Source organism: Rhizobium sp. 9140, assembly GCF_900067135.1.
Taxonomy (GTDB): domain Bacteria; phylum Pseudomonadota; class Alphaproteobacteria; order Rhizobiales; family Rhizobiaceae; genus Ferranicluibacter.
In genome coordinates this window covers 169897-225586 of the sequence record NZ_FJUR01000002.1, presented here as the reverse complement: position 1 = coordinate 225586, position 55690 = coordinate 169897, and the positions used below count along the sequence as shown (strand labels likewise).

General features: G+C 62.6%; 56 protein-coding genes and 2 pseudogenes (2 of these 58 running past the window's edge). 35 read left to right on the top strand and 23 right to left on the bottom strand.

Translation table 11 applies throughout. The features are described 5' to 3' along the window. Both GA0004734_RS18450 and GA0004734_RS18445 read left to right on the top strand, forming a co-directional pair. A protein-coding gene (locus GA0004734_RS18450) for a zinc-binding alcohol dehydrogenase family protein (protein ID WP_092936761.1) crosses the window boundary here: on the top strand, window positions 1-960 show its 3' portion. The gene continues 51 nt to the left of window position 1, outside the view; 960 of the gene's 1011 nt are visible here — the last part of the coding sequence; its start codon lies beyond the left edge, outside the window; it ends in the stop codon at window positions 958-960. 2 nt (window positions 961-962) lie between these two features. After that, a complete protein-coding gene (locus GA0004734_RS18445) occupies window positions 963-2486 on the top strand; it encodes a UxaA family hydrolase (RefSeq protein WP_092936759.1) in 1524 nt (507 codons plus the stop codon). A gap of 45 nt (window positions 2487-2531) precedes the next feature. Here GA0004734_RS18445 and GA0004734_RS18440 read toward each other — a convergent pair whose 3' ends face one another. Beyond that, on the bottom strand, window positions 2532-3386 hold the full coding sequence (locus GA0004734_RS18440) for a GGDEF domain-containing protein (protein WP_092936757.1): 855 nt from the start codon (window positions 3384-3386) through the stop codon (window positions 2532-2534). Window positions 3387-3658: 272 nt separating this feature from the next. On the opposite strand from GA0004734_RS18440, the gene GA0004734_RS18435 reads away from it, so the two are divergent. The 9 genes and pseudogenes from GA0004734_RS18435 to GA0004734_RS26465 form a co-directional block, all read left to right on the top strand. Continuing rightward, complete coding sequence (locus GA0004734_RS18435; protein ID WP_092936755.1) at window positions 3659-4087, top strand: MerR family transcriptional regulator; 429 nt, start codon at window positions 3659-3661, stop codon at window positions 4085-4087. Next, complete coding sequence (locus GA0004734_RS18430) at window positions 4023-4436, top strand: carboxymuconolactone decarboxylase family protein (protein ID WP_092936753.1); 414 nt, start codon at window positions 4023-4025, stop codon at window positions 4434-4436. Before GA0004734_RS18435 ends, GA0004734_RS18430 begins: the two co-directional genes overlap by 65 nt. 211 nt (window positions 4437-4647) lie before the next feature. Beyond that, window positions 4648-5634, top strand: a complete 987-nt coding sequence (locus tag GA0004734_RS18425) for a BMP family protein (RefSeq protein ID WP_092936751.1) — start codon at window positions 4648-4650, stop codon at window positions 5632-5634. 7 nt (window positions 5635-5641) lie between these two features. Next, window positions 5642-7060, top strand: a complete 1419-nt coding sequence (locus tag GA0004734_RS18420) for an amidase (RefSeq protein WP_092936749.1) — start codon at window positions 5642-5644, stop codon at window positions 7058-7060. Continuing rightward, window positions 7057-8577, top strand: a complete 1521-nt coding sequence (locus tag GA0004734_RS18415) for an ABC transporter ATP-binding protein (protein WP_092936747.1) — start codon at window positions 7057-7059, stop codon at window positions 8575-8577. Before GA0004734_RS18420 ends, GA0004734_RS18415 begins: the two co-directional genes overlap by 4 nt. After that, window positions 8567-9616, top strand: a complete 1050-nt coding sequence (locus GA0004734_RS18410; RefSeq protein WP_092936745.1) for an ABC transporter permease — start codon at window positions 8567-8569, stop codon at window positions 9614-9616. Before GA0004734_RS18415 ends, GA0004734_RS18410 begins: the two co-directional genes overlap by 11 nt. Beyond that, window positions 9613-10557 carry an ABC transporter permease gene (locus GA0004734_RS18405; RefSeq protein ID WP_092936743.1) on the top strand — a complete coding sequence of 315 codons (945 nt, stop codon included), beginning with the start codon at window positions 9613-9615 and terminating at the stop codon, window positions 10555-10557. Before GA0004734_RS18410 ends, GA0004734_RS18405 begins: the two co-directional genes overlap by 4 nt. 150 nt (window positions 10558-10707) lie before the next feature. Continuing rightward, window positions 10708-10893: pseudogene (locus GA0004734_RS26110) on the top strand (helix-turn-helix domain-containing protein); the annotation flags it as partial. Continuing rightward, window positions 10894-11713: pseudogene (locus tag GA0004734_RS26465) on the top strand (integrase); the annotation flags it as partial. It lies immediately after the preceding pseudogene. Between the two features lie 52 nt (window positions 11714-11765). Here GA0004734_RS26465 and GA0004734_RS18395 read toward each other — a convergent pair. Beyond that, window positions 11766-12536 carry an SDR family oxidoreductase gene (locus GA0004734_RS18395; RefSeq protein ID WP_092936741.1) on the bottom strand — a complete coding sequence of 257 codons (771 nt, stop codon included), beginning with the start codon at window positions 12534-12536 and terminating at the stop codon, window positions 11766-11768. Window positions 12537-12696: 160 nt separating this feature from the next. On the opposite strand from GA0004734_RS18395, the gene GA0004734_RS18390 reads away from it, so the two are divergent. Continuing rightward, entirely contained in the window at window positions 12697-13077 is a 381-nt protein-coding gene (locus tag GA0004734_RS18390; protein WP_245292593.1) for a winged helix-turn-helix transcriptional regulator, read from the top strand. Between the two features lie 44 nt (window positions 13078-13121). On the opposite strand, the gene GA0004734_RS18385 is transcribed toward GA0004734_RS18390, so the two are convergent. From GA0004734_RS18385 to GA0004734_RS18375, 3 genes are all read right to left on the bottom strand, one after another. Further along, window positions 13122-13658: a DUF4142 domain-containing protein gene (locus GA0004734_RS18385; RefSeq protein ID WP_092938155.1), complete on the bottom strand. Its 537-nt coding sequence runs from the start codon at window positions 13656-13658 to the stop codon at window positions 13122-13124. A gap of 12 nt (window positions 13659-13670) precedes the next feature. Beyond that, on the bottom strand, window positions 13671-14717 hold the full coding sequence (locus GA0004734_RS18380; RefSeq protein WP_092936737.1) for an alpha/beta hydrolase: 1047 nt from the start codon (window positions 14715-14717) through the stop codon (window positions 13671-13673). Between the two features lie 161 nt (window positions 14718-14878). Beyond that, complete coding sequence (locus tag GA0004734_RS18375) at window positions 14879-15640, bottom strand: IclR family transcriptional regulator domain-containing protein (RefSeq protein ID WP_092936735.1); 762 nt, start codon at window positions 15638-15640, stop codon at window positions 14879-14881. Between the two features lie 130 nt (window positions 15641-15770). Here GA0004734_RS18375 and GA0004734_RS18370 point away from each other — a divergent pair, with 130 nt between their 5' ends. From GA0004734_RS18370 to GA0004734_RS18315, 12 genes are all read left to right on the top strand, one after another. Then, window positions 15771-16478, top strand: a complete 708-nt coding sequence (locus GA0004734_RS18370; RefSeq protein WP_092936732.1) for a 3-oxoacid CoA-transferase subunit A — start codon at window positions 15771-15773, stop codon at window positions 16476-16478. Next, window positions 16475-17173 carry a 3-oxoacid CoA-transferase subunit B gene (locus GA0004734_RS18365; protein ID WP_092936730.1) on the top strand — a complete coding sequence of 233 codons (699 nt, stop codon included), beginning with the start codon at window positions 16475-16477 and terminating at the stop codon, window positions 17171-17173. The genes GA0004734_RS18370 and GA0004734_RS18365 overlap by 4 nt, the downstream gene beginning before the upstream one ends. 3 nt (window positions 17174-17176) lie before the next feature. Next, entirely contained in the window at window positions 17177-18382 is a 1206-nt protein-coding gene (gene pcaF / locus GA0004734_RS18360; RefSeq protein ID WP_092936728.1) for a 3-oxoadipyl-CoA thiolase, read from the top strand. Between the two features lie 168 nt (window positions 18383-18550). Further along, window positions 18551-19102, top strand: a complete 552-nt coding sequence (locus GA0004734_RS18355) for a DedA family protein (RefSeq protein ID WP_245292540.1) — start codon at window positions 18551-18553, stop codon at window positions 19100-19102. A gap of 62 nt (window positions 19103-19164) precedes the next feature. Beyond that, complete coding sequence (locus tag GA0004734_RS18350) at window positions 19165-20673, top strand: helix-turn-helix transcriptional regulator (RefSeq protein WP_092936724.1); 1509 nt, start codon at window positions 19165-19167, stop codon at window positions 20671-20673. A gap of 160 nt (window positions 20674-20833) precedes the next feature. Then, the gene (locus GA0004734_RS18345) at window positions 20834-21013 is read left to right on the top strand and encodes a CsbD family protein (protein ID WP_092936722.1); all 180 of its coding nucleotides are present in this window, start codon (window positions 20834-20836) and stop codon (window positions 21011-21013) included. A gap of 89 nt (window positions 21014-21102) precedes the next feature. Next, window positions 21103-21363, top strand: a complete 261-nt coding sequence (locus GA0004734_RS18340; protein WP_092936720.1) for a BON domain-containing protein — start codon at window positions 21103-21105, stop codon at window positions 21361-21363. A gap of 61 nt (window positions 21364-21424) precedes the next feature. Then, window positions 21425-21943, top strand: a complete 519-nt coding sequence (locus GA0004734_RS18335; RefSeq protein WP_092936718.1) for a DUF992 domain-containing protein — start codon at window positions 21425-21427, stop codon at window positions 21941-21943. A gap of 291 nt (window positions 21944-22234) precedes the next feature. Then, complete coding sequence (locus tag GA0004734_RS18330) at window positions 22235-23164, top strand: sugar ABC transporter substrate-binding protein (RefSeq protein WP_092936716.1); 930 nt, start codon at window positions 22235-22237, stop codon at window positions 23162-23164. 163 nt (window positions 23165-23327) lie between these two features. After that, entirely contained in the window at window positions 23328-24866 is a 1539-nt protein-coding gene (locus tag GA0004734_RS18325) for a sugar ABC transporter ATP-binding protein (protein WP_092936714.1), read from the top strand. 48 nt (window positions 24867-24914) lie between these two features. After that, window positions 24915-25940, top strand: coding sequence for an ABC transporter permease (locus GA0004734_RS18320; protein WP_092936712.1), 1026 nt, complete (start codon window positions 24915-24917; stop codon window positions 25938-25940). 120 nt (window positions 25941-26060) lie between these two features. Beyond that, complete coding sequence (locus GA0004734_RS18315; protein WP_092936710.1) at window positions 26061-27173, top strand: Gfo/Idh/MocA family protein; 1113 nt, start codon at window positions 26061-26063, stop codon at window positions 27171-27173. Window positions 27174-27237: 64 nt separating this feature from the next. Here GA0004734_RS18315 and GA0004734_RS18310 read toward each other — a convergent pair whose 3' ends face one another. Further along, on the bottom strand, window positions 27238-28254 hold the full coding sequence (locus GA0004734_RS18310) for a LacI family DNA-binding transcriptional regulator (protein ID WP_092938153.1): 1017 nt from the start codon (window positions 28252-28254) through the stop codon (window positions 27238-27240). Between the two features lie 126 nt (window positions 28255-28380). On the opposite strand from GA0004734_RS18310, the gene GA0004734_RS18305 reads away from it, so the two are divergent. The 6 genes from GA0004734_RS18305 to ugpC all read left to right on the top strand — a co-directional run bounded on the left by GA0004734_RS18305 (window position 28381) and on the right by ugpC (window position 34620). Then, window positions 28381-29433 carry a Gfo/Idh/MocA family protein gene (locus GA0004734_RS18305; protein ID WP_280949516.1) on the top strand — a complete coding sequence of 351 codons (1053 nt, stop codon included), beginning with the start codon at window positions 28381-28383 and terminating at the stop codon, window positions 29431-29433. Next, a complete protein-coding gene (locus GA0004734_RS18300) occupies window positions 29430-30332 on the top strand; it encodes a sugar phosphate isomerase/epimerase family protein (RefSeq protein ID WP_092936706.1) in 903 nt (300 codons plus the stop codon). The genes GA0004734_RS18305 and GA0004734_RS18300 overlap by 4 nt, the downstream gene beginning before the upstream one ends. A 60-nt stretch (window positions 30333-30392) precedes the next feature. Next, window positions 30393-31625 carry an ABC transporter substrate-binding protein gene (locus tag GA0004734_RS18295; RefSeq protein ID WP_092936704.1) on the top strand — a complete coding sequence of 411 codons (1233 nt, stop codon included), beginning with the start codon at window positions 30393-30395 and terminating at the stop codon, window positions 31623-31625. Between the two features lie 180 nt (window positions 31626-31805). Continuing rightward, window positions 31806-32708 (top strand): carbohydrate ABC transporter permease, encoded by a 903-nt coding sequence (locus GA0004734_RS18290; RefSeq protein WP_092938151.1) that lies wholly within the window; start codon window positions 31806-31808, stop codon window positions 32706-32708. Next, complete coding sequence (locus GA0004734_RS18285) at window positions 32705-33532, top strand: carbohydrate ABC transporter permease (RefSeq protein WP_092936702.1); 828 nt, start codon at window positions 32705-32707, stop codon at window positions 33530-33532. Before GA0004734_RS18290 ends, GA0004734_RS18285 begins: the two co-directional genes overlap by 4 nt. After that, a complete protein-coding gene (gene ugpC / locus GA0004734_RS18280) occupies window positions 33529-34620 on the top strand; it encodes an ABC transporter ATP-binding protein (protein WP_092936700.1) in 1092 nt (363 codons plus the stop codon). Before GA0004734_RS18285 ends, ugpC begins: the two co-directional genes overlap by 4 nt. 125 nt (window positions 34621-34745) lie before the next feature. Here ugpC and GA0004734_RS18275 read toward each other — a convergent pair whose 3' ends face one another. Genes GA0004734_RS18275 through GA0004734_RS18250 form a run of 6 tightly spaced genes read right to left on the bottom strand, consistent with a single transcriptional unit; the run spans window position 34746 to window position 40733 of the window. Continuing rightward, on the bottom strand, window positions 34746-35426 hold the full coding sequence (locus GA0004734_RS18275; protein ID WP_092936698.1) for a flavin reductase family protein: 681 nt from the start codon (window positions 35424-35426) through the stop codon (window positions 34746-34748). Window position 35427: 1 nt separating this feature from the next. Further along, window positions 35428-36852: a M24 family metallopeptidase gene (locus GA0004734_RS18270; RefSeq protein ID WP_092936696.1), complete on the bottom strand. Its 1425-nt coding sequence runs from the start codon at window positions 36850-36852 to the stop codon at window positions 35428-35430. A gap of 43 nt (window positions 36853-36895) precedes the next feature. Continuing rightward, window positions 36896-37717, bottom strand: a complete 822-nt coding sequence (locus GA0004734_RS18265; protein ID WP_092936694.1) for an ABC transporter permease — start codon at window positions 37715-37717, stop codon at window positions 36896-36898. Then, on the bottom strand, window positions 37710-38537 hold the full coding sequence (locus GA0004734_RS18260; protein ID WP_092936692.1) for an ABC transporter permease: 828 nt from the start codon (window positions 38535-38537) through the stop codon (window positions 37710-37712). The genes GA0004734_RS18265 and GA0004734_RS18260 overlap by 8 nt, the downstream gene beginning before the upstream one ends. Before the next feature lie 12 nt (window positions 38538-38549). After that, window positions 38550-39590 carry an ABC transporter substrate-binding protein gene (locus GA0004734_RS18255; protein ID WP_092938149.1) on the bottom strand — a complete coding sequence of 347 codons (1041 nt, stop codon included), beginning with the start codon at window positions 39588-39590 and terminating at the stop codon, window positions 38550-38552. Window positions 39591-39608: 18 nt separating this feature from the next. Next, window positions 39609-40733, bottom strand: a complete 1125-nt coding sequence (locus GA0004734_RS18250) for an ABC transporter ATP-binding protein (protein ID WP_092938147.1) — start codon at window positions 40731-40733, stop codon at window positions 39609-39611. Between the two features lie 608 nt (window positions 40734-41341). Between GA0004734_RS18250 and GA0004734_RS18245 the strand changes: the two genes are divergently transcribed. From GA0004734_RS18245 to GA0004734_RS18230, 4 genes are all read left to right on the top strand, one after another. Continuing rightward, window positions 41342-42274, top strand: a complete 933-nt coding sequence (locus GA0004734_RS18245) for an ABC transporter substrate-binding protein (protein WP_092936690.1) — start codon at window positions 41342-41344, stop codon at window positions 42272-42274. 4 nt (window positions 42275-42278) lie between these two features. Next, window positions 42279-43145 carry an amino acid ABC transporter permease gene (locus tag GA0004734_RS18240; RefSeq protein WP_092936688.1) on the top strand — a complete coding sequence of 289 codons (867 nt, stop codon included), beginning with the start codon at window positions 42279-42281 and terminating at the stop codon, window positions 43143-43145. Window positions 43146-43220: 75 nt separating this feature from the next. Then, window positions 43221-44351, top strand: a complete 1131-nt coding sequence (locus GA0004734_RS18235) for a sugar phosphate isomerase/epimerase family protein (RefSeq protein ID WP_092936686.1) — start codon at window positions 43221-43223, stop codon at window positions 44349-44351. A 165-nt stretch (window positions 44352-44516) separates the two neighbouring features. After that, window positions 44517-45266 (top strand): GntR family transcriptional regulator, encoded by a 750-nt coding sequence (locus GA0004734_RS18230; protein ID WP_092936684.1) that lies wholly within the window; start codon window positions 44517-44519, stop codon window positions 45264-45266. 81 nt (window positions 45267-45347) lie between these two features. Here the strand turns inward: GA0004734_RS18230 and GA0004734_RS18225 are convergent, their stop codons facing one another. Genes GA0004734_RS18225 through GA0004734_RS18205 form a run of 5 tightly spaced genes read right to left on the bottom strand, consistent with a single transcriptional unit; the run spans window position 45348 to window position 49244 of the window. After that, complete coding sequence (locus GA0004734_RS18225; RefSeq protein WP_092936682.1) at window positions 45348-46184, bottom strand: ABC transporter substrate-binding protein; 837 nt, start codon at window positions 46182-46184, stop codon at window positions 45348-45350. A 42-nt stretch (window positions 46185-46226) separates the two neighbouring features. After that, entirely contained in the window at window positions 46227-47006 is a 780-nt protein-coding gene (locus GA0004734_RS18220) for an amino acid ABC transporter ATP-binding protein (RefSeq protein WP_092936680.1), read from the bottom strand. Then, window positions 47003-47764 carry an amino acid ABC transporter permease gene (locus GA0004734_RS18215; protein ID WP_092936678.1) on the bottom strand — a complete coding sequence of 254 codons (762 nt, stop codon included), beginning with the start codon at window positions 47762-47764 and terminating at the stop codon, window positions 47003-47005. The genes GA0004734_RS18220 and GA0004734_RS18215 overlap by 4 nt, the downstream gene beginning before the upstream one ends. Beyond that, on the bottom strand, window positions 47761-48468 hold the full coding sequence (locus GA0004734_RS18210; protein ID WP_092936676.1) for an amino acid ABC transporter permease: 708 nt from the start codon (window positions 48466-48468) through the stop codon (window positions 47761-47763). Before GA0004734_RS18210 ends, GA0004734_RS18215 begins: the two co-directional genes overlap by 4 nt. Then, window positions 48465-49244: an SDR family oxidoreductase gene (locus GA0004734_RS18205; protein WP_092936674.1), complete on the bottom strand. Its 780-nt coding sequence runs from the start codon at window positions 49242-49244 to the stop codon at window positions 48465-48467. The genes GA0004734_RS18210 and GA0004734_RS18205 overlap by 4 nt, the downstream gene beginning before the upstream one ends. Before the next feature lie 256 nt (window positions 49245-49500). Between GA0004734_RS18205 and nac the strand changes: the two genes are divergently transcribed. Further along, window positions 49501-50415 (top strand): nitrogen assimilation transcriptional regulator NAC, encoded by a 915-nt coding sequence (gene nac, locus GA0004734_RS18200; RefSeq protein ID WP_092936672.1) that lies wholly within the window; start codon window positions 49501-49503, stop codon window positions 50413-50415. 24 nt (window positions 50416-50439) lie between these two features. Here the strand turns inward: nac and GA0004734_RS18195 are convergent, their stop codons facing one another. The 6 genes in view from GA0004734_RS18195 to GA0004734_RS18170 are tightly spaced (at most 37 nt apart) and all read right to left on the bottom strand, a layout consistent with a single transcriptional unit that may run on beyond the window. Then, window positions 50440-51642 (bottom strand): pyridoxal phosphate-dependent aminotransferase, encoded by a 1203-nt coding sequence (locus GA0004734_RS18195; RefSeq protein WP_092936670.1) that lies wholly within the window; start codon window positions 51640-51642, stop codon window positions 50440-50442. A gap of 37 nt (window positions 51643-51679) precedes the next feature. Further along, window positions 51680-52450, bottom strand: coding sequence for a 5-oxoprolinase subunit PxpA (locus GA0004734_RS18190; RefSeq protein ID WP_092936668.1), 771 nt, complete (start codon window positions 52448-52450; stop codon window positions 51680-51682). A 14-nt stretch (window positions 52451-52464) separates the two neighbouring features. Continuing rightward, entirely contained in the window at window positions 52465-53460 is a 996-nt protein-coding gene (locus tag GA0004734_RS18185) for a 5-oxoprolinase subunit C family protein (protein WP_092936666.1), read from the bottom strand. Beyond that, a complete protein-coding gene (pxpB, locus tag GA0004734_RS18180; RefSeq protein WP_092936664.1) occupies window positions 53457-54152 on the bottom strand; it encodes a 5-oxoprolinase subunit PxpB in 696 nt (231 codons plus the stop codon). The genes GA0004734_RS18185 and pxpB overlap by 4 nt, the downstream gene beginning before the upstream one ends. Beyond that, on the bottom strand, window positions 54149-54550 hold the full coding sequence (locus tag GA0004734_RS18175) for a hypothetical protein (protein WP_092936662.1): 402 nt from the start codon (window positions 54548-54550) through the stop codon (window positions 54149-54151). Before GA0004734_RS18175 ends, pxpB begins: the two co-directional genes overlap by 4 nt. Next, window positions 54547-55690, bottom strand: partial view of an acetyl-CoA carboxylase biotin carboxylase subunit gene (locus tag GA0004734_RS18170; protein WP_092936660.1) — the 3' portion only. 245 nt of this gene lie beyond the right edge of the window; 1144 of the gene's 1389 nt are visible here — the last part of the coding sequence; its start codon lies off the right edge, out of view; the stop codon is at window positions 54547-54549. The genes GA0004734_RS18175 and GA0004734_RS18170 overlap by 4 nt, the downstream gene beginning before the upstream one ends.

The window sequence follows — 55690 nt, the reverse complement described above, 5'->3', positions numbered from 1 at the left end:
CCCGTTCCCGTTCCGGCGCAGGGCGAAGTTCTGGTCCGCATCCGCCGCGTCGGCATCTGCGGCACGGATTATCACATCTTCCAGGGCAAGCACCCGTTTCTCGAATATCCCCGGGTCATGGGGCATGAACTGTCCGGCACGGTGGAAAGCGCGCCGCAGGGCAGTGCCTTGAAGGCAGGCGAGGCGGTCTATATCGTGCCTTACCTCTCCTGCGGCACCTGCCACGCCTGCCGGAAGGGCGTATCGAATGCCTGCCAGAGCATCGCCGTGCTCGGCGTCCACCGCGATGGCGGCATGGCGGAATATCTCTGTGTGCCGGAAGGCAATGTCGTGTCGGCAGGCGGCGCCTCCCTCGATGCCGCCGCCACCATCGAATTCCTGGCCATCGGCGCGCATGGCGTGAAGCGCGGCAGCGTTTCGGCCGAAGACCGCGTTCTCGTCGTCGGCTCCGGCCCCATCGGCATGTCGGCGATCATCTTCGCCAAGGCGCGCGGCGCACATGTCACGGTCATGGATGTCCGCGAGGATCGTCTGGGCTTCACGCTCGACCGGCTTGGCGCCGATGCGATGATCATGGCGGATGCCTCGGCGGAAGCCGAGGCGTCACGCATGACCGGCGGAGACTTCTTCGACGTCGTCATCGACGCGACCGGTAATGCCGGAGCCATGCAGCGCGGGTTCGGGTTCTTGGCACATGCCGGGCGCTACGTACTCGTCAGCGTCGTGCGCACCGACATCACCTTCTCAGACCCGGAGTTTCACAAGCGCGAGGCCACGCTGTTCGGCAGCCGCAACGCCCAGGCCGACGATTTTGCCGAAGTGGTGCGGCAGATGGCCGCCGGACGCGTCCCCGTCGATGCCCTGATCACCCATCGCGGCGCGCTTGCCGACGGACCGGAACTGTTTCCGCAGTGGCTGCGCCCGGAAGCCGGCACCATCAAAGCCATTCTGGAGATCTGATCATGCCGACGCCCCGCATCCTGCGCCTCAACGATGCCGACAACGTGGTCATCGCCATCGACCGCGTCTCGAACGGCGACATTCTGCAGAACGGCGTGGCAGCGCGCAGTGCGGTGGGCAAGGGGCATAAGATCGCGCTCGTGCCGATTGCCGAGGGCGAACCGATCCGCAAGTTCGGCCAGATCATCGGCTTCGCTTCCGTTCCGATCGCGCCAGGAGACTGGGTGCACGAGCACAATGTCGCGATCCACGACTTTTCCCGCGACTATGCCTTCGCCACAGAGGCGCGGCCTGACGGCGGCCTTCTGGCGGGCGAGGTTCCGGAGACCTTCCAGGGGTTCCGCCGCCCGGACGGACGCGTCGGTACACGCAACTATATCGGCATCCTGTCTTCGGTGAACTGTTCCGCCACCGTCGCCGGCTTCATTGCCGAGGCGGTCGAGCGGTCCGGCATTCTTAAGGATTACCCCGATATCGATGGCGTCATTCCGTTCACCCACGGCACGGGCTGCGGCATGGCTTCGAAGGGCGAGGGGTACGACATCCTTGCCCGCACCCAGTGGGGTTATGCGACACACCCCAACCTTGCCGCCGTCGTTCTCGTCGGCCTCGGCTGCGAGGTCTTCCAGATCCCGCGCCTGAAGCAACAATATGGCATCGTCGAAGGCGATCATTTTCAGAGCCTGACGATCCAGGAAACCGGGGGAACACGCCGCTCGATCGAGGCCGGCGTCGAACGCATCCGCGATCTGCTGCCGGTGGCCGCAAAGGCGCGTCGGGAAACGGTTGCGGCCTCCGAAATCACGCTGGCCCTGCAATGCGGCGGCTCCGACGGCTATTCCGGTCTGACGGCCAATCCCGCGCTCGGCGCGGCGGTGGACCAGCTCGTGCGGCAGGGCGGAACGGCCATTCTGTCGGAAACGCCCGAGATCTTCGGGGCCGAACACCTGCTGACCCGCCGGGCCGAAAGCGAGGCGGTTGGGCAGAAGATCGTCGATCTGATCGACTGGTGGACAGACTATGCGGCGCGCGCCGGTGGCGAGCTGAACAACAACCCATCACCCGGCAATAAGGCCGGCGGATTGACGACGATTCTCGAAAAGTCGCTCGGTGCCGTGGCGAAGGGCGGCACATCGACATTGCGCGGCGTCTATGGCTATGCCGAGCGCATCGACCGCAAGGGTTTCGTCTACATGGACACGCCCGGCTACGATCCGGTTGCCGCAACAGGCCAGGTGGCCGGCGGCGCCAATGTCATCGCGTTTACCACGGGGCGCGGTTCGGCCTATGGCTGCAAGCCGACGCCGTCGATCAAGCTTGCCACCAATTCCGATCTCTACCGCCGTATGGAAGAGGATATGGACATCAATTGCGGCGACGTCCTCGAAGGCGTCAGCATCGAGGAAAAAGGCCGCGAGATCTTCCAGACCGTGCTGCGCGTCGCCTCCGGCGAGCGCTCGAAGTCGGAGGAACTCGGCTATGGTGCGAACGAGTTCGTTCCTTGGCAGATCGGGGCGACGATGTGATGTCGCAAGGCTGACATCAAGCCATGTCGCGACGGGTGAGAGAGGCTATCTCCCGACACCAGTCTGCAAGACAGGCGGCAGAACATGGGCATGATTGCCGTCGTTGCGAAGCTGCTCCGGAATGTCGTCCGCGTGCAGAATAAGGTTTCGGCCCGAGGCCTTGGCGATGTAGAGAGCCTTGTCCGCGGCGGCAAATAGCTGCGCGAAGCCTTGATAGCGGGCAAACTCGGCGACACCAGCGGAGACAGTCACCGCGGTTTCGACGCCACCGAGGTTGATGGGGTTGCGCGAAATACGCACCACAGCCTCGCCGGCAAGCACCATCCGCTCTGCAGCCTCCATGCCGACAATGAGCACCGCAAACTCCTCGCCACCAATACGCGCGAGAACATGCGGTGGCTGAAAATTGTCATTGAGGACGGATGCGACCGAGACGATGGCGCGGTCGCCTGCCTCATGCCCGAAACTGTCGTTCAGCGCCTTGAAACGGTCGATGTCGAAAACAACGAGTGAGGCTTCGCCCTTGTGTTCGGCATAGGCTGCGAGAAAGGCACGACGATTGAGGAGACCCGATAGCTGATCGGTGCGGCTCAACGCCTCGAAGCGTGCCCGCGAGATCGACAGATCGTGGATCGCAAGCCCGATAATATACAGGATGGTGAAGATCAGCGGCGTGCCGAGCAGCGTCGTGATGAGCACGCCGACCGTTGCCGCCGGTACCAGCGGGTACGGCAGCAGCCCGACCGCGTCCAGCACCAGATGGCCGATCACATTGAGGATATCACCCACGAAGACGACGCCGAGAGCGGAGCGTAGGGAGACGGAGAAGACATCGCGGCGTGAAGCAAATGCATCCGTTGCGCAGAAAACAAGAATAGTGCGTTTCGCCCAGGCGATCATGAAGTCGGGTCTCCTTCATGCAGTAGTCTAAAGCGCATGATCTAACAGATTGCATACAAATTAGGCCGACCCTAATTTGAGGGTATCCATCAAGGTTTTTTTCAAGCGAAAAGTCGCCCGTATGCTTTACGAAGCCTTACCCTCTTGCCGCCAGTCAGCTCTTGCCCGTAACGCCGATTGAAGGCGGCGACAGGGAATTAGAAAAGAACGCTTGACTGAGAGCGCACTCGAACCCGTAGCCTTTGAAGCGTCGTTGAAAGAGAAGAGGGCCTATGAAGATCGGTGAGCTTGCAAAACGCTCCGGACTGTCGGCGCATACGATCCGCTACTACGAGCGCATCGGTCTGCTGCCCTACGCCGATCGCGATAGGTCGAGCCAACGCGATTACGATGCGGCCATCCTTATCTGGATCGCCTTCCTGCGCCGGCTGAAGGCGACGGGCATGCCGATCCGGGAGATGCTGCTCTACGCCGAACTTCGCAGCCGTGGTCCCGCAACGGAACCGGAGCGGCGTGTCCTTCTGGAGCAGCACCGGAATCGTGTCGGCGAACACCTCGCCGATCTCCAGGCCAATCTTCTCGTCCTCGACGCCAAGATCTCCGGATATGCCGGGGCAGAAAAAAGGACGGACCATCATGACACAGGAACACCAGGCGACGGGCGAAAGCCGGCTGGAAAGAGGCCGGCGGGCGCTCGCTGAAATCGACGGGCAGGCCGGGGAAAATGTCGTTGCCGCACTGGCGGATATCGCCCCGGATTTTGCAACATACCTCCTCGAATTTCCGTTCGGCGACATCTACAGCCGTCCCGGCCTCGATCTGCGTGCCCGGGAGATCGCGACCATTGCGGCTTTGACTGCCATGGGCACGGCAGCGCCGCAGCTGAAGGTTCATATCGAGGCGGGGCTGAATGTTGGGCTATCACGGAAGGAAATCACGGAGATCATGATGCAGATGGCGGTTTATGCTGGGTTTCCGGCGGCACTCAACGGTCTGTCTGCAGCAAAGGAGGTCTTTGGAAAACGCGATGCTCTCCCGCTGACGATGTAGACGGTCAACGTTTCCCGAATGATCCGGCGTGACTGGCGCTTCCACCGCCATTGCGCTGGGTTGTTGCGGACACGGGTTTGTCCAAGGCGTCACATTCTTGAAGGAGCTGTGGGTAGATCGCTCTTGCTCATTTTATAACCCATCAAGCCGCTTGACACATTTTTAGGCCCCTCATAGAAATTGAACCAATCGGTAAAAATGGGGACCGCAAATGACGAAGCAATTCTTGATGTCGCGCCGTGCCGTTCTGGCATCGGGAATGGCCTTGGGCGCAAGCGCGTTTGCGCCCTCCCTTCGCGCCGCAACGCCCGTGATGGTGGCCGGCGTTCACGGGTCTCCGGTCGAAAACGCGTGGAACTCTGTGCTGCACAAGGCGCTGCAGGACGCCGCAAAGGAAGGCATCATCGAATATGTCTTCTCGGAAGGTGTTTCCGGCACGGACTATCCGCGCGCCATGCGCGAATATGCGGAGCAGGGGGCAAAGCTGATTATTGGCGAGACGTTCCCGGTCGAGAAACAGGCGCGCGAGGTTGCGGCCGACTATCCGGATACCGCCTTCGTGATGGGCTCCAGCGGCAAGGAAGCCGGCGATAACTTCGGCGTCTTCGGCACGTGGAACTTCGATGGCGCCTATCTCGCGGGCATGCTTGCCGGCAAGATGACCAAGTCGAACGTTGTCGGCTCTGTCGGCGCGATGCCGATCCCGGAGGTCAACATGCTGATCAACGCGTTTGCGGCTGGCGTGAAGGCCGCAAACCCCGATGCGAAGCACCTCGTCACCTTCATTGGCACGTTCTTCGATCCGCCGAAAGCGCGCGAAGCCGGTCTCGCACAGATCGATGCCGGCGCGGATATTCTCTTCGGCGAGCGTATCGGCACGGCCGACGCCGCCAAGGAGCGTGGCATCAAGTCCGTGGGATCGCTGGTCGATTACACGCCGCGTTATCCCGATACGGTCTTTGCAAACGCACTCTGGAACTTCCGGCCGATCCTCAACGCCGCGCTGGCCGATGTTGCCGCAGGCAAGCCGACCGGTCGCGACTACACCGCCTATGGTCTGATGAAGGAAGGCGGCAGCGATATCGTGTTCGTGAAGGGCGTGGCCCCGGCGGACGCCGAAGCCGCGATGGAAGCCAAGCGCGCCGAGATCAAGGCGGGCACCTTCGACGTTCCGAGAGTGGCGGACGAGCCAAAGTAGCCTGCGCGTGACCACGGATGCAACAGCGCTGGCCGAGGCGATCGCCAGCGGCCGCCTCACAAGTACACAGGCCATGCAGGCGTCGTTCGCTGCTGCCGAGACCTTTGCAGGCCTCGGCGCCATCACCTATCGGGACGAGGTGAGGGGCCTTGCCGCAGCGGCAGCGATCGACGCCCTTCCGGCGGGCTCGCCAGAGCGTACCGCCATGCCGTTCGCCGGTGTGCCGACGCTTGCCAAGGACCTTGGCGGGCCGTTTGCGGGCTTTCCGGTCGCGGCGGGCTCCAAACTGCTGCCACGCGGTAGCATGCACGCCGACAGCCCGGATTCCGATCTTGCCGAACGTTTCCGCGCGTCCGGTCTCTGCCTCTTCGGGTTGACCACCAGCCCGGAATTCGGACTATCGCTCGCAAGCGAACCGGCCGTCGGCCCGACCTGCCGCAATCCGCTCGACACCGGCCGTACGGCCGGCGGGTCCTCCGGCGGGGCCGCGGCCGCGGTTGCCGCCGGCATCGTCGCCATCGCCCATGCAACGGATGCGGGCGGCTCTATTCGGGTACCCGCCGCCTGCTGCGGCCTCGTCGGCCTCAAGCCGAGCCGTGGGGCGATGCCTGCCGGCCCGAGCTTCGGCAACCACCTTGGCGGCATCGCGTCGGAACTTACCGTCTGCCGCTCCGTCCGCGACACATCTGCGATCTTCTCAGCCCTGAGCGGGAATGCGCGGGGGCCGTTCCCACCTGTGAACCCCGCTCAACGGACCTCCGCTCCGCTTCGCATCGGCATCCTGACCGACACCGGTGTGCTTTACCCGACGGACGCCGATCGAATGGCCATCGTCGAGGCAGCAGGACAGGCGCTCGAGGCTGACGGACACCGGCTGGTACCCGTGCCCTTCTCGGTCATCGATGCGGCCTGCACTGCCAGCCGCCGCGCCTTCGTCGATATCGTTTGCGCGAACCTCGCCGGAGCCGTCACCAACTTCGGTCTCGATGCCGCGCGCGCGGAAACGCTAACGCAGGCGGTCATCGCGCGAGGCCTGTCGCTACCGGCCGTCGATCTCTGGAAAAGCCTGAACGCCATGGTTCTCGTGAGCCGCGATCTCTGGCGTCTCTTCGATGGTATCGACGTTCTGATCTGCCCGATCCTCTCTGGACCGCCGCTCCCCATCGGTTCCTTCCCAAGCGATCACGCGGATCTCGACCTGCACTTCGGACGCATGGCGGCCTTTGCACCGCTGGCCTCGCTGGCCAATGCCTCGGGATGTCCGGCCCTCACGCTTCCCTTTGGCACCGACGCGCATGGCCTGCCGCTGCCGGTCCAGATCATGGCGCCGATGGGCGGCGAAGCGCTGCTTCTGCACTTGGCGGAGCGCCTTGAGCAGGAGCAGCGTTACACGCATCCGTTCCCCATCGCCGGATTGGCGTCATGACGAAACCCGTGCTGGAGATCGTCGGCGTCAGCAAGCGTTTCGGCACCAACCTTGCCAATGACGGCATCTCGCTTTCGCTTTCGAAGGGGGAGATCGTTGCGCTTCTCGGTGAGAACGGTGCCGGTAAGACCACGCTGATGAGTATTCTCTTCGGCCACTACGTGCCAGACAGCGGCAAGGTACTGATCGACGGAACCGTACTGCCGCCGGGCAAACCGCGCGCCGCCATCCGCTCCGGCATCGGCATGGTCCACCAGCACTTCTCGCTCGCGCCGAATCTCACGGTTCTTGAAAACGTGACGACGGGAACGGAGAGCCTCTGGTCGCTGCGCTCCCGCCGCGCCGAGGCGCGCGCCAAGCTGCTCGGCATCGCACAGCGCTTCGGGCTGAGCGTCGATCCCGACGCCCGGCTCGGGGATCTCTCGGTGGGCGAGCAGCAGCGCGTGGAAATCCTCAAAGCGCTCTACAACGACGCCCGCATTCTGGTGCTGGACGAGCCGACCGCGGTGCTGACGCAGGCCGAGGGCGAGACGCTCTTCTCGACGCTAAAGGTCATGGCGCGCCAGGGGCTTTCGCTTATCTTCATTTCGCACAAGCTGGACGAGGTAATGGCGGCCGCCGACCGCATCGTCGTTCTGCGCGGCGGCCGGCATGTGGCGGACCGCAAGGCCTCGGAAACCAGCAAAGCGGAGCTTGCCGAGCTCATGGTCGGGCGCAGCGTGTCGCGGCCCGTGCGTGTGGCAGCCACACCGGGCGAAACGGTTCTGGAAGCCGCCGCCGTCTCCGTGCGCCATCAAGGCGTGGATACGCTGAAGGCGGTGGACTTTCGCCTGCGGGCCGGCGAAGTGCTCGGCATCATCGGCGTGTCGGGAAACGGGCAGGGGGTGCTAGCCCAGCTTCTGTCCGGAACCATATCCCGCACATCCGGCGACCTCCTCCTGTTCGGCAAGCCTGTCGATCATCTCTCCGTTGCGGATGTCGTCGCAGCCGGCATCGGGCGCATTCCGGAGGATCGCAACAAGGAGGGTGCGATCGGCGAGATGACGATCTGGGAGAACGCCATTCTCGAACGGCTTCCGGACTATGCGGCGTACGGCCTCGTTGACCGCGCAGGCGGCATGCGGTTTGCCGGTAACATCATGGCGCAGTTCGACGTGCGCGGGGGAACGCCCGCCACGCGCACCCGGCTGCTGTCCGGCGGCAACATGCAGAAGCTCATTCTCGGCCGCAACCTCATCAACCGGCCGCGTATCCTGCTCGCCGCCCAGCCCGCGCGCGGTCTCGACGAGGGCGCCGTCGCTGCCGTTCACGAGCGTATCCTGGAAGCCCGCAAAGCCGGTACGGCCGTGCTGCTGATCTCCGAGGATCTGGACGAGGTGATGGCACTCGCCGACCGTATCCAGGCCATCGTCAGTGGCCAGCTGTCACCGCCCATCCGCAACGAGGATGCCGACCGGCAGAGGCTCGGTCTGATGATGGCGGGCGAGTGGCATACGGAGGTGGCGCATGCGGTTTGAACGGCGCGAACACAGACCTCTCGCTTTGGTCATCGCCACGCCGATTCTTGCGATCGTGGCGGCGCTTGCCATATCAGGCGTGCTGATCGCTATTGCCGGCGCCCCGGTTCTAGAAGCCTACTGGCGCATCCTGAAGGGCGCGTTTGGCTCGCGTCTATCCGTCACGGAAACGCTGACACGCGCCACGCCGCTGATGCTGACCGGCCTTGCCGCCGCCGTCGCTTTTCGAGCGCGGCTGTGGAACATCGGCGCCGAGGGCCAGCTCTATCTCGGCGCCATCGTCGTGGCCGCCGCAAGCTCGCATCTCCTCGGCGGTCTTCCGCCTATCATCCAGATCCCCGCGCTGCTCGTTCTCGGCGCAATTGCTGGCATGGTTCTCCTGCTCGTGCCGCTCTGGCTGCGGCTTCGCTTTTCCGTCGATGAAGTGGTAACGACGCTCCTGCTCAACTTCGTCGCCGTCCTCTTCGTCTCCATGCTGATCGATACGGTCCTGAAAGACCCGGCAGCCTTCGGTTGGCCGCAATCGCAATCGGTGGCGGATGGCGCGATGCTGCCGAAGCTGCTCGCGCGCTCTCGCCTCCATCTCGGTCTCGCCATCGCGGTGGTCCTCGCGCTTCTCCTACATGTCGTGCAATCGCGCACGATCTTCGGCCTGCAGTCGCGCGCGGCCGGCCTCAATCCGCAGGCGGCCGTCTTTGCAGGCGTGCCGCTTGGACGAACGCTTGTCGGCGTCGCGTGCATATCCGGCGGTCTTGCAGGACTTGCCGGCGCGGTGGAGGTTATGGGCGTCAAGGGTTATGTGACGACGGATCTTTCGCCTGGCTATGGCTATTCCGGCATTGTCGTCGCCATGCTTGCCAACCTACATCCGCTCGGCGTCGTACTCGCGGCCTTGTTTACCGCCACCATGTTCGTCGGTGCCGACGGCATGAGCCGCAGCATGGGCATTCCGAGCTATATCGCGGATCTCACGGTGTCGCTGTCGCTGCTGACGATGCTGGTCGCCTTGTTCTTCACCCAGTACAGGATCCGCCGATGACCGCGGTGTTCGACATCCTCGCGTCTGCTGGGCTTTGGGCCGCCGTGCTGCGCATCGCCACGCCGCTGATCCTCGGCACGCTCGGCGCGCTTCTCTGCGAAAGGGCAGGCGTCCTCAATCTCGGTATCGAGGGCATCATGACCTTCGGCGCGATGATTGGATGGCTTTCGGTCTACAACGGTGCCGACCTGTGGACGGGTCTGCTGATTGCGGCCGTCGCCGGTGCGGCCTTCGGCGCTCTGCATGCGCTTCTCACCGTTACGCTCGGCCTGTCGCAGCATGTGTCGGGTCTCGGGGTTACCCTGTTTGCCTCCAGCCTGAGCTATTTCCTGTTCCGCCTGCTCGTGCCGGTCGCCGGCACACCGCCGACCATCGAGCCGTTCCAGCCGATCGCGATCCCGGGTCTGAGCGATCTGCCCTTCGTCGGCCCGGCACTCTTCGTGCAGACGCCACCAACCTATCTCGCGATCCTCATCGCTATCGTCATGGCTTACCTGCTGTTTCGCACGCCTCTTGGCCTCGCCATCCGCATGACCGGCGAAAACCCGCATGCGGCGGAAGCACAAGGCATCAACCCGATGGCAATCCGCTACGGCGCCGTCATGGCCGGCAGCGCCCTGATGGGCATGGCCGGCGCGTTCCTGACGCTTTCGGCCTTCAACAGCTTTTTCCCGACGATGGTGCAGGGACGCGGCTGGATTTGCATCGCGCTCGTGGTCTTCTCCTCCTGGCGTCCCGGCCGCGCACTGCTCGGCGCGCTTCTCTTCGCCTTCTTCGACAGCTTCCAGCTCCGCCTCCAGACCACGCTTGGCGGTGCAGTCCCATATCAACTCTTCCTGATGATCCCCTACATCCTCTCCATCGCCGCCCTCGCCATCATGGCTCGCCGCGCCCGCGTGCCGCAGGCGCTGATGCAACCGTACAGGCGGGGTGAGCGGTAAAGAGGTGTGTCTGGGATCGACGGTAGTACATCGTCACGCGCAATAGTTCCATAATGCAGATTATGTGATTGCGATGTGTAGCTGGGTACATTCTATTTCCAACTGCGACATGCCAATGATTTCAAGGGGTTTCATTTTGGAGATTTTGGCATGTCGCGATCCTATACGCAGATCACCCTCGCCGATCGCCGGCGCCTGCATCACCTGGTGGCGGCTAACGTTCCCATCAACGAGATGGCACGTCAGCTCGGTCACCATCGCTCAACGATATACCGCGAGATCAAGCGCAATACGTTTCACGATCGCGAACTCCCGGACTACGATGGCTATTACAGCCTGTGGGGTCCGGCCGAGCGAGAAAACAATCCCGGTCACGGAATGCCTGACGATGTCGCCATCGCCCTACGGCTGAAAGGGTTTCTTAGAGGCACTGGCCCGCATGCGCGAGCCACGGTGCGCCGCCAACTGACAAGCTGATTGATCCTGACGCGCTGGCGAGGCGTGACCGAGTCGTTTTCGAGGCTGTCTCTGAAAGGCGCGTTTTGGCTGGCCGTTCGCACCAGCAACCGGGCGCGTCAGAGAAGGAGCAAAAGGCAGTCACCGGCGATATTCCAGCCAAGCTGCTGACCGCCTGCGCCGCGACCGGCTTGTCGATCTGCGCGTCCGGGCGCTTCCACTGATGGTCTTTGCCTCCGGCCGGCGCTGACGTTCCGAGGTAACGGGTCTGCGCGTCGAGGATCTGGTAGACGAGGGACCGGTTCGCGCCAATCCCGCCGACGAACTTCCCCTCTCCTGCCTGTCAGACGATCCGTCTCGACCGCACCAAACTACGTTGGCTGATGACCATGACCATGTGATGCTAATCAGCCGCCCGGTGACGGCAGGTAAGCATCGGTTGGAAGAAATAAAGATCGAAGCAGGACCCGTCTTCGGACGCATAGACCAGTCGGGCGATTGCGATCGGCGTGCAATAACGCCACAATCCGTCAATGTCATCCTGAAAACGCGCCTTGTACAGGCCGGTTTCGATCCAGCGCAGTCTTCTGTCCACGACCTGCGTTCCGGCTATCTGACTGAGGCTGCCAACCGCAGTATTCCGCTGCGCGAAGCCATGCAGCAATCCCTGCACAAGTCCGTCACGCAGGCGTCGGTATACCAACAGCAACAACCTTGTCTCTCGACGCAGGGGTCAAAGCCACCCCTACCGGCTATTGGCCGCCCTCGCGGGCCTTGCGCGCAAACTCGTTCAGCGTGGTCAATGTCTCATCGAACCGCTTTTCCGCCTCGGCAAATCGCAGGAAACTGACGTTTTTTACAAGGATTTCCGGGGGTGTCGGTAGCTGCGAGAAGAGCGACATCACCTCATCCATGAAGTCGTTCAGCGGCATGTAGCCCGAGCGCGTGGATTGTCCCGGCGTCAATTCTGTCTGCACGGCGGGCGGTGCAAGTTCGATGACCTCGACCTTGCCTTTCAACGCATCCCGCAGGCTGACCGTGTAGGAATGGATCGCTGCCTTTGTTGCCGAGTATGTGGGCGTGGAAACGAGAGGCACGAAGGCGAGGCCGGAGGAGACGTTGACGATGGCGGCGTCCGGCCGTGTCGTCAGGTGATCGATCAGTGCATTGGTCAGCCGGATCGGCCCTAGGAGATTGGTCGCGATGGTCGATTCCGCATCCGTCAGATCGCGCGACCCAGTCAGGTCCTCGAACATCATGACGCCAGCATTGTTGATGAGGACATTCAATTCCGGATGTTTGCCGATGACGTCGTCCGCGAAGGCCGCGATGCTCTTGGGGCTCGCAATGTCCAGAGTATAGCTGACGATGCCTTCATGGCCTGCGGTGACCTCGTCCAGACGGTCCTGCCGGCGGCCGGCGATGATGACGGTGTTGCCCTGCGCGTGGAAGCGCTCCGCCAGTGCGCGACCGATACCGGAAGCACCGCCGGTGATGAGAATGGTGTTTCCGCTGGTTTTCATGTCCTGCCTCACGACGTTCGATCGGTTTACGTTGATTGTCCATTAGAGCTAATGCTGTTACTCTCCACAGAACAGAAGGCACCAAAAAGATTTATACACACCGAAAGGAGAGTGTCGGATGCAGAGCCCACACCGCCGTGCTGAGACTTCGGCAGAGACAATGGAGCGAGAGGTCCCTGGTGTCGTAGACCCGCGCGTCGAAGCCCTCGTACACGAATTGATCGGGCGCGTGGCGGACAAATGGACAATGCTGATTTTGGAAACATTGGAGGAGAAGGGTGAGCTTCGCTTTACCCAGCTTAGTCGCGAAATTGGGACCATCAGCCAGAAAATGCTGACGCAGACGCTCCGTCAGATGGAACGCGACGGCCTGATCAACCGCACTATCCATGCCGTCGTTCCGCCGAAGGTAGAGTATCGGCTGACCGGACTTGGCAGAAGTCTGGGCGCTGCCTTTTGCGGCGTGTGGATCTGGGCGGAGAAGAACCTGGCGCAGGTCCATCAGGCGCGGGAGGCTTTCGAGCATGCCGCCAAGGCATAACATCCCCAGCCCGGCGCAGAGCCGGGCTGGGGAGATCTTTCAGATCAATGCGCGGCGACAAGCTTCATGACGTGCGCCTTGTGCATTTCGAGCTTCGGCAGCGTTTCCGCCGCGAAGGCCTTCACGGCAGCATCGTCACCGCCCTTGGCATAGGTCGCAAACAGGGTCACGGCTTCCATATGGGCAACCGTCTGCATCTCGATGTAGAGCGGCTGGAAGTCCTGTTCCGATGCACCCTTCAGCGTTTCGATCATCGCGGAATGCTTGGGCGACAGCGCCGGAGCGGCGTCATCGAGCTTGGCTGCGGTCTTAAGGCCCTCGCCTGCCTTGGTGTGGTCCGCAATCATCTGCCGGGCAAATTCCTTCACATCGGCGTCGCGGGCTTTCTCTTCGGCCAGTTTGCTGGACTCGATCTCGAACCGGTTTGAGCTCGACACCTGTTTCACGAAGGAGGCCTTGTCCACATTGAAAGCGGCGGCCGCCGTGTCCGCACTGGCGGGCGTGGCCGCGAAGGTTGGGGAGAGCGGTGCCGCGAGGAGCGCGAGTGCCAGCGATGCGGCGGTAAATGTCTTCTTCTTCATCATCATTCTTCCTTACTTGGCAAAGGCGGCGGTGAGGTCGGCGATTGCCATGTCCACCGCCTGTTTCGCTTCGGGAACGACCTTCGCCATGCCGAAGAACTCATGCGTCACGCCGGGATAGGTTTTCGTCTCGACCTTCACGCCCGCATCTTTCAGCTTCGCGGCATAGGCTTCGCCTTCCGAACGCAGAGGATCGATCTGCGCCATGATGAGGGTTGCAGGCGCAACGCCGGCGAGATCCGAACGGCCCACCAGATTGAGGCGATCGTCCGAGGTTTCATCCATAGAGGCGAACGCGTTCTTCACGAACCACTCCATATCGGCCTTGCCCAGCGGCTTGGCGTTGGCATTCTCTTTATAAGACGGCGTGTTCATATCGTTGCCGGCGACGGGATAGACGAGAAGCTGGTGCACCGGCTGCTTCGTCTTCATGGACTTGGCCATCAACGCAACATTGGCCGCAAGATTGCCACCGGCACTCTCGCCAGCCACCGCGATCTTGTCTGCATTCCCGTTCAGCTCATGGATGTTCTCGACGATCCACTGATACGCCGTCCAGGCGTCCTCGTGGGCTGCCGGAAACTTGTGTTCAGGTGCATGCCGATACTCGACGGAGACGACGATAGCACTCGCTCCGAGCGCTAGGGCACGTGGCGCTCCATCATAGACGTTAATGTCGGCTACGACCCAGCCGCCGCCATGATAGTAGACGACGACGGGGAACGGACCCTTGCCGCCGGGGATGTAGACGCGCGCAGCAAGTCCGCCGGCCTTTGAGGGGATAGCGATGTCACGCGTGGTGACCTGGGCTTCCGGATTGGTCGAGAGACGCTTGTCCCACTGGATGGCACGGGCCGCGTCTGCAGGCGTTGCCTGTGAGCGGGCTTCGGGAACCGAAAGCGTCGAGAAGGGCTTCACGTCCAGCGCCGCCAGTTTGTCGAGAACGGCTTGCATCTCCGTTGTGGGTTTCGCCATGTCCTGCGCCAGAGAGGCGGTGGCAAAGCCGAGCGGAGCCAGAAGGGCCACCGCAGTCGAAAGGGTTAGGCTTCGTAAGGTCATTAACACATCTCCAGGGTTTGTGGCCTGTCAAACTGAGCCTTCATCGGTTTGTTCCCGAAGAGAAAATTCCAAAAAACCTGGAAACGCGGGCGAAACTTTCAGGACGCCTTTCTCGTTTTTTCCGCTTTGCGAAAACGGAGCATGCGGCGGCGCGATGAGGTTCAGTTGAGGATCCGGGAAAGCTCCTTGCGCACATGCAGAAGCAGCTCCAGAAAGGTTTGCGCGACGGTTTCCATCGTTTCCGAGGATGCGGGAAAGCCGGTGTTCAATGCCGCGACCACCTGCCCGCGAGCATTGACGATGGGAACCGCGATTGATCGCAGGCCGAGCTCCACCTCTTCGCTGACGGCGGCATAGCCCTGGGCGCGAACCGTCTCCAGTTCGGTCATCAGCCTTTCGACAGCCGTCATCGTGTGCGGCGTTCGCTGGGCAAGCGGCGCCGCGCCGAGGAGGCTTCGTGCCATATCTTCCGGCAGGGCCGCCAGCAGCACGCGCCCCATGGAGGTGCAGTAGGCCGGCAGGCGCGAGCCGGGCATGAGAGCGATCGACATCACCTTCCGCTGCGCGGCCCGCGCGACATAGACGATATCGCTCTCATCGAGGATGGCAACCGACGTGCTTTGGCCGATCCTTTCGGACAGTTCATCCAGCCAGGGCTGGACGATGCGGGGCAGCGGCATGGTCGCGAGACAGCCGGTCCCGAGCCGCAAGACGCGTGGCGTCACCGTAAAGAACTTGCCGTCATAGGCGCAGTACCCCTGCTCCGCGAGCGTCAACAGGCAGCGTCGCGTCGTCGCCCGGTCGAGCCCGGCCATCGCGGCGGCTTCGGAAATGCTCAGGCGCGGCGTATCCGCCGTGAAAGCCTCGATCACCCGAAGCCCCTTGGCGAGGCCGCCCATCATGTCGCTCTGCTTCGTTTCCATTGTCGGCCTCAGATGTGCGTTATCGTAACAAATGCACCATATCGCACATTTACATTGCCGTCGATGGCCCGTCGCGCTACCGTTTTCGTGTGGCCGGCGTCTTGAGGGCTGGTTTTAGGCGGAGGATTCAGTGGACAAGACGGTCAGCAGCACGGCGGACGCCGTGAAGGACATCGGAGACGGTGCCACCATCATGATCGGGGGCTTTGGCGGCTCCGGCGCGCCGATCGAGCTCATTCACGCGCTGATCGACAAGCGCCCGACAGGGCTGACGGTGATCAACAACAATGCCGGCAACGGCCGCATCGGCATCGCCGCGATGATCGACGCCGGCATGGTGCGCAAGATGATCTGCTCGTTTCCCCGCTCGTCCGATCCGCGCGCCTTTACAGACCGTTATCTCGCCGGCGAGATCGAACTGGAGCTCGTTCCGCAAGGCACGCTTGCCGAACGCATTCGCGCCGGCGGCGCTGGTATCCCCGCCTTCTACACGCCGACCGCCTATGGCACCGACCTTGCCGAGGGCAAGCCGATCGCGGAATTCGACGGCCGCCATTATGTGCAGGAGCGCTGGCTGAAGGCGGATTTCGCCATCGTCAAGGCACATCTGGGAGACCGTCACGGCAACCTCACCTTCAACAAGGCGGGCCGCAACTTCAATCCGCTGATGTGCATGGCGGCGGCGACCACCATCGCCCAGGTTTCCAGCATCGTCGCACCGGGCGAGATCGACCCGGAGCACGTGATCACGCCGGGCATCTTCGTGAACCGCGTCACGGAGGTCGCACATCCACAACAGGAAGAAGAGCTCATCCGAGCCGGAGTATCCTACGCATGAGCACCGGCACCCGCGAAGACATCAAGCTCTCCAACGCCCAGATCGCCTGGCGCGCCGCGCAGGACATCGAGGACGGCGCCTATGTCAATCTCGGCATCGGTTTTCCCGAAATGGTGGCGCGCTACCAGCCGCCCGGCCGCCGGGCGATCTTCCACACCGAAAACGGCATTCTCGACTTCGGCGAGCCGCCGGCAGCCGGCGAGGAAGACTGGGACCTGATCAATGCCGGCAAGCGTGCTGTAACCCTGAACCCTGGTGCTGCCTTCTTCCACCACGCCGACAGCTTCGCCATGGTGCGCGGCGGACATCTCGACGTCGCCATTCTCGGTGCCTATCAGGTAGCCCAGACGGGCGATCTCGCCAATTGGCGGGTCGGATCGAAGGGCGTTCCCGCCGTCGGCGGCGCGATGGATCTCGTCCACGGCGCAAAACAGGTCTTCGTCATTACCGAGCATGTGACGAAGGACGGCAAGCCGAAGCTGGTCGAGGCCTGCACCTTCCCGCTGACGGGCGTTGCCTGCATCACGCGGGTCTATACCAGCCATGCCGTCATCGACATCGCCGGCGGCCGCTTCGTGGTGCGCGAGAAGCTCGCCGCCCTGTCGATGGAGGATCTCCAGGCCATGACCGGCGCGCCGCTGCATGTCGCTGCACCCGTTGTCGATCTCGTCGTGCCAGAACTCGGAGGACATTGAACCATGCCAGACGCTTTCATCTGCGATTATATTCGCACACCCATCGGCCGCTTTGGCGGCGCGCTTGCCTCCGTGCGCCCCGACGATCTCGGCGCCGTGCCTTTGAAAGCCCTGATGGCGCGCAACAGCGCCGTCGACTGGGAGGCGGTCGACGACGTCATCTTCGGATGCGCCAATCAGGCGGGGGAGGACAACCGCAACGTCGCCCGCATGTCGCTTCTGCTCGCCGGCCTGCCGGTGTCCGTCAGCGGCACGACGCTCAACCGTCTGTGCGGCTCCGGCATGGACGCGGTGATGACGGCTGCGCGGGCGATCAGTTCCGGCGAGGCCGACCTGATGATCGCCGGTGGCGTGGAAAGCATGAGCCGGGCACCCTTCGTCATGCCGAAGGCCGAAACCGCCTATTCCCGGCAGGCCGAAATCTACGACACGACGATCGGCTGGCGCTTCGTCAACCCTTCGATGAAAGCGCTCTACGGCGTCGATTCCATGCCGGAAACGGGCGACAATGTCGCCGCCGACTTTCATGTCTCGCGGGAAGACCAGGATGCCTTTTCGGTTCGCTCCCAGGAAAAGGCCGCTGCCGCCCAGGCGAATGGCCGTCTCGACCGGGAGATCACGCCCGTCAGCATTCCCCAGCGCACGGGCGATGCCCTTGTCGTCGCAAAGGACGAGCATCCCCGCGCGACCACCATCACTGCGCTCGCCGGCCTCAGGCCCGTCAACAAGACAGGCAAAGGCACCGTGACGGCGGGCAATGCGTCTGGCGTAAATGATGGCGCTGCGGCCCTGATCATCGCATCCGAAGCCGGCGCGAGGCGCCACGGGCTGACCCCGATCGCGCGGATCCTTGGGGGTGCTGCGGCAGGCGTACCGCCGCGGGTCATGGGCATCGGGCCGGTGCCGGCGACGCAGAAGCTGGCCAAGCGCCTCGGCCTGTCGCCGACGCAATTCGACGTTCTGGAAATCAACGAAGCCTTCGCCTCACAGGCCATTGCCGTGCTGCGGGAAATCGGCATTGCCGAGGATGCCGGGCATGTGAACCGGAACGGCGGCGCCATCGCGCTTGGCCATCCGCTTGGAATGTCCGGCGCCCGCATTGCCGGAACGGCCGCGCTCGAACTCTCGCTCGGCACGGGCCGGCACGCCCTGGCCGCCATGTGCATCGGCGTCGGCCAAGGCATCGCGATGGCATTCGAGCGCGTATAAGGACCGGAGGTCTTCGACCTCCGCGCCACACTCCACAACATGAACCGTGTGTATTCATCGGCTCTTCAAAACGCGCTGTCGAAGACTATCTTCGACAACGATTGTTGATGGAGAGTCATGGATGGCGGGGAGTTCAGGCAGCGCCTCGGTAATCGGATCGGACGTCTGTTGGAAGCGCTGATCTCGAATTACGGCATCTGGGCCGTTCTTGCTGGCGCCGGCTTGGAGGGAGAAGCGGTCGCCTTCCTCGGTGGCGTGCTCGCGCATCGCGGTCTCCTCGTCTATTGGCAGGTGGCCGCCGCTGCCGCGCTCGGCTCCTTCATTGCCGACCAGCTCTTCTTCTTCATCGGCCGGCATGCCGCACGCTTCCGCTTCGTGGAGCGGCTTGAGGCGACGGCGGCCATGCGTCGCGCGACCGGCCTGCTCGAACGCTATCCCGTCGGCTTCATCCTTGCCTTCCGCTTCATCTACGGCATGCGCATCATCAGTCCCCTGCTGATCAGCCGGACGAGCATCTCCGCTTTTCGCTTCCTTGTGCTGAACGGTGTTGCCGCCTGCCTCTGGGGAACGGCGATCACCGCCATCGGGTTTCTCTTCGGCAATGCCGTGGAGATGCTGTTTGGACATCTGCGCCTGCACATTCATCTTCTCCTCGCGCTCGCAGTGCTGGTGGCTGGCATTGCAGGGGCCGCGATGTTCGTGCGCTATCGATACCGATAAACTCTCCTGCCTTGCTTTTCGCTTAACCGACCAACCCGCAGCGCGCCGACCGGAAACAGACCATGCCCGAAAGCCTCAAAGCGCCTTCCCTCGACCGCGACACCCCTCAGGCGCTTCTCGGCGGCCTCAGCGAGGGGGTGATCTTCCTTGATGGCAAAGGGCGCATCACCTGGGCGAATGCGGCGGCACTTGCGATGCACCGCGTCGAGGCCATCGGTGACCTCGGCGGCGACGCGAAGGGGTACCGACGGACCTTCACCCTGCGCTATCGCAACAACCATCCGCTGGAAGAGGGCCAGTATCCGATCGAGCGTCTGCTGGCCGGCGAAACGGTCGAGGACGTCACGGTGGAGATCTCGCCGGCAGCGGACCTCGATACGGCTTGGGTTCACACGAGCCGGAGCATGGCGATCTCGGGTAAGAGCGATGGCGATGCGGTTCTGGCGCTGGTCATCCGCGACGAGACGCCCCGCTTCGAGGCCGAGGAGCGGTTCGAGCGCTCCTTCAACGCCAACCCCGCCCCCGGCCTCATCTGTCGGCTGGATGACCACCGGTTCATCCGCGTCAATCAGGGGTTCCTCGAGATGACCGGCTTCATCAAGGAAGACATCATCGGGCGAACGGTGGAGGCCATCGGGCTGTTTTCAAATTGCGAGAGCGGCGAGGATGCACTGGCGAAGCTAGTCGAGGGCCGCGTCATCCGGCATCGCGAGGCGCTGGTTCCTCTGCCGGCCGGCGGCGACCGTCTGGTCATCGTGGCGGGAGAGCCGATCGCGGTCGTTGAGGAGCCCTGCATGCTCTTCACCTTCGCCGATCTCGATGCGCGCCGAAAAGCGCAGAATGCCCTGCGGCAAAGCGAGGAACGATTCTCGAAATCCTTCCGTCTTTCGCCGGCACCCGCAGCCATCTCGCGGCTGGACGATTTCGTCTTCACCGAAGCCAACGACGCTTTCCTGCAGATCTCCGGCTACGGCCTGACAGACGTCGTCGGTCGGACGGCGGGCGAGTTGCGCCTGTGGGACGACATCGCCGCGCGTCGAGATATCGAGCAGAAGCTGCGCGACAACACCTTCGTGCGCGACGAGCCGATGCGCATGAAGCAGAAGGATGGTGCCTTTGCCGAATGCCTCGTCTCGGCGGAGCGCGTCGAGATCAACGACGAACAATGTATCATCTGGGCCTTGCAGGACGTGACCGAGCGTCGGCGGAGCGAGGCGCAACTGGTGGAGGCGATCGAAAGCGTGATGGCCGACACCTCCTGGCTCAGCCGCTCCATCGTCGATCGCCTTGCGACGCTGAAGCAGACTTCGAGCGCGGCTCCGACGGCGCAGCTTGTCGCCTTGAGCGACCGGGAACGGGAAATCCTCGGCCTGATCTGCAGCGGGCAGAGCGATGCCGAGATGAGCGACACACTGCATCTCTCCAAAAACACGATCCGCAACCACATCGCATCGCTCTATGGGAAGATCGGCGTCAACCGCCGCGCGGCCGCAGTCATCTGGGCACGAGAGCGCGGCTTCACGGGACTGCCGGATGCCAAGCTCAGCAAGCGGCCGGGACGGCAAAAATAGCAGAAACCCATCTGCGACCTGAAAAAAGGTCATTTACTACCAGGCCGACTGGTATTTCCCAATCTGAAATCATCCATCCAAACCGACTATTTCCCCTCTCATGACAGCGAGATCGTCGCTGCCATCTGAACCTGAACGTCTGTTTTCAAGGAGAACCAGGATGGACAAGAACCGTATTGAAGGCGGAGCCAAGGAAGCGAAGGGTACCGTCAAGGAGGCTGTCGGCAAGCTGGTCGGCAACGAGCGCCTCGAAGCCGAAGGTAAGATCGACAAGGCAGACGGCAAAGCTCAGAGCACGCTCGGCAAGGCCAAGGACGCCATCAAGGGCGCCCTTAAATAGGCTGCTGCGGCTCACGGCTCTCTGTCATTGGAGAGCCGGGGCGCAGGCGAGATGACCCCTTGAAAGCCCGACCGAGAGGCAGAGCCATCATGTTGTTTCCCGTTCTTTCGAACACCGCCCTCACCCACGACCAGGGATCGACCCAAGCGACGATCGCCTGCGTTCTTGCTTACACCTATGGGCTGGAAGACTGCCGCATCGCGGTGGCAGTGACGGAGGAGCACATCCTGCTCTCCGGCCGAGCCCCGAGCCGCGAGGCGATTGACATGGCCATCGGCATTGCCGCCGACCTCTCGTCGCGCCGCGTCATCAGCGACGTCGAAATCGTTTCGCCTGCTGCACCATGCTGAACCCGTGCGGTTTACGCCTGAACATCGAACCCAACATTACAATCATGATCGGAGTCATTTCATGAAGAAGACCCTCATCCTCGCGCTCGCCGCAACCCTGGCCATCGGCACCACCGCATCGGCGGCCGACATGACCCCGTCGAAGAAGCAACATGGCAGGCAGGTCGCTGACGAGCCTCGCGAACGTCTGGGCACGCTGTCCTGCGAGGTCGCCGGCGGGATCGGCCTGCTCATCGGGTCGAGCAAGGCTGTGGATTGCACCTTCAGGCAGCGCGGCGGAAAGACCGAGCGCTACACCGGCACGATCGGTAAGCTCGGCATCGACGTCGGCGTGACGGGCAAGTCCTATCTCAGCTGGATCGTCGTCAACACGGTCCCGACCACCATTGGGCAGGGCAGCCTTGCCGGCACCTATGTCGGCGCATCGGCGAGCGCCGCCGTTGGCCTCGGCCTTGGCGCAAACGCCCTTGTCGGCGGCAATTCGAAGAACTTCGGTCTCCAGCCGCTGAGCACGCAGGCCGGCACCGGTCTCAACGTCGCCGCCGGCGTCTCGCGCCTTCAACTGCGCGCCGCAAACTGACCAAGGCGAAACACAAACGCTTTGCCACTCAACGGATAGGGGCGGGACCGAGAGGTCCCGCCCCTTCTTGCATCTACAACGGGAAGCCCTTCCGACCTCCTCTGCAAACCATCCAGAAGACATCGCGAAGATTCAATTTGACGACGGATACAAATAATGGAATAAACATTCCACGAGGATTTATTTTGTTTGTTTTGTACCGTTTTGGCGTTGCGCCTGCGGACATTGAGGAGCCCGTTTTGGGAGATCCGGATAACGGGGTGCGACCGGACACCCGCCTGAGGAGGAAACATGAAGACGATCATTTTCAGCGCGGCGCTTGCCGTGATGCTCTCGACGGCAGCACATGCCGAGACCATCGGCGTGTCTATTGCCAAGTTCGACGATAACTTTCTGACCGTTCTGCGCAACGGCATGAGCGACTACGCGCAGACGCTGAACGGCGTTTCGCTGCAGATCGAGGACGCCCAGAACGACGTCGCCAAGCAGCAGAGCCAGATTCAGAACTTCATCGCCGCCGGCGTCGATGCGATCATCGTCAACCCGGTCGATACCGACGCGACCGCCGCCATGTCGAAGATCGCCTCCGACGCGAAGATCCCGCTCGTCTACGTCAACCGCCAGCCGGCAAATCTCGATGCCCTGCCGGACAAGCAAGCCTTCGTCGCCTCCGAGGAAACGGTCGCCGGCACGCTCGAAGCGCAGGAAGTCTGCCGTCTTCTCGGCGGTAAGGGCAAGGCCGTCGTCATGATGGGCGAGCTGTCCAACCAGGGTGCGCGCATGCGCACCGCCGCCGTGCACGACGTTCTGGCGACGGATGCCTGCAAGGGCATCTCCATTGTCGAGGAGCAGACCGCAAACTGGCAGCGCACCGAGGGCGCCGACCTCATCACCAACTGGCTGTCGGCCGGAACCGAGTTCGACGCTGTGATCGCCAACAACGACGAGATGGCGATCGGCGCGATGCAGGCCCTGAAGGCGGCCGGCCGTCCGATGGACAAGGTCGTCATTGCAGGCGTCGATGCGACGCAGGACGCGCTCGCAGCGATGGCCGCCGGTGACCTCGACGTCACCGTCTTCCAGAACGCTGCCGGCCAGGGCAAGGGCGCCGTGGATGCTGCGCTGAAGCTGGTCAAGGGCGAGACCGTGGAAAAGAAGGTCTACATCCCCTTCGAACTCGTCACGCCCGCCAATCTCAAGGACTACCAGGCCAAGAACTAAGGCCTGACGAGGAACTGCGGGCACCACCCGCAGTCCGATGTGCGCAGGTCCGGGCAAAGCGGCGACACCGCGCCATCGGACACTGCCGCAATGACCCAGAGAGGATGCCCGCCCGGTACCTTCGTTTACCGGACGGGTGGAAGGTCTTTCGAGGAGAATAACGATGGTCAGCCCGTCGACGATGGCCGCGGTGCGCAAGAGCGGCGCCATTCCCAATGCCGAATTTCTGCTGACGGCTGAGGGCGTCCGCAAGGAGTTTCCCGGCGTCGTCGCCCTCGATGACGTTACCTTCCGGCTGAAGCGCGGTACGGTCCATGCGCTGATGGGCGAGAACGGCGCCGGAAAATCGACGCTGATGAAGATTCTTGCCGGCATCTACCGGCCGGATCGCGGCCAAGTTCGCCTGAAGGGTGTCGATATCGAGCTCGCCTCGCCGCTGGATGCCCTGGAAAACGGCATTGCGATGATCCATCAGGAACTGAACCTGATGCCGTTCATGACGGTTGCGGAAAACATCTGGATCCGCCGAGAGCCCAAAGGGCGTTTCGGACTGATCGACCACGGCGCCATGAACCGCCAGACCGCCGACCTCTTCAAACGTCTGAACATCGCGCTCGATCCGCAGGCCCTGGTCGGCGACCTCTCGGTGGCGAACCGGCAGATGGTGGAGATCGCCAAGGCCGTTTCCTACGAATCCGACGTCCTGATCATGGACGAGCCGACATCGGCGCTCACCGAGCGCGAGGTGGATCACCTCTTCGCCATCATCCGCAGCCTTCGCGAACAGGGTATCGGCATCGTCTACATCACTCATAAAATGAACGAGCTGTTCGAGATCGCGGACGAGTTTTCTGTATTTCGCGACGGCAAATATATCGGCACGCACGCCTCCACGGACGTCACGCGCGATGACATCATCCGCATGATGGTCGGGCGCGAAATCACTCAGATGTTTCCGAAGGAAGAGGTTCCGATCGGCGAGACCGTTCTTGCAGTCGAGAACCTGTCGCTGCGCGGCGTCTTCACCGATATTTCCTTCGAGGTGCGCGCAGGCGAGATCCTCGGCATTGCCGGCCTCGTCGGCTCCGGCCGGTCGAATGTCGCCGAAGCGCTTTTCGGCGTGACCCCGGCGACTTCGGGCACGATCGCCATCAACGGCCGCGACGTCGTCATCGACACGCCGACCAAGGCCATCGCCAATCGCATGGCGTTTTTGACCGAAGACCGCAAGGACACCGGCTGCCTGCTGATCCTCAACGTGCTGGAGAATATGCAGATCGCCGTTCTACAGGACAAATTCGTCAAGTACGGCTTCGTGCAACAAACGGCGCTTGCCGAAAAATGTGAGGATATGGCGCGCAAGCTGCGCGTCAAGACGCCCAATCTGGACGAGCGGATCGAAAATCTGTCGGGCGGCAACCAGCAGAAAGCGCTCATCGGGCGGTGGATGCTCACCGATCCTCGTATTCTCATTCTCGACGAGCCGACCCGCGGGATCGATGTCGGCGCCAAAGCCGAGATCCACCGCCTGGTCAGCGAGATGGCGCGCAACGGCGTCGCGATCATCATGATCTCGTCGGAAATGCCCGAAGTTCTCGGCATGAGCGATCGCATCATGGTGATGCACGAAGGCCGCGTCACCGGCTTTCTCGATCGTGCCGAAGCCACGCAAATCAAGGTGATGGAGCTGGCAGCGCGCTGAGCGCGCCGTTCACGCCGCTTATCCATCGCGTCAGGGAGGATACTATCAATGGCCAACAATGAAGCCGTGCACGGCACGTCGCCCGTCTCGCCGCACTCGCGGCGAAAACTGCCGTCCGAGTTCAACATCTTCCTCGTGCTGATCGCCATCGCGCTCGTCTACGAACTGCTCGGCTGGATCTTCATCGGCCAGAGCTTCCTGATGAACACGCAGCGCTTGACGATCATGATCCTGCAGGTCTCGGTCATCGGCATCATCGCCGTCGGTGTCACGCAGGTCATAATCACCGGCGGCATCGACCTTTCCTCGGGATCCGTCGTCGGCATGACGGCGATGATCTCGGCCAGCGTCGCGCAGGCGTCCACCTGGCCGCGCGCGGTCTATCCCTCGCTGACCGACATGCCCTTCATCGTGCCGATCGCGCTCGGCATCGGCATCGGTCTTCTTGCCGGTTTCGTCAACGGGCAGCTGATTGCCCGCACCAAGATACCGCCTTTCATCGCCACGCTCGGGATGATGGTTTCGGCCCGCGGCATTTCCAAGTGGTACACGAAGGGCCAGCCCGTCTCGGGGCTCACCGACCAATTCAACTTCATCGGCACGGGCATCTGGCCGGTCATCGTTTTCCTCGTCGTCGCACTCATCTTCCACATCGCCCTGCGCTACACCCGCTACGGCAAGTTCACCTATGCGATCGGCGCCAACATGCAGGCCGCGCGCGTTTCCGGCATCAATGTCGAAGGCCACCTGATCAAGGTCTACGCCATTGCCGGCATGCTGGCCGGTCTCGCCGGGGTGGTCACGGCTGCCCGCGCCCAGACCGCACAGTCCGGCATGGGTGTGATGTATGAACTCGATGCCATTGCTGCGACCGTCATTGGCGGCACATCGCTGAACGGCGGCGTCGGCCGCATCACCGGCACGGTCATCGGCACGGTCATCCTCGGCGTCATGACCTCGGGCTTCACCTTCCTCCGGGTGGACGCCTACTACCAGGAAATCGTCAAGGGCCTCATCATCGTCACCGCCGTCGTCGTCGATGTTTATCGTCAGAAAAAACGTTCCAAGGGCTGACCTGCAGGTATCAACCGTTCCATAAGGCTGGCGCTGTCGCTGCCGCACCTTTATGGAGGCCTTCCCAGCATTTCAGCAGTCACCTTCAGCACTGCGACCAAACCCACTCGGGAGACAAACATGAAAGCTCTAGGCGTCGGCCTGATTGGAACCGGTTATATGGGAAAGTGCCATGCGCTTGCCTGGAACGGCGTCCGCCAGATCTTCGGAGACGTTCCCGCTCCGAACCTGGTCTACCTGGCCGAAGCCAATGCCGACATGGCGGCGAACCGTGCCAGCGCCTTCGGCTTCCGAAAATCGACCGGCAACTGGCGTGACCTTCTTGCCGACCCAGAGGTCGATGTCATCTCGATCACCACGCCCAATGCTTTTCATCCGGAGATGGCGATTGCCGCGCTCGAAGCCGGCAAGCATGTCTGGTGCGAAAAGCCGATGGCGCCGGCTCTTGCCGACGCCGAAGCCATGCTGGCGGCCGCCCGCGAGACGGGCAAGATCGCCATTCTCGGCTACAACTACATTCAGAATCCGGCCATCGCCCAGATCCGCCGCCTGATCGCGGATGGCACGATCGGCACGGTCAACCACGTGCGCGTGGAGATGGACGAGGACTTCATGGCCGATCCGGAAGCCCTCTTTTACTGGAAGAGCGAGGCGGCCTCCGGCTATGGCGCTCTGGACGATTTCGCTGTCCATCCGCTGTCGCTCCTCTGGCATCTCTTCGGCCATGTGCAGGAGGTCATCGCCGATCTCGGCAAGCCCTATGCCGATCGTCCTATGAAAGACGGCACGCGACGGGAGGTCGAGAACCACGACGTCGCCAGCGTGCTCTTGAAACTCGAAGGGAATATTTCCGCCGTGCTGATGGCCAACCGCTCCGCCTGGGGCCGCAAGGGGCGCATCGCGCTGCAGATCTTCGGCTCGAAGGGGTCGATCCTCTACGATCAGGAGCGCATGAACGAGTTCGAACTCTACACGACCGATGGCCCCGAAGCGACGCGCGGCTTCGCCCGCGTGCTCACGGCCCCGATCCATCCGCCCTACGACCGCTTCATCCCCGCCCCCGGCCACGGCCTCGGCTTCAACGACCTCAAGACCATCGAGTGCCACCAGCTTATCAACGCCATCGCCGGCAACCCTTCCACCACAGTCAGCTTCGAGGATGGCCTGCGAATAGAGCGCAGCGTCCACGCCATGGCGCAGTCCTATCGGGAGCGGCGTTGGGTGTCGGTCTGAAGCCGCTCATCTGAAGGAGAGGCGATGCGCCCGATTCGGCCCCCGGACTTTGGAGAAGGCGCTTCTACCCGCTCTCGCCATTGATTAGCGTCAACGGCCAGAGTTGGCGATGCGCGGCATCTGGGTAAAGCGTGGCATAGGCCGGCATGCTGGCGAGGAGGGTTTCGGCGAGTGAGATGCCCAGGTCCCGGAGCGACAGGTCGAAACAGGTCAGTCGCGGCGAGAGATATCGGGCCTGCGGGCTGTGGAGACCGATGACGGCGATGTCGTTGCCGGGGGTGAGGCCGGCGGCTTCCAGACCATGGAACAGGCCGGTGACGCTACCGTCGTTCAGCACGACGATAGCCGAGGGGCGGTTGGGATGGCGAGCGAGCTCCTGCCCTATGCGATAGCCGCCCGCTTCGTTCGGCGAGGCGTTGAAGATCAAGTCGTCCTCCAGCACAAGCCCGTACTCTGCCAAGACTTCTCGGCAACGCGCAACGAAGACATGGCCGAGATTGAGATCGTCATGAGGGCGCAGCACCGCGATGCGGCGATGGCCGCGTGTCGCCAGTCGCGTCATCACGGTCGTCGCCATGCCCTCGAAGTCGAGGTCGATGAAGGGCTGCCCGACATCCGTCAGGCTGCGGCCGAGGGAGACGAAAGGGATCTTGCGCCGGTCGAGCAGGGCGAAACGATGGTCGATCCGCCGCGTGGCCGACAGCATGATGCCATCTGCAAATCCGCGCGCGACGACACGCTCCAGGTAGGCGTCCGGATCCTCTTCGGAGGAGCAGAGCAGCGCGACAAGATCCAGCCCGTGTCGGGCGAACACGGTCTGCACGCCGTCGAAGACGCTCATGAAGAACGTATCCCCCTGCCCCGTGATCTCGTGGCCGGTCTGCATCATGAAGCCGATCACACCCGTGGACCCCTTGCGCAGCGCCCGGCCGGACTGGTTGGCGACGTAACCGAGGCGCTCGGCCGCCTCCAGAACCCGCCGTCGCGTCTCCTCGTTGACGTCCTTTTTTCCGTTCAAAGCGCGTGAAACCGTGCCGATCGAAATATCCAGATGATCGGCCAACTGCCGTATGCCCTTCACCACCACCGATGTCCCACCCTTCGTCTTCCCACAAATCCTATTGACACGAACCCCATCCTGTCCATAGTCTCGTAAACGTTTACGGAGATCGGAAGAGGAGTTTCGATCCCGTTCGGGAGGACTTCAGTGACAGGATACAAAGCCGTTTTATGCGGGTGCGGAGCCATGGCCAAAGGCTGGCTTCGGGCACTGGCCGGAAACCCGCTCTTGAAGAGCAGCATCGAGATCGTTGGCCTCGTCGATCTCGATCGCGGCACGGCGGAAGCGCTTGCACAAGAGTTCGGACTGACCGATGCCGCGGTTGGCATGAACCTTCCCGCAATGCTGGAGGCAACGCGGCCGCAGCTCGTCTTCGACGTTGTCATCCCCGCGGCCCGTCGCGCGGTCGTCTCAGCAGCTTTGGCGCACGGGTGCCATGTCTTGAGCGAAAAGCCGATGGCCACGTCGCTCGATGAGGCGCGGGATCTTCTGGATCTGGCCCGTAAGGCCGGCCGCATCCATGCCGTCGTCCAGAACCGGCGCTTCATTTCCGGTGTGCGTCGCATGAAGCGCCTGGTCGAGAGCGGCGCGATCGGTGACCTCACGGCTGTCCACTGCGACTTCTTTCTCGCACCGCATTTCGGCGGCTTCCGTGACGAGATGCAGAACGTCCTGCTGCTCGACATGGCGATCCACACCTTCGACGCTGCCCGCTTCGTGTCCGGCAAGGTACCGCTGTCGGTCTACTGCGTGGAAACCAACCCGGCCGGGTCCTGGTACGCGCACGGCGCCGCTGCCAACGCGATCTTCAAGCTGTCCGACGATGCCGTCTTCACCTATCGCGGCTCGTGGTGCGCGGAAGGTCGGCGCACGAGCTGGGAGAGCGAATGGCGGCTGGTCGGCGCAAACGGCATGCTGACCTGGGATGGCGAGGATACGTTCGAGGTCACCGTCTCCGGCCACGAGCCGGGCCTTCTTCACGGCGCGCGGTCGCTGCCGATGCCGGAGGCGTCCAACGAGGCGGAAACGCAAGGGCACGCCAGCGTCCTCCTCGACTTCATCCACGCGATCGACACCGGGAGCGAGCCGGAGACGATCGGTCACGACAACATCAAGAGCCTTTCGATGGTCTTCGGCGCCATCGAAAGCGCCCGGACCGGCCTCGCCGTCGATCTTTCAGCACAAGGACAGAACCCGTGAGCAACCCCGCAAACTCCATCCGCGTCGGCACCATGATCAGCGCGAGCGCCGGTCAGGCGGCCGCCCGCATCGGGCAGATCGCCGACCTCGGTTTCGAAAGTTTCGAACCGTTTTTCTGGCAAACCACCAACGGGCAGGATCTTGCTGAGCTTGGCAAGCGCTGCCGGGAGGCGATAGGCGATCGCGATATCACGATCTCCACCATCGGCATGTTCGGCAACCCGCTGGAGGAGGAGGACCTCGACCTCCAGACGCTGCAGGGCTGGAAGGATTGCATCGACAACGCGCATCACTTCGGGGCCACCTGCGTTGCCGGCTTTACCGGCCGGGTTCGCGGCAAGCCGCTGCCCGAGAGCCTGCACCGCTACAAGCAAATCTGGAGCGAGCTTGGCCGGCGCGCTGCCGACAAAGGCGTGAAGATCGCTTTCGAGAACTGCGCCATGGACGGCAACTGGCAGTCCGGCGACTGGAACATCGCCCACAATCCGGATGCCTGGGCGTTGATGTTCAACGAGACGCCGGAAGACCATATCGGGCTCGAATGGGAGCCCTGCCACCAGATGGTCTACCTGATCGACCCGCTGCCGCAGATCCGCAAATGGGCGCCCAAGATCTTCCACGTCCACGGCAAGGACGCGACGATCCGCTGGGACGTCATCCGCGAACACGGTATCTTCGGCAAGGAGAAATTCGTGTTCATGCGCACACCCGGCTTCGGCGACAGCAACTGGACCGACATCATCTCGGAGTTGCGTCTCGCCGGCTGGTCCGGCTCGATCGACATCGAAGGCTGGCACGATCCCGTCTACCGCGATGCGCTGGAAATGACCGGCCAGGTGCATGGGCTGAACTATCTTAAGAGGTGCCGGGGCGGAACGTTCGTCACCGACCCGCAGTAAGACGGCCGGGCGCCATGGAGGTTGGCGCACGGAGGAAGACCCGTAACCAAGGAGGAGAACATGACCATGAAAATCTGGCTTGCCGCCGGTGCTCTCGCACTGGCCACAGCTTCCATGCTCGTTCCGGCAGCACATGCCGAAGACGTGAAGATCACCGTCTGGTCGCTCGACCGCGACATCCAGCCGGCGCCGAACCTGATCAAGGATTTCAATGCGCTGAAGAACGGCATCACGGTGGAGTACCGCCAGATCCAGTTCGACGACGTCGTCAGCGAGGCCATGCGCGCCTATTCCACCGGCCAGGCGCCCGATATCATCGCCATCGACAATCCGGAGCACGCCCTGTTCTCGTCACGCGGGGCTTTCCTCGATCTCAGCGACAAGATCGCGGCCTCGGGTGTGGTGAAGACCGAGAACTACTTCCCCGGCCCCCTCGCCTCCGTCATGTGGGACGAAAAATACTTCGGCATCCCGAAGGCCACCAACACGATCGCGCTGTACTACAACAAGGACATGTTCGAGGCGAAGGGGCTCGACCCCGACAAGCCGCCGCAGACATGGGCGGAGCTTTTGGACGCTGCGCGCAAGCTGAACGACCCGGCCAAGAACGTCTATGGTCTCGCATTCTCGGCCAAGGCCAGCGAGGAAGGCACCTTCCAGTTTCTGCCCTGGGCGCAGATGGGCGGCGCATCCTATGAGGCGATCAACGCGCCGGGCGCCGTGAAGGCGCTCGACACATGGAAGACCATCATGGACGAGAAGCTTGCTTCGCCCGACACGCTGACCCGCGGCCAGTGGGATTCCACCGGCACGTTCAACTCCGGCAACGCCGCCATGGTCATATCCGGCCCTTGGGAACTCGACCGGATGAGCACAGAGGCAAAGTTCGACTGGGCCGTAACGCTTCTGCCCGTGCCGGAAGCGGGCGCCGAGCGCTCGTCCGCCATGGGCGACTTCAACTGGGCGATCTTCTCGACCACGCAGCACCCCGACGAAGCCTTCAAGGTGCTCGAATATTTCGCATCGCAGGACGACCGGATGTTCAAGGACTTCGGCCAGCTTCCCGCCCGCGCTGACATCGCCATTCCCCCGACCGGCAACGAGAAGAAGGATGCGGCGCTGAAGGTGTTCGTCGAGCAGCTGAAGTATGCGAAGCCCCGCGGCCCCCATCCGGCATGGCCGAAAATCTCCAAGGCCATCCAGGACGCTATCCAGGGCGCCCTGACCGGCCAGATGAGTGCGCAGGACGCACTCGATCAGGCAGCAGCGAAGATCAAGTCGGTTCTCGGCTGACAGGCTTCCTCCCGGAGAGCATGGTGCCCGGAGGAGGACAAAGGTCCGCTTGCCTCCTCCGGTGCCGTGTTCACACGCAGCCTCACCTGCCCAATCCCGACTTGAACCGTTGTTTCGACGCATGATCACCGCAGGGCCGCTCGCGCGCCGATGCCCGGAAAAGCTCTGATGGGAGCGACGATGAAACGCATTTTCTCCAGCCTGGCGGACGGGAAAGGCTTCGATATCGCCTTGATCGTCTTCCCCCTCGCCTTCCTGTTCGTGATGGCCGGCCTGCCACTGGTCTACAACGTCGTGATGAGTTTCCAGGAAGTGGACATGTTCAGCCTCGGCACGTTCGCGCGGCCGTTTGTGGGCTTCAAAAACTATGTGACACTGTTTTCCCAGCCGGAAACCTGGCCGATCCTGAAGAACACCGCAATCTTCGTCGTCGCGTCGATCGCCGGGCAGTTCATCGTCGGCTTCTCGCTCGCTTTGTTCTTCTGGACCAACTTTCCCGGCGCTTCATGGCTGCGCGGCCTGTTCCTCGTGTCCTGGGTCATGCCCGGCCTCGTGGTCGGCGCCATCTGGAACTGGATCCTCTCCGGCGACTTCGGCGTGCTCAATTACCTGCTGAACGCGCTCGGCATCATCGACAGCAACATCTTCTGGCGCTCCGACCCGAACTACTCGCTCTGGGCCGTCATCATCGCCAATATCTGGCTCGGCACCTCCTTCAACATGATCCTCCTGTCCGTCGGCCTGTCCGCCATTCCCAAGGATCTGTTCGAAGCAGCCGAGCTGGACGGCGCCAATGCGTTCCAGCGGTTCACGACGATCACGCTGCCGATGATGCGCTCGACCATCGGCGCCATCATCTCGCTCGGGCTCATCTTCACCCTGCAGCAGTTCGACCTGTTTGCGGCCATTACCTCCGGCGGGCCGAACAATTCCTCCAACGTCACCCAGTACTGGGCGTGGGACCTGTCGTTCCGCCAGTATGATTTTGCGCAGGGCGCGACCATTTCGGTCGTCATGATCGTGTTCGTGATGATCGCAGCCATCGTCTATGTGCGTTCGACACGACATGAGGTGCGCGGATGAGCGAAACGTCGAAACACCGCCTGATGCTGGCAATTGCCTGCATTCTCGCTGCGATCTATCTCTTTCCGCTCTACTGGATGTACGTGACCTCGCTGAAAAGCGGGTCCGCCATGTTCGCGACCCCACCCGGTCTGTTCCCCAGTGATCCACAATGGAGCGTCTACACCTATGTCTGGGAAACCCGCGACATGGGCCGATATATGTGGAATTCGCTGGTGATCGCGGCAGGGTCCGTCGCTATCATCATCCTCCTTGGCACCGGCTGCGCCTATGTGCTTGCACGCTATCGCAACCGCTGGGTCGATGTCGGCCTTTTTCTCATCCTCATGCTGCAGGTCCTTCCGGCATCGCTTTTGATCACGCCGATCTTCGTTGGTTTCTCGCAGCTCGGCCTTCTCTCCACGCCGCGCACGGCGGTCATCATCGCGATTGCCGCAAAAAGCATGCCCTTCTACGTCGTGCTCGTCCGCTCCACATTCATGAGCGTGCCGATGGAGCTGGAAGAGGCCGCGCTCGTCGATGGCAATTCGCGCATCGGGGCTTTCTTCAACATCGTCCTGCCGCTCGCCCGCAACGGCATTCTCGTCAGCGGCATCCTCATCTTCATGCAGGCCTTCGGCGAGTTCGTCTATTCCAAGTCGATGATCCAGAGCATTGAGTTGCAACCGGCCAGCGTCGGGCTCAATTCCTTCATGGGGCCGAACACCAATGAGTGGAACAACATCCTGGCCTATGCCTCGATGTATGTGACGCCGATCCTCGCCATCTTCGTCTTGCTTCAGCGCCGCATCGTCTCCGGCCTCACCTCGGGAGCCCTCAAATGAGCAACCAGACCGAACTGCAGATCGAGTTGACAGGCGTCAACAAGCATTACGGCGCCTATCATGCCTTGAAGAATATCGACCTGCGCATCGCCAAGGGGTCGTTCGTCGCACTCGTCGGGCCTTCCGGCTGCGGCAAGTCCACTCTGCTGCGTTCGATGGCCGGACTGGAGACGATCACCAGCGGCGATCTCGTCATCGCCGGCGAGCGGATGAACGCCGTGCCGCCACGCAAGCGGGATCTGGCCATGGTGTTCCAGTCCTATGCGCTTTATCCGCACATGACGGTGGAAGAGAACCTGACCTACAGCCTGCGCATCCGCGGCGTGAAAAAGGCCGAAGCCAAGAAGGCGGCCGAAGAGGTGGCGGCGACAACTGGACTGTCTGGCCTGATGGGGCGCTACCCGCGCGAGCTTTCCGGCGGCCAGCGACAGCGCGTCGCCATGAGCCGCGCCATCATCCGGCATCCCAAAGCGTTTCTGTTCGATGAGCCACTGTCCAATCTGGATGCCGCCCTGCGCGTCCATATGCGCAAGGAGATCCGCGCGCTGCACGACCGGCTGGGCGCCACCTCCGTCTATGTCACGCACGACCAGATCGAGGCGATGACCATGGCCGACCACGTCGTCGTCATGCGCCAAGGCATCATCGAGCAGCAGGGCGCGCCGCTCGATCTCTACGATCGCCCGGTCAACCGCTTCGTCGCCGGCTTCATCGGCTCGCCCGCCATGAACTTCGTACCGGCGGTCGCCGCCGACGATGGGCGTTCGATCATTCTCCCGTTCGGGGAAGGACAACACCTCCCGGTCAACCGCCCGGTGCCCCGTGGGCGCTCGCTGATCGCGGGTCTGAGACCCGAGCATCTCGTCATTGATACCACCGGCGCCGGAGCGATCCACCTCGATGTCGCGACAGTCGAGAGCACTGGGTCGAACAGCTACATCGCCACGAACAGCAAGCCGGAAATCGTTCTGGTCACCAACGGGCGCAGTCCCGTGAGTGTCGGAAGCAGGATCTCGATCGGTATTGTGCCCGAACATATCCACCTTTTCGATGCGGAGACCGAGGCGAGGATAGCGACCGAGTGTTGATGTCCCCGCGGAAAGGCGCAGGGTTCGGGGAAACCGTGATGTTGAGAAGCGGCACATTGGTATCGACACGATCGTCAGGAGAGGCCGAGGCGCCAAGATGATCTGACGAGATCACGATCTTCCGCTCACCTTGAACCCTTTAGCATTCCCCGGTCTTCCCCGATCCGTATGCTCCATTCCTCCGGCGTCTGCGTCTTGACGTCGAACTGATCCCGGGTCCGCGTATAGGTGTGGCCGCCCATGCGGCCGACGGCGTCCATCCGTTGCTGGTCGATGTACAGGTTATCAGGGTTGACCGCGTCGCTGCGGACGTAGACGCCGACGACCTCTCCGAGGATGATCTCACGAGCCGGACCCACCTGGAGGGTCGTGTGACGGCGGCACTCCAGCGCTGCGGGTGCGGCAAGGATACGAGGACTGCGCACCATGTTACCCGGCACGGTTTCGAGGTCAGCTTCCGTCAACTCATCGACCTCGGGGGCAAACTTGATCGCGCAAATTTCCATCTGGGAAACGAGCGCGTCATCGCAGATATGGACCGTGAATTCGCCGGTTTCGCGGATGTTGCGGGCGGTATCCTTGAAGCGCATGTCGGAATAGTTCTCGACGCCGATGGCGACGATGGCCGGATCATGGGTCAGAACGTTGAAGAAGCTGAACGGACCGGCATTCGGCCGGCCCGCCTTGTTCACCGTCGTCACCAAGGCGATCGGACGCGGAATGACCGTGCCGATCAGGATCTTGTAGCGCTCGCGCTCGGTGAGCTTTGCGAAATCGAAATGCGTGTGGTGCTTGTTATCGGTCATGTCAGGCGCCTGCGTCTATGCGATGGGTTTCGAGCGGCGTGTGCCGGCTGAGGTTCTCGAAGCCATCCTTGGTGACGACATACATGTCGCCGATGTTGCAACCTGCCGACAGCGGCTCCAGCCATTGCGTGTGCATCACGAACACCATGCCTTCTTCCAGCCTGTCGTAATTATGGGAGGAGATGTTGAAGCTGTTCTGCCCGCCGGCCATGCCGACGGAGTGGCCGAGGTTCGGATTGTGCGGGCCTTCGGTTGCGGGGTAGAGGTGCATGAGCGTGCGGCCCTGTGCCTCCCAGTCGATATTCTTCACATATTGCCGGGGCACGAGGCGGGCACTGCCATCCTCCATCGGCGCCCAGTTATACGGCATGCCGCGCGCTTCGGGCGAAGTTAGCATGCCGCGCTCGATCATCGGCTCGAAGGCCGCATTGTTGATGTCGCGCATCAGGGTGCCCGGACGGATCAGCTTTTCTGCGCGCTTCACCCCATCGGTGCAGGCCGCGAGCACCTCTTCCTGACGGGGCGTGATATCGCCGACCGCGATCATGCGGGCCGTCTGCGCGGTGTAGCCGCGATATGTCACGTTGGAGATGTAGAGGTTAATGAGGTCGCCGAGGCGGACGATATGGCCGTAGGGCTTTCCGCAATGGGTACCGAATTCGTTGATGCCGATCTGGTAGCCGTCGCCCGTCTCACCGCCGAGTGCCATCTGCGCGACGCTGAAGGCCGCGTAGATTTCGTGATCGGTCACGCCGGGTCTGGCGACATGATAGGCGGCCTGCGTGCCGATGCTGGCAAGCTGGGCTGCAGCGTGAAACATCTCGATCTCACGCGGCGACCGCACTTTCTGCAGGCGGTCGAGGATGGCGTTGTCGGCGACGAACTTTGCCGTGGGCAGCAGGTCCTCAAGCCCGGCCCAAAATGTCAGCGAGGTCCGGTCGCCGATGCGGCCGATCTGGCCTTTGGACAGGCCAAGGCTGCCGAGCAGTTCCGCGCACTTCTCCGCCGTCTTGATGACGCTGTCGCCGGGGCGGTCGGCATATTCGCGGCCGATCGGACCAATCTGCCAGATGTCTTCGACGAGGACAGGCTCGCCACCAGGCGGCAGAAGAACGGACTGGGTGAAGAACGAGAGGAGGACCATCGGCTTGTCTTCATCCGTCGGGATGATGAGCACGCCTTCGCGCATCCAGTCGCAGATGTAGCGGAGATAGGCATTCGAGGTGTGGAACCAACCGACGCCGCCAGTGTGGACGATAAGGGCGTCGTGCCCGGCTTCCACGGCCTGCCGGCGGATGCGGCGCAGGCGCTCCTCGAACTCTTCGACGGGCAGCGGCAGAGGTGCTGAGAAATCAAAATCGGGCGCGAAATCCGCAAGCAGCGATCCGATGCGGTGGGCGCCTGTCTGGGTCGGACGTATGTTCATGAGCGATGTCCTTGAGCGTTTGGCAGAGTTTGAGAGGGATGGGTCAGGGCTGCCTCTGTGGCGCGAGGACGCGCCGTGCAACGAGCATCACCACGAGGGTGAGGCCGATGAGGATGCCGGAGATGGCGGCCACGCGGACGTCGAGGGATTCCTCGATGAGCGCGAACATACGCAACGGCAGCACGGTCGTCTGAGCGTCGGCAAGGAAGAGCGAGACCGAGACGTTATCGAGCGACTGGATGAAGACGAGGAAGGCGCCCGCGAGAATGCCCGGCATCAGGAGCGGGATCGTCACCCGGCGCAGCGTCGTGAACCACGTCGCGCCCATCACTGTCGATGCCTCTGCAAGCGATGGGTTGAGCCCCTGCGCCACAACGGAGGCCGCGCGGTACATCAGCGGCCCGAACACCACGACATGCCCGGTCACCGTCAGCCAGAGCGAGGGCTGGAGGCCGACGAAGTTCGCGACGATGAGGGCGGCCAGACCATAGACAAGGCTCGGTAGAACGAGGGGCGCCAGCAGCAGAGGCTCGATGGTGCCGACGGTGCTGCGCCGCATCCGCGTCATGCCGATGGTGGCAGGCACGGCAAAGAGGAGTGCACCAAGGACAGCAAGGCCGGCGATCTTCAACGAGTTCCAGGCGGCGGCGTGTTCGATCGCCGAGCGGACCGGATCGAGCAGTGCCTCGTACCAGCGGAACGAAAAGCCTTCCGGCGGATATTTGAGCGTCTGTCCCGAGGTGAACGACATCGTCAGCGCGATGACGATAGGCGCCACCAGATAGACAACGCACAGGCTGCCGAAGCCGAACACGAAGACCTTGTAGAGCAGAGCCGGGACCGGATTTTCCTTCATGTCACGCATGGCCGACCAGCCTCCTGTGGCGGGATATCATCGTCATGGCGACCAGGAGGCAGCCGGTGGAAATGAGAAGGACGACCGCGATGGCGGAGGCAAGCGGCCAGTCGAACAGCGTGCCGACCTCGCGGTAGATGAGCTGCGGCACATAGACATTGCGCGCCCCGCCGATAACCGCCTGCGTCACGAAGGAGCTGCTGGTGCTTGCAAAGACCAGTATCCACCCGGCAAGCAGACCCGGTAGCATCAAGGGCAGAAGCACGGTGACGAGAATGCGCCACGGACCCGCGCCCGAGACCTGCGCTGCCTCGGTGAACTGCACGGGTGTGCGCGAGAGGATGGCGACCAGCGGCAGGATGATCAGTGGCAGGTCGATCTGGCACATGGCCAACAGCAGCCCGAACTCGGTAAACATCAGGCTGATCGGGCTGCCGGTCAGGCCCAGCGCCATCAAAGCCTCGCTGATCGGCCCCTGCCGTCCCAGAATGACGATCCATGCGAAGGTGCGCACGACGTTGCTCGTGAGCATGGGAATGAGTGTCAGGAAGATGATGATCTGGCGGGCGGTGCGGCCGCTGTGCCAGTAGAGGAGCGCGATGGGCACGCCGAGCAAAGTCGTTCCCACCACTGTTTCCAGCCCGAGCCGCGCCGTGGAGACGAGGACCCGGAAATTGAATGCGTCGCCGAAGAAGCGCCCGTAATGTTCGACGGTCGCTCCTCCCGGCCCGGAAAAGCTGAAGCCCACGAGGACGGCGAGCGGCGTTGCGAAGAACGCCACCGATAGCATGAGCATCGGCACGACATAAGGAAAACCGCTCGCCTTCATGGTCTTTGCTCCTCAGCCGGCAGCCAGAGCGTCGAACGCGCGGATCCATTCCGCGCGGTTCTTGTTGATGGCCGCCCAATCCGGGTAGACCATCTTGGAGAGCTGATCGCGGGTGACGTAGGCTTCGATGCCCGGCGTCAGCGCGACCTCCTTGTTGGTCGGGAACATCTCCGTCGGCGGCATCTTCAGCATGTCCTGCGCGGCCTTGGAAATCGCGGCATCCATATAGGCATAAGCCGCGTCGAGGTTCTTGGCGCCCTTTGTCAGGTGGATGTTGACGGGGGCGGCGGGAGAACCCGTTTCGGGCTGTACGAATTCCGCATTCATGCCCAGCGACTTCAGCCGCGCGACATTGCCGGTCGAGCACATGAACACGGCGATTTCCCCCTGCTGGAAGAGCGTCATCTGGTGGTTGGTGCTGTCGACCACGCCCTGAAGCTGCTCGGGATGCTCCTTGAAGAGCTTGAAGACGGCATCCATGTCGTTTGGCCCCGAGCCGAAGATTTTTGCCATCTCGGTATAGGCCATGACGGCGGTGTTGGAGGCAAAGCCGGTCCACGACACCTTGCCCTGGTAGGCCCGGTTCTCGAACAGGTCACGGTAACCCTTGGGCTTCGGCACAATGTCGGGATTGTAGGCGATGCCGTTGACCTCGATGGTGACCGTCGGGCCATACTCACCCTGGAAAGCGGGATCGAGCATACCCCAGTTCTTCAACCGGCCGGGGTCGATCTTCTGGATCAGGTCCTTTTCGATGGCGATGGCCATCTGGCCCGGCGACATCAGGAGCGTGTCGAAAGGTGGGTTGCCGGGACTTGCCATGACCTTGGCGAGCTGGTCCTGGGCCATGGCCGGGGCGATCGTCAGGCCAAAGCCTTCCGCCTCGAGGATGGGCGTTAGCGCTTTGCGATATGCGTCTTCCCAATTACCGGGAAAGGTCGCCGCGATGGCCGTGCCGCCCGCGGCGCGGGCGGAGAACGGCAGGGCGGCGGATGCGGCAACGCCCGCGGCAAGCATGCCAAAATGGCGGCGGCTGAGTTTGAAGTCATGCATGATGTTCACCTCTGTTGATTATCGTTCTGTCGACGGCATGGATTCCGGCACCGCCGGAAAGACGTGACACCTTGCGGTGTCGATCTCGGCAAAGATCGTCATCCCCGGCTCTGGGATGAGGGTGGAAGGACCGCGAACTTCGGAAGCGCGAAGGCCGGAGCCGTCAGCGAGCACCATGTCGTGGACCAGTGTCGGCCCCAGCGGCACGGAAACGGTGACGGCCGCTGGCAGAGTATTTTCACCCGGCTGCGACGACAGACGGACCTCTTCCGGACGGACGGTGACCGTGACCTTGGAACCGACTGTGAAGTTCAGACGGCGCGGCAGGTTGAGCGGAAAACCGTTGTCGAGCGCGATGTTCGTACTGGCGGTCTGCAACTCCGTGACCGTGCCGTGCAGCACGTTGGCCTGGCCGATGAAGGTGTTGACGAACAGGGTTTTCGGCCGGTCGTAGACTGCCATCGGCGTGTCGATCTGCTCGACATTGCCCTTGTTCATCAGCACCAGACGGTTGGCGAGGCTCTGCGCCTCTTCCTGATCGTGAGTAACGATGAGCGTGGTGATGCCCAGCGTCTTCTGCAGGTGGAGAAGCTCGACCTGCAGGTCGAAGCGAAGGGCACGGTCGAGCGCGCCGAAGGGCTCGTCGAGCAGCAGCAGCGAAGGACGCGCCGCAATGGCGCGGGCCACCGCAACGCGTTGCTGTTGCCCGCCCGAAAGTTCGCGCGGCAAACGGTTGCCGTAGCCACCAAGACGGACCAGCGACAGCATTTCCTCGACGCGCGCCTTGCGCTCGACGCGCGGCACCTTCTGGCAGGCCAACGGATAGGCGATGTTTTCCGAAACTGTGAGATGCGGGAAGAGCGCATAGTTCTGGAAGACCATGCCGATGCCGCGTGACCGCGCCGAGATATGGGCAAGATCGTCATCGCCGAGAACGATCCTGCCGGCCTTCGGCTGGATGAGCCCGGCAATGGCGCGCAGTACGGTCGATTTACCGCAGCCGCTGGGACCGAGCAGAGCGACAATCTCGCCTGCCTCGACATCGAAGGAGATGTCGCTCACAGCGTTCTGGCCGCCATAGCTGTGGGTGACCCCGCGAACGCTGAGCCGCTTGCGATCTGCCATTGTTGCGATGTCCGGCATCGGGCTTCCCTGTTCTGGCGTTGCGACGATCGACAGCCCCTTCCGCGTCACGGTGGGGCGTGAAGGCGTTTGCGACAGGCGTGTTGCTTCGATCGTGTTCATGCAAAGGCATTTGCAAGGGGCGTGCCAAACGCGCCAGACGCCAGAGGAAATCTCGTATCTGGCTCATTTTAATGATATATTTATGATTTACATAGTTTCGTATATTTGGTCGTAAATAAAATATCAAAGATTAAATTAAATGCACATGAGCATCATTTGACCGCTATTGTATATTTTATAAGCATTTCGATACCTGCCTGAACCGGGTGCAATCATCCGCCGTCCCTTTAAAGCCGCGCGTGGACGTTACATGGCAGATGCGCCTGTTCCCTCCATGGATGAACATTGTCCGGCCTCCTGCCTTCAAAAACGCGCTGACGACCAGAAAACAAGCAGCTTATGTGCAAATTTTAATTCGCACATACTTTCGTATATTTTGCCGATTGCGCGATAAAGTAAAATAATTGATTTTATTTCAGTGGCTTACCGGGACAAATGACAAGTTGGCACGGCATTTGCTTCGATGCTTTCGAGACTTAACAATCGGAATCGTCAAAGGGCATCCTATGAAAAACGTGCAGACACTTATGAAGGCTGGCCTGGCATGCGCGGTGATGTCGCTTTCGGCAGCATCCGCGCTGGCTGCGGAAGGCGCGGTCGTGAAGATGGTACCGGAGACGGACATCGGGAAACTGCCGGGCGTCGCTCTTTCGCAGACGCTGGCGGATGCCCTGCCAGCAGGCATCAAGAAGATCGGCGTTCTCAAGGTCGCGACCGACCTGACCCCGCCGATCAGCTTCCACAGCGACGAGGGCAAGCTGGTGGGCATCGATGCCGACCTCGCGGCGGCCCTCGGTGTTATCCTCGGCGTCGAGATCCAGATGACGGATGTGGGTGCCGGTGCGGCGATCGTGCCGTCGATCCTGTCGAAACGCTTCGACATCTCGATCTCCGGCATTAATGACGATCCGGAACTGCAGAAGCAGGTCGATGTCATCGACTATATGTTCGACGCGACGACGATCATGACGATCAAGGGCAACCCGCTCGGTATCAAGGACATGGGCGATCTCTGCGGCAAGAAGGTCGCGGTTCCCGTTGGTACCTTTCAAGGCAAACTGGTCGAGGCGGCCTCCGCGAAGTGCGCGACGCCGATCGATATCATGTCCATTCCGAAGATGCCGGATGTTCTCCAGGCCGTCCGCACCGGTCGGGCGGATGCGACCGTGAACGGCTACGCGACAAGCGTCTACACGACGGCAAACCAGACCGGCAAAGGCAAGGGCCTGCAGGCGCTGCCGGATGTCCGGCTCGCCGTCGGCTATCTCGGCATGCTGACGGCGAAGGACAATCCGGAACTGCGCGACACCGTTGTCGCGGCCCTGCAGCAGATGGTCGACAGCGGGGCCTACCAGTCCATCATGACGAAATGGGGCCTCGGACCGCTCGCGGTGAAGACCGTCAAGGTCAACGATGCCGCCAACATGCCGGTGGAATGAGCCCATGTCCCTGTTTGTCGCTCCCTCCACATCCCTTCACCTTGCACCCCCGGTCGTCAGGTCGATCCGATGGGGGCAGTTTCTGACCGGGACCAGCGCGATCCTCGTTCTGGCCTTCTTCGCGATGATCGTCGCGCAGAGCCAGAGCATCCAGTGGGCCGAGATCCCGCGCTACCTTGTTCACCCCTCGATTTTGCGGGGGGTGCTGCTGACATTGCAACTGACCGCGGGGGCGATGATCTTCGGCATCGCGCTTGGCTGCATCCTCGCGCTAATGGCGACCTCCAAAAATCTCGTTCTGAAGGTCATCGCCGCGGCATTCGTCTGGTGGTTCCGGGGCGTGCCGCTGATCGTGCAGATCTTCTTCTGGTTCAACATCGCCCTCTTCATCCCGCAGATCGGGATCGGCGACTTCAGCATTTCGATCAACGATCTGGTCACTCCGGCCTTCGCCGGCTTCCTGGCGCTCGGCCTGCATGAAGCCGCGAACATGTCGGAGATCATTCGCGCAGGACTGGTCGCCGTCGACAAAGGCCAGCGCGAGGCGGCAACCGCCCTCGGGCTGAAGCCGCGGCAGACGTTCCAGACCGTCATCCTGCCGCAGGCGGCGCGCCTCATCGTGCCGCCGACCGGCAACCAGGCCATCGGCATGCTGAAGGCAAGTGCCATCGTCTCCGTCATCGGCATGCAGGACCTGTTGACGCAGGCGCAGGCGATCTACGCCCGTACCTTCCTCGTCATCGAGCTCCTGTTCGTCGCCTCCATCTGGTACCTCGCCATCACCACCGTCGCCTCGGTCGGTCAGCACTACCTGGAGAAAAGCCTCCAGCCAAAGAACCGCAGCGCGACGACCGCGCCGGCGCGGGCGTGATCCTCCCTCACCCATGATACCCATAAGACGCCACCGAAGTGCGTCGCATCCGGAAACACGAAAAGGACGTTCGACATGAAACTCGGAATCGACAGCATCAAGCTGCCTCAATCCAAAACGCGCGGACCGCTCGCCAGCCTCGATCACGTGAAGGAGCTGGGCCTTGCCGGTATCTTCTTCAGCACGGCACTGGACATGAGCCCGACGCTCGATCCCGGCGCGCTCGGCGACATCCGCGCCAGGGCCGACGACCTCGGCCTCTACCTCGAAAGCGGCATCGGCAAGATCAACCCCTATTGCAGCGCGGAGGAACCGGCTCTGCGGGCGGCGGGCGGCGGCGATATCATCGCCGGCTTCACCCGCATGATCGAGGCGAGTGCGGCGATCGGCTGCTTCGAACTGTGGGTCGCGCCGGGCAATTTCAAGTCCGAATATCGCGGCCGGCTGGCCAATGACCGGTTTCGCACGGATGTAAGTTGGCAGGACCAGCTGGACGGCATGGAAAAGGTTTTGCGGAAACTCGCACCCGTCGCCCGTGCCAATGGCGCGCACATGAACATCGAAACCCATGACGAGATCACCTCGTTTGAAATCCTGCGCCTGATCGAGAAGGTCGGCGAGGACTGCGTCGGCGTGGTGTTCGACACGGCGAACGGCCTGCAACGCGGCGAGCATCCGGTCTTCGCCGCCCGCCGCCTCGCTCCGTACATCCGCCAGACGCATATCAAGGACGCCTATGTCGGTCGGGCGCCCGGCGGTCTCGACTTCCAGACCCGGCCCTGCGGCGGCGGCATCGTCGATTTCGCCACCATCCTGCCGATCCTCGCCGACGCCAACCCGGCCCTCAACCTCTCGCTCGAAGTCGCCCAGTCGGTCGAGGACAAGCCGCGCCGCGCCAATCCGCGCCAGTGCATCGAAATCGACGACCCGACCTGGCGGGCCGGGCATCCCGATCTGACAAAGGACGAGCTCGCCGCCTACATGGCGATGGTGGATATCTACGAGGCGCGGGTAAAGTCGGGCGCCGTTCCGGATTGGGAGGCCTATGAAGCCAGGCAATACGGCTATCCGACCTATGAGAACCAGTCCTATGGGTTCAACGCCGCGATCGGCTTCATCCAGCAATCGGCCGATCACATCCGTTCGATCTGCCGGGACAAGGGCATTGAGCTTGCCTCCCCCGAGGCGAAGCAGCAAGCGGCCTGATTGTCGCTCCGGATGTCGAGCGCGCAACCGGCGTCGATATCCGGAACGAACCTTTGGATTGTGGGATGTGCGCAGGAACATTCTTATGGAAAGAATTACGGCATAGGGATATCTGGAAAGAAGGGCTGCCGTCGTTCGGGAAGCCAACGTGATGTGGAGACACCTATGAGAAAGCCGCGCCGGCAAAACACGAAAGCCTCGTCGGGCACCAGCGGCGCTGCGGAAACGGCGGAGACTGGCAATGACGATGTCTCGGAGCGCATCCGCAACACGCTGGCCGCCGCCATCGGCGAAGGCGCGCTGAAGCCCGGTACAAAGATCCTCGAGGAAGCCATCGCCGAGCATTTTGGTGTCAGCCGCACCGTCGTGCGCGGAGCGCTCGGCGTGCTCGAAAGCGATCATCTGCTGGAGCGCAAGCGCAACCGCGGCACCTTCGTCGCCGAGCCCAGCATCGAACAGGCGAAAAGCCTCTTCGAAGCCCGCCGCAAGCTGGAGCACCTTCTCCTCGACCTCGTCATCGCGCGCGCGACGATGGAGGAACTGGATGCCCTGAAGACGCTGACGGACGAAGAAGAGCACATCCACCATCACGGCGACGAAAAGTCAAAGACCGTTCTCTCCGGCAAATTCCACATCGTGCTGGCGGAGCTTGCCGGCAACCCGGTCCTGACCGAAATGCTCGCCAAGATCGTCGCCCGCCTCTCCCTCGTCATGTCGCTCTACGAGGAAGAGCGCAAGGACGACTGCGGGGCCGACCACCACCGCCTCATCGTTACCGCCCTGAAGGCCAAGGACCTGCGCAAAGCCCAGGACCTCATGGACCACCACCTTGCCGACATTGAAGCGCGCGTGCGACTGACCGAGGGACAGGGCGACCGGCATACGTTTCTGGCCGTGCTGGAAAGCTTCTCGTAGGCGCCAGAGCGCTCTGGTCGAAATAGCAAAACACAGGGCGCATCGGCTGCGCCCTGTGTTTTAAGCCGATCGGCATTTCGTTCAGGGAATGGGCTCGAACTTCAGTTCGCTGAGGGGAACGACCTTGTCGTTGCGCACGATCTTGTATTCCGTGTTCGGGCCGAGCCACTTGTCCCAGATCTTGCCGAGTTCGCCCGACGTGTCGAGCTTGCGAAGCACTTCGTTGATCTTGGCGGTCAGCGCGGGCTGGTCCTTCTGCATGCCGACGCCGATGGGCTGGAAGATCATCGGATCGGGGATCATGCGCATCTTCTTGCCCTGGGTCTGGGACTGGTTGACGAACTTCGTCGTCGTCATGGTGTTGGCGACCATGCCGCGCGCCTTGCCCTGCTGGACGGCGAGGTAGGCCGATGCCGTATCCTGGAAGGTCAGTGGCGTGGACTTGTTGAGCTTGATCGACATTTCCGAGGTCGAGCCCTTGGTGGAGGCGATGCGCTGGCCTTCAAAGTCGGCCTTCGTCTTGCCCGGATCTTCATCGGGAACGATCAGCATTTCCTTGGCGAGGTAGTAGGGGTCGCTGAACTGGATCTGCTCGGCGCGGCTGAGCGTGTAGGCAAGGTTTGCGACGGTAATGTCGACGCGTCCGAGCTTGACTTCCGGCACGCGCGCTTCGACGGACACAGGCTTCACTTCGGCCTTGACCCCGAGTTCCGTGGCGATGGCGTTGCAGAGATCGACGTCGAAACCGGCCATTTCGCGGGTCTTCGGATCCGGCGACGCGAAGGGCGGAACGTCGGCGAAGGTCGCGCAACGCAGGGTCTTGGCAGACAGGATATCGGCGAGCTGATCGGCCTTCGCAGGTGCTGCAAGAGCCGTCGCTGCCAAAGCGAGGCCGAGTGTGATGCGTGTCAGGGTCATGCTGTTCTCCTTTGATTATTATGGGGTAGAAAGTGACGTCCGTCAGTGCCGCAGGTCGGCAAGGAAGCGCTGGGCTCGCGGATGGCGGGGATGGGTGAAGAACTCTTCGGGCGTCGCCTTCTCGATGATCTCTCCGGCATCGATGAACCAGATCCGGTCGGCGACATCACGCGCAAAGCCCATTTCGTGCGTGACGCACAGCATGGTCATACCGTCCCTGGCGAGGCTCTTCATGACGGCGAGCACTTCACCGACCATCTCCGGATCGAGCGCGCTGGTCGGCTCGTCGAACAGCATCACCGGGGGCTCCATCGCCAGGGCACGGGCAATGGCGACACGCTGCTGCTGTCCGCCGGAAAGCTGGCCCGGATAGGCCGTCGCCTTGTCGGCAAGGCCGACGCGGTCGAGCAGCAGCAGCGCCTTGTCATGGGCGACATCGCGGGCGATGCCCTTTACCCGGATGGGCGACATCGAGACATTGTCGACCACGGAGAGGTGCGGAAAAAGGTTGAAGCTCTGGAAGACGAAGCCGATGCGGCTGCGCAGACGGTTAAGGTCCCGTGTCTTCATCGGCGCGTGAATGTTCTGACCGTCGAATGTGATCACGCCACTGTTGATCTCCTCCAGCCGGTTGATCGTGCGGATCAGCGTCGATTTTCCGGAGCCCGAAGGGCCGCAGATGACGACGACTTCGCCGCGTGCCACTTCAGCGTCGATGCCCTTGAGCACCTCGTAGGTGCCGTATGTCTTGGAGACACCGGCGATCCGGATGGCTGTCGGATCCTGTCCAGTTTGCGGGCCTGTTCGATCGAGGCTTATCATGGCTGCTCCGTTGCGATTTTAACCGGCGGCGCAACCACGGCGGCGGTGCGGCCTGCGGACAGGCCGGCACGCCTGCGGGTAATGCGGCGTTCGAGACGATGTGTGGCGTGGGTCAGGCTCCAGCAGATCACGTAGTAGATCACGGCCAGAATGAGGAAGACCTGGAAGGGCTGCGTCAGAAGCTGGTTGTTCACCTGGCTTGCCGCGAAGGTCAGGTCGGGAACGTTGATGACATAGCCGAGCGTCGTATCCTTGATGGTAGACACGAAAGTGGAGAGGATGCTCGGGATCATATTGTAGAGCGCCTGCGGCAGAATGACGAAGCGCATCGCCCCGAGGTAGCTGTGACCGAGTGCTTTCGCCGCATCCATCTGCCCGTGGCTGAGAGCGACGATGCCGCCGCGCACGACCTCGCTGAGGAAGGCACCCTGGTAGATGACGAGCGTGGTCAGCATGGTGACGAAGCTCGGCACGTCCGCGCCGGTCATCAGCGGCACGAGGAAGTAGCTCCACAGAATCAGCATCAGCAGCGGTACGCCGCGCGTGACATAGACCAGCACGGTAACGGGCCAGCGCAGCAGCCGCCATTTGGAAAGTCGGGCTAAAGCCATGAGAATACTGACGGGAAAAGCAAGCGCGATGCTGAGCGCCGACAGGATCAGCGTATTTGCAAGACCGCCCAGCGGGCCGTTCGGATACTGCCCGATGAGCAGCAGCAGCCAGTAATCCTGAAAGATCGTGACGATATCAGTGATCATGCGCGCGCACTCCGCGAGACGTCGGTGCGCATGGTCACCACGGCGCCGGCCGCCATGATCAGCAGGGTGAAAGCCAGGTAGAGCACGGTTCCGATCACGTAGATCTCGAAGGTGCGAAAACTCAGGTTCTCGACCTCTTTTACTGCATGCGTCAGCTCGGACGCGCCGATGACGATGCCGAGACTGCTGTTCTTGAACAGGGAAACGCTGTGGTTGATCAGCGGCGGCAAGGCGTTACGCACCCCCTGCGGCATCAGCACATAGCGCATGGCCGAGAGATAACCGTGGCCGAGCGCACGCGCCGCCTCCATCTGCCCCACGCCGACGGAGCGAAGGCCGGAGCGCAAATCCTCGCTGAAATACGCCGCCTGGCACAGGCCAAGCCCCACTACGGCGAAGATCGCCTCGGCATTGTGGTTCGACAGCCAGAAGGTCAGCCAGTCCGGCAGCAGCGTGAAGATGCCGAAATACCAGAGCATCAGCTGCACCAGCGTCGGCACATTGCGGTGATAGGAGACGTAAGCCGAAACGAAGGCATTGCCGAAGCGGCCGGGCGAGAAGCGCAGCGCCAGCAGCAGCACGGCGAGCGTCATTGCCAGCACCCACGAGCCGATGGCGATCACGAAGGTCATCTTGATGCCTTCGATCAGCATTGCGACATAGTCCGGATTGGACAGGATCGCGGTGATGTCGAACCCGCTCACGGCGTCTGGTCCGGCGCAGGCGCTTTGGGACGCACGGTTTCCGGGCGCGCGGTCTGCAGACCACCCATGACCTGAAGCGTTGGTGTGATTTCCATATGGCCGATATTGACGGCGATGGGGGCAGCGATGGCAAAGGCGATGGCATCGGCGATATCAGAGGCTTCCGGCAGTTCGAAGCCGTCGATGAAGCGTTCGCGGATGGACGGATCGTCGCCGTGGACATGCGCGAAGATATCGGTCGCCACGCGTCCGGGGCAGATCTCAGTGACCCTGACGCGCTTGCCGAACGCATCGATGCGCAGCTGGTTGGACAACATGCTCACCCCGGCCTTCGTCGCGTGATAGGAGGAGTTCCCGCCGAAATTGTAGGCGCCCGCGATGGACGAGATGTTGATCACATGGCCATTGTCCCGCGCGACCATGCCCGGCACGACCATGCGGCAGAGATGCAGAACGGCACGCAGGTTGACGTCGACGAGAAGATCGATGTCGGCTTCGTCGGCCTCCAGAAACTTCTTCGGCCGGTCGACGCCGGCATTGTTGACGAGAATGTCGAATTCGGTTTCGGCCGTCAGCCGGGCGAGCGCCGCGCGGTCCGTCACGTCGATGACATGCGGGACGCAGCCCGTCTTCGCCGCGAGCGCCTTCAGCGGCTCGGCACTGCGCGCCAGCGCGTGCACCTCGATGTTCTCACGGCACAGCCGCTCCACGACGGCAGCGCCGATGCCGGACGAAGCGCCGGTAACAAGGGCTGTCCTGTAGTCGGAAAATGACATTCGTATTCCCTTCCCCGTCCGTTTTTTTCACAGTAACCAAACTGTCCGGTGCTGAATAAGACCGATTATCTTTGGAGCAATAAGCAAGCCTTATGGTGATCATAAAATAAGCAGAACGCTCCGGCATGCGCTTGCAAATGCAGCAGAATGTGCGTGCATTGCACAATGCAGCGATCTGCTAAGTGATGGATTTGGCTTTGAAATATCAGGGTAGGATTATAGAGTAGCGGTAAGTGGAGCGATCTATAGGCAGCACGTGGATATCAGGCGTTTAAAATCTTTCATCGTCATCGTGGATACAGGCAGCATCACGCGGGCGGCCGATATCCTTCACGTTGCCCAGCCGGCCCTCAGCCAGCAGATGGCCTCGCTGGAGGAGCATTTTGGCCAGAAGCTGTTGTTGCGCAGCCAGCAGGGCGTGAGCATGACGGATGCGGGCCACGCCGTGTATCGCCATGCGCAGATTATCCTGAGGCAGATGGACCAGGCACAGGCCGACGCCTCAGCCGCCGGCAATTCGCTGGCCGGCCGTGTATCCGTTGGCCTCGTGCCCTTCAGCAGCGCGGCGACGCTGTCGGTCGATCTGCTGGCGGAAACGCGAAAGCGGCATCCCGGCATTCTCCTGCATCTGACGGAGAGCGTCGGACAGACCTATAGCCAGATGATCATGACCGGCCGTCTGGAGATGGCGCTGATTCATGGCGTTGGGCCATTGAAAGGCGTGAAATTCGAACCGATCCTCAGCGAGGAGTTCTTTCTCGTCGCGCATCCGAACTTCGCCATCGAGGCGGATGAGAAGCCCGTTGCGGTCGCGGCGCTGGATGGGCTGCCGTTGCTGATGCCACCGGCCTACAACTTCGTGCGTCGAGCGGTGGATACCGCCTTTACTCGCAGCCGGGTCAATCTGAAGGTCGTCGGCGAGGTGGAGATTGTACGCACTCTGACCCGTGCCGTCAGCGCCGGTCTCGGCGCGACGATCATGCCGAAGGCGATTGCGGACCGGATCGTGACCGAGTCCGGCGAGCCGCTGGTCTGCCGCATGGTGACGCCGCGCATCGAGGAAACCTTATCGCTCTGCGTGGCGGATGGCATGTCGCTGTCCGAGCCCGCAACGGCCGTGCGGGATATCCTGCTGGAACTCACCGCGCGGCTGAAACTGCCGCGTGGCTGATATCCGGCATCAACGAAGGCCCTGTCAGCGCAGGTCGGCGCAGAACTGGGAAAGCCGGGCGCAGGCCTCGTCCAGCTTCTCCATGCTGGTGGCATAGGAGATGCGGAAAAACGGGCTCATGCCGTAGGCCGCACCCTGAACGGTCGCGACGTGATGTTCCTCGACCAGTGCCATGACGAAATCGGTGTCCGTCTCGATCTTGCGGCCGCCCTTCGATGTCTTGCCGAGCAGGCCGGAGATGTTCGGGAAGATATAGAACGCGCCTTCCGGCTTGTGGCACCGGATGCCGTCGATCTCCGCGAGTTTGCCGAGCACGAAATCGCGGCGCTGCTTGTATATGCCGGCGCGCGCTTTCAGAAGGTCCTGCGGTCCGTCGAGCACGGCGACGGCTGCGGCCTGCACGACGGTCGCGGTACCCCCGCCGTTCTGGCCGTTGACGTTGCTGATTGCCTTGATCAGGTCTTTCGGGCCGCCGCAGAAGCCGAGCCGCCAGCCGGTCATGGCATAGGCTTTCGATGCGCCGTTCATGGTGAGTACCCGGTCGTACAGGCGTGGTTCGACTTCGGCGATGGTGCAGAATTCGAAGCCGTCATAGATCAGATGTTCGTAGATATCGTCGGTCATGATCCAGACGTCGGGATGGCGCAGCATGACGTCGGCGATCGCCTTCATCTCCTCCCGCGAGCAGGCGGCGCCTGTCGGATTGTTGGGGAAGTTGAGGAAGAGCCATTTTGTGCGGGGCGTGATCGCCGCCTCCAGATCTTCCGGCCGGATCTTGAAACCGGCCTGCTGCGGGCAGGCGACGGGCACCGGTACGGCGCCGGCAAAGCGGACGATATCGGCGTAGCTGATCCAGGACGGCGTGGGGATGACCACCTCGTCGCCGGGATTGCAGGTGGCGAGAATGGCGTTGAAGATCACCTGCTTGCCGCCGCCGCAGACGACGATCTGGCTGGCATCGTAGTCGAGATTGTTGTCGCGCTTGAATTTTCGCGAGATTGCAGCCTTCAGCGCGGGCGTCCCGTCCATCGACGGGTACTTCGTGTCGCCCGCAAGCGCAGCGGCATGGGCCGCTTCGGTCGCGTGGGCGGGGGTCGGAAAATCCGGCTCGCCGGCCGACAGGCTGATGACGCCGATCCCTTGCGCGGCGAGATCGCGCGCGCGCTGGGTCATGGCAGCGGATGCGGAGATGGAGACGTTCTTGAGGCGGTCGGCAATGGCGGGCATCGGGTTTGCGCTTTCGGTCTTTGTGGTTGGGTCCGGATCAGGATTCGACGATGTCAGACGCCGGGGCGATGGTCGCGCCGATGGCCTCGATCTCGCTGCGCACGATCCGCGCGAGGTCGAGAGACCCGGGCGTATCGCTGTGGACGAGGATGGAGCGTGCTGGCATGGCTCGCGTCGCGCCGTCGATAGTGGTGACGGTGCCGTGCAAGAGGAACTGCCGAACGCGGGCGCGCAGCGCGTCCTCCTGCTTGATGACGGCGCCCGGCAGGCCGCGTGCAACCAGCTTGCCGTCCGCATCGTAGGCCCGGTCGGCAAGGAACAGCAGCAGCGTCTTCAGCCTGGCACGCGCGGCCGCTGTCGCGATGATGCTGTCGGGCATGGCAAAGACGATGAGGTTCGGATCGACGGTGCGGACGGCGTCCATCATCAGGTCGGCGAGCACGGGATCGCGATTGACCATATTGCCCATGGCAGCGTGGAAGCTGATATGCGCGACGGGCACGCCCTCGCCTTTCGCGACCGCCGTCAGTGCGCCGAGCTGATAGAGCATCTGCTGGCGCAATTGGTCGTTGGAGGAGGGAATCTCGCGGCGGCCGAAACCGAGCCTGTCCGGCAGGCCCGGATGCGCGCCGACGCCGACGCCGTTCGCCTTGGCGAGCCGCACCATCCGCGCCATCGTTTCGGGATCGCCGGCATGAAAGCCGCAGGCGATATTGGCGGAGGAAACGACCTGCATCAGGGCTTCGTCGTCGCACAGGCTGTAGGGACCAAAGCCCTCGCCCATATCGGAGTTTATGTCGATCTTCACGGATTTACCTCCTGTCATCGGCCTGCCATCGCCTTAAGCGCCCGCCCGACGTGTCCCGCGGTGGTTCCGACGTCGCAGATATAGGCGGCAATCGCCTGGTCGAGTATCCGCGCCTCCGCATGCGTCGCGCGCACGAAGCGCAGACGGGTGCCAATGCGGGCCTGGCCCAGCCGCCAGAGGTCGGCCTCAACGATGCCGGCGATCTTCGGATATCCGCCCGCCGTATTGGCATCGCTCATCTGCACGATGGGCTCGCCGCCCGGCGGCACCTGAACGACACCTGCGACGATGCCGTGGGAGCGCATCTCGACCGGTTCCGTCAGACGGATGGGATTGCCCGAAAGGCGGTAGCCCGTTCGGTCGCTCTGCGCGGAGATCTTCCAGTCCTCGTTCCAGAACCGCTCGGCATCCGCCCCGAACAGATCGTGTTCGCCGGCCGGCAGTGCCCGGATCAGCAAGGCGCCGTTTTCGGCCACAGGGAAGAGCGATGCCATGTCGCGCAGGGGAGGCACCACGCCGAAGCCGCCCGCGGGGAAGACACCGGTCGCCGGAGACCCCAGCCGAAGCACGTCGCCCTTGCGCAACGCGCGACCGTGATTGCCGCCGAACGCACCGCGCAAGGAGGTGCTGCGCGAGCCCATGACCGGCGCCACATCGACACCGCCGCCGAAGGCCACATAGGCGCGGGCCGATGTTTTCGACGGCAGGATTTCAAGGATTTGGCCGGTGTATGCTATCTGCATCCACCAAGGAGGAAGCGTTTCGCCGTCAAGCGCCGCGGAGCCGCCGCCCGTGACGGAGAACGCAGTCTTCTGCTCAAAACGGATCCGCACGGGAAATGTCTGGAGTTCGACCGCCGCGGCTCCCGCATCGTTGGCAACCAGCAGATTGGCGATCGTCAAAGCCAGCGGGTCCATCGCTCCGCTCACCGTGACGCCGATGTCGCGGTAGCCCGGCCGGCCGAGGTCCTGGATCGTGTTCAGCGGTCCGGTGTCGACGATCTCGATCACAGCTCGATCCTTTCGGGGAGAAAGCGCACGATATCGCCCGGCGCCATCAAAGCTGGTACTTCGGCTGCGGGGTCGAACATCGGCAGGTCGGCAAAGCCGATCGAATTCCAGCCATTCGGCCCGGTCAGAACGGCAACGCCCGTCTGCATGCCGCCGATGGTGACGCAACCCTTTTCCATCCGCAAAGACGGCACGGTCTTGCGCGGCATGTGAAGGCGCGGATCGAGCCCGTGCAGGTAGCCGAAGCCCGGCGCGCTGCCGAGCGCAAACACCGTATAGGTGCCCTGATGATGCAGCCGCACGACTTCCTTGTCGGAAAGACCGCAGAGATCGCAAAGGGCGGCCAGATCGGTCGCATGCGCGCCGCCGTAATGAACGGGAATGTCGATCGTCTTGCCTTTGATGTCGATGCTTTCGGCGCGTTCCCAGGCGTCGAACAGCCTAGATATCACGCTGTCGGGGTCTTCCGGCACGGCCTTGAAAACGGCCAGCAGATTGGTCATGCCCGGCACGGTTTCGATCACGTCAGACCACCGCCGCACGGTCTGCGTCAGCGCCCAGATCCGGCGTTGCGCGGCAAGGTCGAACTCGCCCGGCGCATCGAGTAGGAACGCCCGCGCGCCGATGGCCGAGATCTTGGGTCGCGACCGGATCAGCGGTCGGCTGGCAAGGGAATTGGCTGCGCGGCTCATGAGCGTGCCTCGATGTCGAACAGGGGATCGCCGAAGCCGACAAGGGCATCTGTAACGACAAGGCACCGCGTGACGGTGCAGGCTTTTGAGGCCCTGACGGGCACCAGCACCGGCCCGATGCGCAGGCAGGCAAGAATGTCTCCGGCACGAACGGTTCGCGGCAGTTCGCTCGGGATCGTATCGAGGTCGAAGATGCCGGCCATTGGCGCGGTGAGGATATCAGCTGCTGATGCATTGCCGGCATGGGGGCGCACCGTCGCGCGCGGGGTCTTCCCCTCTACGACCAGCCGCAGCGTGCGCGACGACTGCTCGATCTCGATGCCGTCCACGCCGGCGGCCGTCAGGGCGGCGGCAAGCGCGTCGAGGAGGGCGGGATCGGTGAAGTCCAGCTTGCTCATGCGGCGCTCCGCTGCTTCAACCATGTCTCGAGATAGTGGATATCCGTGCCGCCGGCCGCAAAGGCCGCGTCTTCGAACAGCGCGCGCAACAGCGGCAGGTTGGTGGCGATGCCGTCGATGCGCGTCTGCGCAAGCGCATTGCGCATGGCGGCAATGGCCTCCGTCCGGCTCGGCGCATGCACGATCAGCTTGCCGATCAGCGAGTCGTAATAGGGCGGCACCTTGTAACCGGCATGGACATGCGTATCGACCCGGATACCGGGGCCGGATGGCAGGGCGATGCCGGTGATGGTGCCGGCTGCGGCCAGAAACGTTTCGGGGTCTTCCGCATTGATGCGGCATTCGAAGGCATGCCCTTCGGTCGCCACATCCCCCTGCCCCAGCGCCAGCGGTTCGCCCTGCGCCACGCGGATCTGCGCCTGGACGATGTCGATATCCGCCGTCATCTCGGTCACGGGATGCTCGACCTGAAGCCGGGTGTTCATCTCGATGAAGTAGAACTCGCCACCCTCATAGAGAAACTCGAAGGTGCCGACGCCGCGATAGCCGATCAGCCGGCAGGCGGTGAGGCAGGCTTCGGCAACGGGGCCGATGCTTTCCGGCGCGATACCGGGCGCGGGCGCTTCTTCTACCACTTTCTGGTGGCGGCGCTGCATGGAGCAATCACGATGCCCGAGCCAGATGGCGTTGCCGTGCACGTCGCAAAGAACCTGTATTTCGATATGGCGCGGATGCTGGAGAAATTTCTCCATGTAGAGCGCCGGGCTGCCGAAGGCCTGCCGCGCTTCCTCGCGGGTCAGCGACACCGCCTCCTGCAGATGTCCCGCCTCGTGCACCACGCGCATGCCGCGTCCGCCACCGCCGCCGGCCGCCTTGACGATCACGGGGTAGCCGATCTCGGCGGCGATGGCCTGGACTGCGGCCGGATCGTCCGGAAGCGCGGTATCGGGACCGGGAACGCATGGGACGCCGGCCGCCATCATCGCGGATTTCGCGGCGATCTTGTCGCCCATGGTCGAAATCGAGGCGGCGGTCGGCCCGATGAAGACCATCCCGGCCGTCTCGATGGCATTGGAAAAAGCGGCATTCTCTGACAGGAAGCCGTAACCGGGGTGAATGGCGCCGGCACCCGTCAGGCGC

What these genes read in the sequence shown, in the direction of transcription:
- GA0004734_RS18445 (WP_092936759.1), top strand. Translation starts at nt 963, where the DNA reads ATGCCGACGCCCCGCATCCTGCGCCTCAACGATGCCGACAACGTGGTC.
- GA0004734_RS18440 (WP_092936757.1), bottom strand. Translation starts at nt 3,386, where the DNA reads ATGATCGCCTGGGCGAAACGCACTATTCTTGTTTTCTGCGCAACGGAT.
- GA0004734_RS18435 (WP_092936755.1), top strand. Translation starts at nt 3,659, where the DNA reads ATGAAGATCGGTGAGCTTGCAAAACGCTCCGGACTGTCGGCGCATACG.
- GA0004734_RS18430 (WP_092936753.1), top strand. Translation starts at nt 4,023, where the DNA reads ATGACACAGGAACACCAGGCGACGGGCGAAAGCCGGCTGGAAAGAGGC.
- GA0004734_RS18425 (WP_092936751.1), top strand. Translation starts at nt 4,648, where the DNA reads ATGACGAAGCAATTCTTGATGTCGCGCCGTGCCGTTCTGGCATCGGGA.
- GA0004734_RS18415 (WP_092936747.1), top strand. Translation starts at nt 7,057, where the DNA reads ATGACGAAACCCGTGCTGGAGATCGTCGGCGTCAGCAAGCGTTTCGGC.
- GA0004734_RS18410 (WP_092936745.1), top strand. Translation starts at nt 8,567, where the DNA reads ATGCGGTTTGAACGGCGCGAACACAGACCTCTCGCTTTGGTCATCGCC.
- GA0004734_RS18405 (WP_092936743.1), top strand. Translation starts at nt 9,613, where the DNA reads ATGACCGCGGTGTTCGACATCCTCGCGTCTGCTGGGCTTTGGGCCGCC.
- GA0004734_RS18395 (WP_092936741.1), bottom strand. Translation starts at nt 12,536, where the DNA reads ATGAAAACCAGCGGAAACACCATTCTCATCACCGGCGGTGCTTCCGGT.
- GA0004734_RS18390 (WP_245292593.1), top strand. Translation starts at nt 12,697, where the DNA reads ATGGAGCGAGAGGTCCCTGGTGTCGTAGACCCGCGCGTCGAAGCCCTC.
- GA0004734_RS18385 (WP_092938155.1), bottom strand. Translation starts at nt 13,658, where the DNA reads ATGAAGAAGAAGACATTTACCGCCGCATCGCTGGCACTCGCGCTCCTC.
- GA0004734_RS18380 (WP_092936737.1), bottom strand. Translation starts at nt 14,717, where the DNA reads ATGACCTTACGAAGCCTAACCCTTTCGACTGCGGTGGCCCTTCTGGCT.
- GA0004734_RS18375 (WP_092936735.1), bottom strand. Translation starts at nt 15,640, where the DNA reads ATGGAAACGAAGCAGAGCGACATGATGGGCGGCCTCGCCAAGGGGCTT.
- GA0004734_RS18365 (WP_092936730.1), top strand. Translation starts at nt 16,475, where the DNA reads ATGAGCACCGGCACCCGCGAAGACATCAAGCTCTCCAACGCCCAGATC.
- pcaF (WP_092936728.1), top strand. Translation starts at nt 17,177, where the DNA reads ATGCCAGACGCTTTCATCTGCGATTATATTCGCACACCCATCGGCCGC.
- GA0004734_RS18350 (WP_092936724.1), top strand. Translation starts at nt 19,165, where the DNA reads ATGCCCGAAAGCCTCAAAGCGCCTTCCCTCGACCGCGACACCCCTCAG.
- GA0004734_RS18345 (WP_092936722.1), top strand. Translation starts at nt 20,834, where the DNA reads ATGGACAAGAACCGTATTGAAGGCGGAGCCAAGGAAGCGAAGGGTACC.
- GA0004734_RS18340 (WP_092936720.1), top strand. Translation starts at nt 21,103, where the DNA reads ATGTTGTTTCCCGTTCTTTCGAACACCGCCCTCACCCACGACCAGGGA.
- GA0004734_RS18335 (WP_092936718.1), top strand. Translation starts at nt 21,425, where the DNA reads ATGAAGAAGACCCTCATCCTCGCGCTCGCCGCAACCCTGGCCATCGGC.
- GA0004734_RS18330 (WP_092936716.1), top strand. Translation starts at nt 22,235, where the DNA reads ATGAAGACGATCATTTTCAGCGCGGCGCTTGCCGTGATGCTCTCGACG.
- GA0004734_RS18325 (WP_092936714.1), top strand. Translation starts at nt 23,328, where the DNA reads ATGGTCAGCCCGTCGACGATGGCCGCGGTGCGCAAGAGCGGCGCCATT.
- GA0004734_RS18320 (WP_092936712.1), top strand. Translation starts at nt 24,915, where the DNA reads ATGGCCAACAATGAAGCCGTGCACGGCACGTCGCCCGTCTCGCCGCAC.
- GA0004734_RS18315 (WP_092936710.1), top strand. Translation starts at nt 26,061, where the DNA reads ATGAAAGCTCTAGGCGTCGGCCTGATTGGAACCGGTTATATGGGAAAG.
- GA0004734_RS18295 (WP_092936704.1), top strand. Translation starts at nt 30,393, where the DNA reads ATGACCATGAAAATCTGGCTTGCCGCCGGTGCTCTCGCACTGGCCACA.
- GA0004734_RS18290 (WP_092938151.1), top strand. Translation starts at nt 31,806, where the DNA reads ATGAAACGCATTTTCTCCAGCCTGGCGGACGGGAAAGGCTTCGATATC.
- GA0004734_RS18285 (WP_092936702.1), top strand. Translation starts at nt 32,705, where the DNA reads ATGAGCGAAACGTCGAAACACCGCCTGATGCTGGCAATTGCCTGCATT.
- ugpC (WP_092936700.1), top strand. Translation starts at nt 33,529, where the DNA reads ATGAGCAACCAGACCGAACTGCAGATCGAGTTGACAGGCGTCAACAAG.
- GA0004734_RS18275 (WP_092936698.1), bottom strand. Translation starts at nt 35,426, where the DNA reads ATGACCGATAACAAGCACCACACGCATTTCGATTTCGCAAAGCTCACC.
- GA0004734_RS18270 (WP_092936696.1), bottom strand. Translation starts at nt 36,852, where the DNA reads ATGAACATACGTCCGACCCAGACAGGCGCCCACCGCATCGGATCGCTG.
- GA0004734_RS18265 (WP_092936694.1), bottom strand. Translation starts at nt 37,717, where the DNA reads ATGCGTGACATGAAGGAAAATCCGGTCCCGGCTCTGCTCTACAAGGTC.
- GA0004734_RS18260 (WP_092936692.1), bottom strand. Translation starts at nt 38,537, where the DNA reads ATGAAGGCGAGCGGTTTTCCTTATGTCGTGCCGATGCTCATGCTATCG.
- GA0004734_RS18255 (WP_092938149.1), bottom strand. Translation starts at nt 39,590, where the DNA reads ATGCATGACTTCAAACTCAGCCGCCGCCATTTTGGCATGCTTGCCGCG.
- GA0004734_RS18250 (WP_092938147.1), bottom strand. Translation starts at nt 40,733, where the DNA reads ATGCCGGACATCGCAACAATGGCAGATCGCAAGCGGCTCAGCGTTCGC.
- GA0004734_RS18245 (WP_092936690.1), top strand. Translation starts at nt 41,342, where the DNA reads ATGAAAAACGTGCAGACACTTATGAAGGCTGGCCTGGCATGCGCGGTG.
- GA0004734_RS18240 (WP_092936688.1), top strand. Translation starts at nt 42,279, where the DNA reads ATGTCCCTGTTTGTCGCTCCCTCCACATCCCTTCACCTTGCACCCCCG.
- GA0004734_RS18235 (WP_092936686.1), top strand. Translation starts at nt 43,221, where the DNA reads ATGAAACTCGGAATCGACAGCATCAAGCTGCCTCAATCCAAAACGCGC.
- GA0004734_RS18230 (WP_092936684.1), top strand. Translation starts at nt 44,517, where the DNA reads ATGAGAAAGCCGCGCCGGCAAAACACGAAAGCCTCGTCGGGCACCAGC.
- GA0004734_RS18225 (WP_092936682.1), bottom strand. Translation starts at nt 46,184, where the DNA reads ATGACCCTGACACGCATCACACTCGGCCTCGCTTTGGCAGCGACGGCT.
- GA0004734_RS18220 (WP_092936680.1), bottom strand. Translation starts at nt 47,006, where the DNA reads ATGATAAGCCTCGATCGAACAGGCCCGCAAACTGGACAGGATCCGACA.
- GA0004734_RS18215 (WP_092936678.1), bottom strand. Translation starts at nt 47,764, where the DNA reads ATGATCACTGATATCGTCACGATCTTTCAGGATTACTGGCTGCTGCTG.
- GA0004734_RS18205 (WP_092936674.1), bottom strand. Translation starts at nt 49,244, where the DNA reads ATGTCATTTTCCGACTACAGGACAGCCCTTGTTACCGGCGCTTCGTCC.
- GA0004734_RS18195 (WP_092936670.1), bottom strand. Translation starts at nt 51,642, where the DNA reads ATGCCCGCCATTGCCGACCGCCTCAAGAACGTCTCCATCTCCGCATCC.
- pxpB (WP_092936664.1), bottom strand. Translation starts at nt 54,152, where the DNA reads ATGAGCCGCGCAGCCAATTCCCTTGCCAGCCGACCGCTGATCCGGTCG.
- GA0004734_RS18175 (WP_092936662.1), bottom strand. Translation starts at nt 54,550, where the DNA reads ATGAGCAAGCTGGACTTCACCGATCCCGCCCTCCTCGACGCGCTTGCC.